The sequence below is a fragment of the Pelagibius marinus genome (assembly GCF_014925385.1).
GTDB lineage: Bacteria > Pseudomonadota > Alphaproteobacteria > Kiloniellales > Kiloniellaceae > Pelagibius > Pelagibius marinus.
This window is the reverse complement of record NZ_JACSDK010000015.1, coordinates 223,265-277,938: the sequence shown is the minus strand read 5'-3', so window position 1 is coordinate 277,938 and position 54,674 is coordinate 223,265. Positions and strand designations below refer to the sequence as shown.

Below are 54,674 nucleotides of genomic sequence, written 5' to 3'. Positions count from 1 at the left end.
TTGGCTGCTCTATACCGGCGAGGGCGTGCTGATCGACGTGGCCTACCCGGCTTTGGGTTCCCTGGCCGTCTTTGGGCTTCTGGTCTTCATCAACTACCTGCGCGAGGAACAGCTGCGCGCGCAGGTGCGCAGCGCCTTTCGCCAGTACCTCTCCCCCGACCTGGTCGACCAGCTGGCGAAGGATCCGGAGCTGCTGGTGCTGGGCGGCGTGCGCCGGGACATGACCGTGCTGTTCAGCGACGTGCGCGACTTCACCTCGATCTCCGAGAGCATGCAGCAGCAGCCGCAAAGGCTGGGGCGTCTGATGAACCGCCTGCTGACCCCGCTGTCGGCCCAGATCCTCAATCACAAGGGCACCATCGACAAATACATGGGCGATGCGGTCATGGCCTTCTGGAATGCGCCGATCCCCGACGAAGAACATGCCTGCAACGCTTGCCGGGCCGCCCTGGGAATGCGCCAGGAGATCGAGCTCCTGAATGCCGAGCTGGCCGAGGAGGCCAAGGCCAAGGGGAGCATGGCCATCCGCCTGGACGTCGGGATCGGCCTCAACAGCGGGTCCTGCGTCGTCGGCAACATGGGGTCGGAGCAGCGCTTCGACTACACCGTGATGGGAGACACCGTCAATCTGGCCTCGCGCGCCGAAGGACAGTGCAAGACCTACGGGGCGCAGATCATCATCGGCCAGGCCGCCGCCACGGAAGTCGGGCCGCGGATGACCTATGTGGAACTCGACATCGTCCGGGTGAAGGGCAAGAGCGAGCCGCAACGCATCTTCGCTCTGCTCGGCCCCGCGGAACTCTCCGAGGACGAGGAAGTCCGGCGCACCATCGCCGCCGTCGGCGACCTGCTGACCGCCTACCGGGGCCGCTACTGGGAGGTGGCCCTGCGGATGATCGAGACTCTTGAGCAGCGGTCCCTCGAACGGCTGAACCTGCCCTTCTTCCTGGACCTTTACCGTCAGCGTATCGAAGACTTCCAGGCCAACCCGCCGCCGCCCGATTGGGATGGCGTCTACACCGCGACGACGAAGTAGCGCCCGTTCCTCGGTCGCCGGCCCCTAGTCGCCGGCCAGATCGGCGATCAGCTTCTCGCCGGTGATCGACTCCGCGACCTTGCGCAGGGCGGCGATGACCTGCGGATCGTAGCGCCCGTTGTTCTGCTCCAGGATTTCCAGCGCCCGCTCCGGGGAGATGCCGCCGCGGTAGATCCGCGGCTCCAGGCGGGCGCAGAAGACGTCGCAGGCGCCCAGGATGAGGCCCGGCAGGCCGATCTGGTCGCCCGACAGCCCGTTCGGATAGCCGCCGCCGTCCAGGCGCTCGTACATCTGCGTGACGGCCTCCAGCACCGGCAGCTCGAAGTCGATGTCGCGCAGGATGGAGGCGGCGTGCTGGACGTGGCGCTGCAGCTGCTCGATCTCGGCGTCGCTGAGGCGCCCCGGCTTGGTCAGCAGCTCCACCGGCACCGCCAGCTTGCCGATCTGCGAGAGGTTGGCGGCGATCTCCACCGTGGCTATGACCTCCGCGTCGGCCTCCATCGTCTCGGCGACGGCGCGGGCAAAGCCGGCGAGGCGGCGTGAGTGGCCGGCCAGGTAGGGGTCGCGCAGCTCGACGGCGCGCACCAGCGAAGACACCATCTGCTGCATGGCCCGCTCGCGCTTTTGCTGTTCCTCGACCAGTTCGGTCACGTCGCGCATGACCGAGACGATGCCGACCGTGTCGCCGCTGTCGTCGTGATAGGGTACCTTGGAGACCTGCAGGTGGTGCAGGCGTGACTGCAGATAGACCTCGGTATTGAAGGTCACCGAGGCTTCCTGGTCCAGGACGCGGCGGTCGGACTGGGCCAGGCGCTCCGCCGTGCCCTGGCCGAAGATGGCCGCGTCGTCCAGGCCCAGGGCGTCTTCGACGCTGCGCTCGACGGCCTCGGCGAAGGCCGGATTGAGGTAACGGTACTTGCCTTCCTTGGACTTCACGCCGATGTACTCGGCGATGGAGTTGTTGACGCTGTTGAGGAAGTCGCGCTGGGCCTCGATGCGCGCGGCGAGGCGCTTGAACTGATCGGCCAGGGTCGAGCTGTGCTCGTTGTTGAGCCGCCACCAGAAGGCGCCGAAGGCGGCGATCACGGCCAGCACGACAAGTCCGGCGACCACCAGCACGGCGAGGACGTAGCCGCTCATCGTGCTCTCGGCCGCCTCGACGTCGAACTCCTGCAACACCCACCAGGCGGTCTCCAGGACCGGGCTGCCGGCGGAGTAGACGGCGGTGCCGCTGCCCACCGCGCCACGCTCGGCGAAGGCCAGCAGTTCGCCCGGCGCCGGCGGCTCGATGCCGTGGATCGGCCGCACCGGCGGCAGGGCGTTGGGGTCTACCTGGAAGAGCTGGTCGCCCGAACGCTGCAGCAGTACCAGGCGCTCCCCGGCCTCGGAGAGCGGGGGCGGCGTCAGCACTTCGATGAGCATCTCGTTGATGGGGATGGTCAGCATCAGCACGCCCACGGTCTGCTCGGACAGCAGCTGGCTCAGCTGGACCGGGTCTTCCGGGTACTGGCCGCCGGTCAGCTCGAACTGCGCGGCGAAAATCGGGGCGAAGAAGTCGATGACCGCCCCGCTGGGCGCGCGCCGGGCCGGGCCGAAGGCGATGGTGCCGCTGTCGAAGATGCCGCGGGCCATCTCCTGCTGCTGGCCACTCATCAGCAGGGCGCCGGCGGTGGAGACGTAGGCGATGCCCTCGCGGTTCATCACATAGCCGGCGGTGAAGCCGGCATTCTCGGCGAAGCCGGTGAGGATCTGCTCCATGTAGGGCAGCTGCTCGGAGAGGGTGGCGGAGAACTCGTCGCCGGTCGTGGGGTCGTTTGTGCCCTGTCCGGAGATGCCGTCGTCGGAGAAGTCCATCTCGGTGGCGAAGAGCCGGAAGAGTTCGCTGTCCAGCACCCGCCCGGCCGGGCGCACGGTGCCGGCCAGCCAGGTTTCGATCACTTCGGCGCGGCCGGCGGAGAGGATTTCCAGGCGGCGCTGCAGTTCGCTCTCCAGGTCGCTCTGCCGCAGCTGGATCAGCACGATGGGAACGATGACGCAGATTGCCAGGATGATACCGATCACCGTCAGGCCGCGGCTGAGCGCGCGCGAGCGGGTCGGCTTGAACTGGTTGGGGTCGACCTCTGCGGTGATGAAGTCAGAATCGGCAGGTTCGTTGGCGCTCGACATATCTGCCTCTGCTATCAGCGTTTCTGGAACAGCGTGCTGGCCGAGAGGGCGAAGCCCGAGGGGGCCTTGAGTTCTCTTTTCTTCCCGGGCACGTGAGCCCAGCGGGAGGTCTCGTTCATCGACACCTGGGGCTCGTAGTGGCCGTACTTCTTGTGCGAGAGGACGAGTTGGGAGGTGTTGTCCAGGATCAGGATGTCGCCGTTGACGTAGGCCGCCATGACCGCGTGGCCGAAGCCCCGGATGGTGTCGCGCAGGGCGACGATGCGCAGTTCGTCCTTGCTGAAGCCGACGTTGCGCAGGGCGTAGTACTTGGCGATGGAGTAGTCCTCGCAGTCGCCCGAGCGGATGATGAACTCCTTGGGCGTCGCCCAGTACTCGCGCACGCCGTAGACTTCCATGTCCAGCTTGTAGGGCCAGCCGTTAAAGTAGGTGTTGACGGACTTGAGCCGTTCATTGTGCGGCAGGCGTTGGGCGGCAACGACGATTTCGCGCCACCTTTTCAGCATCGACGTGGTGCAGGCGCCGGCGCTCTTGGCGCAGTTGTTGAAGGCGGGGCCGGCGGTGCGCATGGCACTGACCACCCGCTGCCATTGCTGCAGGCCCTTAAGGGAGTCGGAGCGGATCTCGATCGAGCCGAAGAGGGTGTTCTCGTCCTGCGCGTTCTTGGTGGCCTGGATCATGCTTGCGAGGTCCTGGCCCGCGACCGGGCGCGGCGCGGCAAGCAGGACGCCCAGGCAGAAGAGGCCCAAGAGCCCGGGCAGAGACACTGCGGTGAATTTTCGTCCGTTCCTCACAGCTACTTCGACCTTCCCTATCGCTGAAGGGTCAGCTCCGCGCCGGTTTCAGAGCAACCAGTCACCCGAAATTGAGCCTCGGCGGATCCGGCTCCTCCCATGGCGGTCGCCAGCTGATGAAATGAGATGCCGCCGATCGATGGCGAAGGGTGACCTAACCGAATCAGCTAGTCTTTCCCGGGAGTATAAAGCGATCATTGTCGAAAAGGTTGCAAAATCTTATGATTTTCGCGCAGCGCGAAAGTGGGAGGCCGCCCGTTGCGGGAGGAGGGCGGCCTGCGCTCAAGCCTTCTATGGTTAACGCCGGCGCCGGTCGCTGCGAACCCGTGGCGGCCGGGCGCGATGGCGACCTGTTTTCGGCTCCCGCGCTGGGGCCACCGGCCCTCTGCGCTAACCCCCGCGGCCCCAGGCTGAGTGCCGTATTAAGCGATTGTTTGCCATTTGCCGTTAACGATGTCGTGGCCCAGCCCGTCTCTAGCGCCGCACGGGCGGCTGGGGGGACATTTGAACGATGAAGAAAGGTGCCAATGGCACTGTTGTCGAGAGCGGCCGCTGCGCCGGCCGGCAAAGCCAAGATCCCCTTCTGGGTCCGTCTGAAGGCCTGGTGGGAAGGCTATGATCTGGCGATCCGAAAAAAACAGCAGATCCCCGTGGAGATGGGGGATCTGACGCAGGATGCCGTGCGCTACGAGCAGCCTGAACTCCTATCCAAACGCCTGGAGGTCATGCAGCAGCTCTGGGGCAAGGGCATGTCCGGGCCGGGCGACGAGAACTACATCCTGAAGCTGGTCAAGCCTTTCGGCCTGGACCCGGCCTTCACCGTCATCGACGTGGGCGCGGGCCTGGGCGGCGCGACGCGGCTGATCTCCGAGAAATTCGACATCTGGATCACCGGCCTGGAGGCCGACCGCGAGGTCGCCGATGCGGGCATGGAACTCTCCACTATGGCCGGTCTCGCCAAGCGCGCGCCGATCCACTACTTCGACATGGACAAGTACGAATTCCGGGAGAACTCCACCGACTGCGTCTTTTCCAAGGAATCTCTCTATCTGGTGGAGGACAAGGACCGCTTGCTGAAAGAGATCATCAACATGATCAAGCCGCGCGGCCAGCTCCTCTTCACCGACTACGTCGTGGCCGAGGGCGCCGACGAGCGGGCCGTCTTCAACTGGGCCGATGGCGAGCCCAAGAAGCCCAATCCCTGGACCATGCGCGACTACGAGGTCGCCCTGACCGAGGCCCGCCTGGACATCCGCATCAAGGAAGACATCACCGAAGAGGTCTACGGCATCATCACCTCCAGTTGGGCGCGCTTCCTGTCCAGCCTCAAGGGCAAGTCGGTCGACAAGAAGACCGCCGAGGCGATCACCGACGCCGTCGAGCTGTGGACCCGCCGGACCAAGGCCATCGACGCCGGGGCCCTTAGAATCTGCCGCTTTCACGCCCTGAAGAAAGAAGCGGAAAAGATGCTCTCCGACTGGTAGGGCCGGTCCCGGCCCAGAGGGGCGAAAAAGGGCTCATTTCCGGGCTTTTACGAGGTTGACAGGCCCTGCCGCGCTGCCTATGTTCCGGCTTCCCGCGCGCCGGCGAGGCCCGGCCCCGTAAAGCTGCGGGCGCAAAGAGGATAGAGAAATGAAGGTCGTTAACTCTCTCAAGACCGCGAAACTGCGCGAAAAAGGCTGCCGCGTCGTGCGCCGCAAGGGTCGCGTCTACGTGATCAACAAGAAGAATCCGCGCTTCAAGGCCCGCCAGGGCTGAACCGCTCCCGCCGGCGCTGCCGGCGGTTTGGAGCTCTGAAACGCAAGCAAGGCCGCGCCCTGAAACGGGCGCGGCCTTGCGTTTGCCTAGATTCTTCCGCCGAGTCCCGGATTTCCGCCATTTTCTGCACCGGTGCGGCCTGGGCCATTGACCCCACCGGCGCGGCGCGCCATAGTCTCCGAAAAATTGGTAATACCAATTGCCCCGCGCCCTTTTTGGGTCCAGGCGGGCGGAGTCCAGGGAGAGACGTGCCCATGCAGATGCCGGAGCCGGACCAGGGCGTCATCGACGCCAAGGCCGATATCGTCACCGCCCTGCGCGCCATCGTCCCCGGCGAGGGGGTGATCGTCGACGCGGAGGAGCTGAAGGCCTACGAGACCGACGGCCTGACCGCCTACCGCCAGCTTCCCCTGATCGTCGTCCTGCCGGAGACCACGCAGCAGGTTTCCGAGGTGCTGAAGGTCTGCCAGGCGCGCGGCGTGAAGGTGGTGCCGCGCGGGGCCGGCACCTCGCTTTCCGGCGGCGCCCTGCCGCTGGCCGACGGCATCATCCTCGGCCTCGGCAAGTTCAACCGGGTCCTGGAGATCGACTTCGACAACCGCTGCGCCGTGGTGCAGCCGGGCGTCACCAACCTGGCCATCACCAAGGCGGTGGAGGACCAGGGCTTCTACTACGCGCCGGACCCCTCCAGCCAGATTGCCTGCACCATCGGCGGCAACGTGGCGGAGAACTCCGGCGGCGTGCACTGCCTGAAATACGGCCTGACCACCAACAACCTGCTGGGCCTGGAAATGGTGCTGATGGACGGCACCATCCTGCGCCTGGGCGGCAAGCACCTGGACGCCGAGGGCTACGACCTGCTGGGCATCATGACCGGCTCGGAGGGTCTGCTGGGCGTGGTCACCGAGGTGACGGTGCGCCTGCTGAAGAAGCCGGAGACGGCGCGCGCCCTGCTGCTCGGCTTTCCGACCAACGAGCAGGCCGGCGACGCGGTGGCCGCCATCATCGCCGCCGGCATCATCCCCGGCGGCATGGAGATGATGGACAAGCCGGCGATCCACGCGGCGGAGGACTTCGTCCATGCCGGTTATCCGCGCGACGTCGAGGCGCTGCTGATCGTCGAACTGGACGGCCCCCAGGCCGAGGTCGACTACCTGATCGGGGAGGTCTCGCGGATCTGCGAGGAGAACGGCGCCGTCACCAGCCGCATCAGCGAGAACGAGGAAGAGCGCATGACCTTCTGGGCCGGGCGCAAGGCGGCCTTCCCGGCGGTGGGGCGCATCTCGCCGGACTACTACTGCATGGACGGCACCATCCCACGCGCCCAGCTGCCGGTGGTGCTGCGGCGCATGCGCGAGTTCAGCGAGCACTACGGCCTGCGCGTCGCCAATGTCTTCCATGCCGGCGACGGCAACCTGCACCCGCTGATCCTCTATGACGCCAACAAGCCGGGCGAGTTGGAAAAGGCCGAGGACTTCGGCGCCGACATCCTGAAGCTCTGCGTCGAGGTCGGCGGCGTCTTGACCGGCGAGCACGGCGTCGGCGTCGAGAAACGCGACCTCATGGGCGCGATGTTCAACGAGACCGATCTGAAGCAGCAGCAGCGCGTGAAGTGCGCCTTCGATCCGGAGGCGCTGCTGAACCCCGGCAAGGTGTTCCCGCAGCTTCACCGCTGCGCCGAGTTGGGGCGCATGCACATCAGCGGCGGCAAGCTGCCCTTCCCGGACCTTCCCCGCTTCTAACGAGAGAGCCAGGTATGGAATCGCAGAAGGCGGAGACCCTCGCGCCGGAGACCCGCGACCAGGTGACCGAGGCGGTGGCCTGGGCGGTCTCGCAGGAAGCGCCCCTGGAGGTCGCCGGCCGCGGCAGCAAGCGCGCGCTCGGCCGCCCGGTGCAGGCCGCCCACAGCCTTGATCTGTCGCGCCTCACCGGCATCACCCTCTACGAGCCGGAGGAACTGGTGCTCTCCGCGCGCGCCGGCACGCCGCTGGCGGAGATCGAGGCGGTGCTGGAAGAAAAGCGCCAGATGCTGGCCTTCGAGCCGGCGGACCTCGGCCCGCTGCTGGGCGGGGCGGCGGGCGCCGCCACCCTCGGCGGGGTGCTGGCCTGCAACCTCTCCGGCCCGCGGCGCATCAAGGCCGGGGCGGCGCGCGACCACTTCCTGGGACTGCAGGCGGTCTCCGGCCGCGGCGAGCTCTTCAAGTCCGGCGGCCGCGTGGTGAAGAACGTAACGGGCTATGACCTCTGCAAGCTGCTCTGCGGCTCCTATGGCACCCTGGCCGTGATGACCGACGTGACGGTGAAGGTGCTGCCGCGCCCGGAAAAGACCTGGACCGTGCTGGTGACCGGCCTCGACGACGCGACGGCCCTGGCCGCCATGACGCGGGCGCTCGGTTCGCCGCACGAGGTTTCCGGCGCGGCCCACCTGCCGGCGGCCCAGGCGGCGAAGTCCGCAGTGACCTATGTGACCGGGGCCGGCACGGCGGTGACGGCCTTGCGCCTGGAAGGCCCGGACCCCTCGGTGGAATACCGCTGCGCCGCTTTGCGAAAGGAACTCGCCGACCTGGGCGCGACGGAAGAGCTGCACAGCCACAACTCGCTGGCCTTCTGGCAGGAGCTGCGTGACGTGCGGCCTTTCGTCGGACAGGAAGGCCTCGCCGTCTGGCGTATTTCCGTCGCCCCCTCCGCTGGGCCCGGCGTTGTTGCGGCGATCGGTGAGGGGGAAGCCTTCTATGATTGGGGCGGCGGCCTCATCTGGCTGGCCTTGCCCGCGGTCGGAGACGCGGGCGCCGGAGAGGTGCGCGCCGCCGTTGCCGCGGCGGGGGGCGGCCACGCGACCCTGGTCCGCGCGCCCGAGGCGCTGCGCGCCGCCGAGGCGGTGTTCCAGCCGCAGGACGCGGCGAAAGCGATGCTCAGCGAAAAGGTGAAGGACGGCTTCGATCCCAAGCGCGTGCTGAACCCGGGCCGCATGTACGCGGGAATCTGATAGATGCAGACCAACTTCACCCTGGCCCAGCTCGCCGATCCCAATATTGCGGAGGCCAACAGGATCCTGCGCAACTGCGTGCACTGCGGCTTCTGCACGGCGACCTGCCCGACCTACACCCTGCTGGGCGACGAGCTGGACAGCCCGCGCGGGCGCATCTACCTGATCAAGGACATGCTGGAGAACGACCGCGCGGCGACTGAGAAGGTGGTCCGGCACATCGACCGCTGCCTTTCCTGCCTGTCCTGCATGACCACCTGTCCCTCTGGCGTGCACTACATGCACCTGGTGGACCACGCCCGCAGCCACATCGAGAAGACCTACAGGCGTCCGCTGCCTGACCGTTCCCTGCGCTGGCTGCTGGCTTTCGTCATCCCGCACCCCTACCGTTTCCGCCTGGCGCTCCTGGGCGCCTTCTTCGCCAAGCCGCTGGCGGGCCTCATGCCGGGCCGCCTGAAAGGCCTGCTGGCCATGGCGCCGAGCGAGACCCGTCCGCCCAGCCGCCTCGACAAGCCGCAGGTGATTGCTGCCCAGGGGCCGCGACGCGCCCGCGTGGCGCTGATGACCGGCTGCGCCCAGAAGGTGCTGGCGCCGGAGATCAACGAGGCCACGGTGCGCCTCTTGACCCGCCACGGGGTCGAGGTGGTGGTGGCCAGGGGGGCCGGCTGCTGCGGCGCCCTGGTGCATCACATGGGCAAGGAGGAGGCAGCGCTCGACGATGCCCGGGCCAACGTCGCCGCCTGGACGCGCGAGCTGGAGCAAGGCGGGCTCGACGCCATCATCATCAACGCCTCGGGCTGCGGCACCACGGTGAAGGACTACGGCTTCATGCTGCGCGAGGACACCGCCTGGAAGGACAAGGCGGCGAAGGTCTCGGCGCTGACCAGGGACGTGACCGAGTTCCTGGACACCCTTGGCCTGAAGGGCGCGGCGGCGGGGCGGCCGCTCACCGTCGCCTACCACTCCGCCTGCTCCATGCAGCACGGCCAGCAGATCCGCCGCGAGCCCAAGGCCCTGCTGACGGCGGCGGGCTTTTCCGTGAAGGAGGTGCCGGAGGGGCATCTCTGCTGCGGCTCGGCAGGCACCTACAACCTGCTGCAACCGGAAATCGCCGGGCGCCTCAAGGCGCGCAAGGTCGCCAACATCGAGAGTACGAAACCCGACGTCATCGCCACCGGCAACATCGGCTGCATGACGCAGATCGCCGGCGGCACCGGCATTCCGGTGGTGCACACGGTGGAGCTGCTCGACTGGGCCACCGGCGGCCCGCAGCCGCGGGCGCTGGAGAAGGGCGCTTCCTGAGACGCCACCCTCGCTTGTGCCTCTGGCACATGCTTGTCGCGCCACACCCTGGGCTGCCGTCCCGGCATTCATTGCCGGGACCCATTGCCCTGGCCGCTCTCAGGACATCGGCAGTCGCAGGCGCCATTGGGTCCGGGGACCTAGTCCCGGGACGACAGAAGAGGCTGAGCGGCAGGCGATGAGTGGTCGCCCTGGATACTCGGAACCAATCCGAGCATGACGGTCATCGAGCTACTGCTCTGCGTGCAGCTTCTTGGCGTAGGCGACGATGTCGTCGACCTGCTCGGGCTGGATCTGGAAGGTGGCGACGAAGGCCGGGTCGTCGGTGGGCGGCTCCACGCCGGGAATGCGCACCACCACCGGGTGCGGCGGGCGCTCGAAGAAGGTCTGAAAGCGCTCCAGGTAGTCGTCGCGCCGCGCCAGCAGGCGGAAGGACGGCGTGCTGTCGATGCCGCCATAGGGGTCGTAGTCGGGCACCACGTGGCAGCGCGAGCAGTGGTCGACGGCGATCTGCCGTCCCTTCTCGGCGTCGCCCGCCGCCTCCCCAGGTGAGGGCAGGGCGACAAGGAGGGCGAAGGCGGCCGGCAGCAGCGGTGCTTTCCTAGGCATGCGCCCAGTCTAGCGCAAGGTGGTCTCCTCGCTCAATTGTCACCCTGGAGTTTGTCCCGAGGGTCCGGGACTGCCGTATCGTCGCTCGCCCCTGGATGCCAGGGACAAGCCCGGGCAGGGAGCGCAAGAAGCGATGTCACCCGAAGACGTTTGATGTCTCCGTCTCGAGAGCGCCATCTCTCAGGTGGAATATTCGGTCGAAGCGGTCGAAGATCTTCTCGTCATGTGTCACCGCCAGAATCGCGGCATCCTGCTCGGCCGCGACCTTGCGCAGCAGATCCATGACGATTCCCGCCCGTTGTGAATCCAGTGCCGCGGTGGGCTCATCGGCGAGAATGATTCTGGGATGGTTGGCGAGGGCGCGGGCGATCGCGACTCGCTGAGCCTCACCCCCGGACAGGCTGGCGGGCATGGCATCTCTGCGGTGTGCCACGTCCAGATAGTCCAGCAGTTCGACAGCGCGCCGCTTGGCTTCCGCCGCGGCATAGCCTGCAAGATTGAGCACCACGGCGACATTGTCGGTGCTGTTGAGGAAGGGGAGTAGATTGTGGAACTGGAAAATGAACCCAACCTTCTCAAGCCGCAGCCGGCGCAAGTCAGAGCGCAGCCAGCGCCCGTCGTAGACGACCTCACCGTCCAGTATTATCCGTCCGCTGCTCGGCTCGAGGATGCAGCCTATGACGTTCAGGAGCGTCGTCTTGCCCGATCCGCTCGGTCCCAGAAGCGCGACCACCTGTCCTGGAGAGACTTCCAGGCTTACGTCGCGGAGGGCATCGACGCGGGTTTCGTCTTCGCCAAAGTGCTTTGAAACCTTGTGCACTTGGACAAGCGGGGCCGGCCGGGTCACTTCGCTCACGATCATCCCCCCAGCGCCGTCGCCGGATCGACCTTGAGAGCGAGCCGAACGCCGAGGCCGCTTGAAACGACACAAACAAGGATCACCACCGCCGCGAGCGCCAGCCCGTCCTCCGGCTGGAGCACGACGCGGCGGGGAAAGAAGTCCTTAATCGTGGTGATCAGAAGCGCTCCGAGAGCAAAGCCGAAGATTCCCATCGCGAGCGCCTGTTGCAGTATCAGGCCGATGATTGTTCGGTCCGATGCCCCGATGAGCTTAAGGGTGGCTATCTCCCGAAGCTTGTCCATGGTCATCGTGTAGAGAATCAATGCGATGATCACCGCGGAAACCATTAAGAGGATCGCCGTGAACAGTCCGATCTGTTTGCGTGCCCGCTCAACGACCGAACTTGTCAGGATGTGTTCCTGGCCGGCCTGCGTTGTGGCCGCCAGATGCTTCCACCGGCGCGCGCTTATCACCACGCTGTCCGCTGGCACGTTCGGCGAGACATGGGCGACGACAGCATTGATCGTGTCCGTGTTGCCGGGTGCCGTGCCCCGCGCAATCTCTCGGCGCGCCGCGGGCGGTGCCAGCTCGAACTGCAGTTCCTGGGAATCCCTCAGTGTGACGTAGACGACCGGGTCGCCACCGGAGGACACCTGCCCGTCGGTCAGGCCGACGACGGTGAAGGTGTCGCGGCCCAGCTGTATTCCTTCGCCGAGCGCCAGTCGCGCCCGCCTGTCGGCCACCATCTCGTAGCGGCTCCGGCCGATGGTGCGGCCGGAGACGATCTGGTCGGGCCCGCCCGGACGGCCGAGCTCGTAGCCGACCACATAAAACCGAAGCTTGTTTCCCTTGTGGGAGGTCTCGATCGACTGATAGGTCACGGCGCCCGCCGCCTCGACGCCCTGGAGGCGGGCAATCGCTTCGCGTGTGTCGCCGGGAATGCGCGAGGACTCGGCGAAAGGCCCGCGCGTACCCGACTCGACGACCCAGACATCGACGCCGGGTGTGCGGACCAGTGTCAGGGCATCTTCGACAAGCCCCCGATAGATGCCGATCATGGAAAGCACTACCCCCAGCAGCAGGCTGAGGCCGAAGCAGGTCAGCAGGAAGCGGCCGAGATTGTGACGGATGTCCCGGTAGGCCAGATTCATGGCGCGTCATGCTCCTCCGCCGTCGCCGTGCGGCCTTCCCGAAACCCCGGGCGCAGCGTGCGAACGATCTCTGCGCCATCCGGCAGGCCGCCGACGATCTCCAGCCGGGAATCAAGCGTCCGCTCCCCGAACGTCACATTGCGCTGCCGAAGCGCGCCGGCCTCGACCGTCCAGATCGACCCTTGGGCCCCGTCGAAGCCCTCGACCGCGGCTTCCGGGATCAGCAGAGGCTTCTCGAGTACGGCCGTTCGGATGAGGACCTCGGCCTGTTCGCCCAGATGAAAGCTCTCCGGGCAACGGTCACAGGCAATGTAGACACGGCGTTCTTCGCTGACGCGGTCGCTTTCGATGGCGATGCGCGTGACATGGCCTTTGAACGTGCGCCGGGGCTGTGAGCGCAGGCGGACTTTGGCGGGCTGACCCAGCCGGATGCCACCCGCACGCGCTTCGTCGACGTAGGCGAGGACCCATACGGTTTCCGGGGAGACCAGGGTGAATAGCGTTTCGCCAGCGGCGAGCACCGCTCCCAGCTCTTTGTGACGCTCCACGACGACTGCATCATAGGGCGCGATCAGGACATGCTGTTCCAGCAGGACTCGCTCAAGCCGATGTTGGGCCTTTGCGTCGTCAAGGGCGGCTTTCGCCACTTCGACATCGCTGAGCGCCACCGCGAGCTCGGCGGCGGCCACGTCTTCCTCCATCTGCGCTTCCTCGGCTACTTCGACTGAAACCGTCTGGCGGGCGACGAGTGCCTGCTTGCGTTTGTTCGCCTGCTGTTTCTGAGCAAGGATCGCGCGGGCTTTGCCCACGGCGGCCTCCGCCATACTCACCGCCGCTTCGGCATTGATCACACCGGCCCTGGCCTTGGCCACGCGCGCCTCCTGCTGGGCGCCATGCAGGCGCGCCAGGACATCGCCTTGCTTCACCCGGTCGCCATGATCGGCATTCAGTTCGACCAGCGCTGCCCCGACCTCAAAACCGATTCTGGAAAGGATTCGGGCCTCCATGGTGCCCAGGCCGAAAACCTCCACCGGCACATCTTCAACGGGTCTTGCCACTTCGACCGCGAGGGGGCGCAGGGTGATGAACCAATAGCCGGTCAGTCCCAAGGTGACGATCACGAGCAGTGGCAGGAAGTAGCGGACCATATGACGCTTCACGGCTGGCGGCCCCCGCACTTTTCGGCATTCTCCTTGACGAGCCCGCTCAGTTGGATATCGAGAAGGCGCGCGCCTTCGCCCGCCAGGTCGAAGCTGCGCCCGCTGATCGACCATCGCACAGCAAGCCCCTGGACCAGGGCGATGATGAGAAAAGCCACGTCTTCCGGATCGAGATCGCCGCGCAGCGCGCCTGCGTCTCTTGCGCGCGCGGCCAGGCCGGCAACCCTCCGGTGGAAGCGACCCAGGAGGCCGTGGAAGGCGCTGCGCAGACCCTTGTTCTTGGTGTGGAGCTCCCGCGAAAACAGGATGGCCGGGATCGCCGGCGTGGACTGAATCAGCCGCAGCTGCGCGGCGATCAGCGCGCGGATCTGGTCCAGGGGCGCGGCGTCCGCACTCCGGGCCTTCTGCCAGCGCGATTCCATCGTCGCGCCGACATGGGCGGCGACGGCCTCCCACAGGTCCTTCTTCGTGGGAAAATGCCGGAATATTCCGGGCTGGGTCAGGCCCACGGCCTGCGCGACGGCCTCGGTGGTCAGCCGCTCGGGTCCGAGCCTGTCGGCGAGGCGGAGGGCGGCGTCGATGATTTCGGCCTTGCGGGCTTCCGCAGTTTTCCGAACGCGCATGGGGATCCCTTAGTTAGTGATTACTCACTAGCTAGTAACTGCGGCGGCGGCTGTCAATGGGTGAGAGAGGTACGGGGGAAAGGACGGCGGCCCTTTGGTCGCCTTACATCTCTGGCGGGCCGGCCGCGGGGGCCGGCACCCGGAATGGCAGGTGAGAAAGGGGGCTAGCCCGCCAGGCCGGCGAGCGCCAGGCGCTGGGTCTCCAGCGCGCGCTCCCAGATCAGCTCCTTCCAGTCGTCGGCGTCCTGATAGAAGGCCTCGCGGATCTGCGCCTTGATGGCCTTGCCCTTGGCGCTTTCCGGGTCGCCGTGCAGGTGCAGCCAGTTGTCGGCGCGCAGGGCCAGCTTCACCTGCTCAGTCGGCAGGGTGCCGTACTCAAGGGCGACCGCGGTCAGCTCCGCGCCGGGCAGGGCCTCTTCCATGCCGATGACGTTGAAACCCCGGATCTCCGTCGCCGAGGAGGTGCCGAGCGCCGGGCAGGTGAAATCCTCGCCGTACCACTCGCGCACGCGCGCGAGAAGCGGCGAGTCCGGCGCCGTCGGGCAGATGCGCTCGCCGTGACCGCGCGGGCCGAGGCCGGTGTGGTAGTCGATGACCGCGACCCGCCCGGCCCGCGAGAGGTGGTGTCGGAAGATCCGCTTCAGCGTCAGGTGTGACCAGGTGGGCGCGGCGCCACCGAAGAAGATGCCGTCGGCGTGGCTGTACTGGCCGTTGGTGATGGCGGCCTGCAGGCCGGCCGGCCCGTGCTCCTCGGCATAGGCAGCCAGCACTTCGCGTGTCGCGGCGATGGTGGCGTCGTCCCAGGTCGCCGGGCAGAGCGCCTCGGCCAGCTCGTCGTAGCCGGGGTTGTCGGGCAGGTCCCCCGCGAAGTCCACGAAGTTGCGGTTCAGATCCACGTTATCCTCGGTGACACGACGCAACCAGGCGAAGCCGTGCGGGTTGATCGCGTGCACCGCCATGTAGGCGGTCTCCGCGTCCTGTTCGCCGGCCAGGCCGCTGTCGAACCAGCCCGTCTGCACGCCCGAGCCGCAGAAGCCCTCCACGCCGTGGGTGCCGGAGAGGGTGACGAGCACGTTTTTGGCGTCCTCCGGCCCCAGCCAGGCGACGTCGGTCGCCAGCTCTTCACCCTCCGGACCGCGCCCTGGGTGCGCATAGCTGGTGAGCCTGGCACCGGCATCCTCCGCGGCCACGACGAAGCGTCGCCGCGCTTCGGAATAGTCGGAAGAGAAATGGGCGGCACCTGTCATGCGGCGGTCTCCTTGTTGCATGAGCGGTCGTTGCGTGCAGGTCGAAAACGGCAGCGCCGCGCCAATTCGGGCGCCATCAAAGAATTGTGAAACCTGGGTTTATCGTCAGGGCTTTGGCTGAACAGGTGATTCCGTCATAATCCACAGAATGAAGCGCTTGCCAATCACAGCGATCGCAATTCTCGCCGCCTTCTGCGCCTGTCTGGCGTTGAGCGCGCCGGCGCGCGCCGACCAGAATGACGCACGCCTGGAGGCGCTCTTCGTGCGGTTGCTCGAAGCCCCGGGGCCGGGCGAGGCGCAGCTGGTGGAGGGGCTCATCTGGTCGATCTGGGTTCAGTCGGACGACGGCGCGGTGCAAGTCCTCATGCACGACGGGCTTGAGGCGATGCAGCAGGGCAACTACCCCCGCGCGCTCGGCAAGTTCGAGCAGATGGTGCTGATCGCCCCGGACTTCGCCGAGGGCTGGAACAAGCGGGCGACGGTGCACTACCTGCTCGGCAACTACGAGAAGTCCCTGGCCGACATCGACAAGACACTGGCGCTGGAACCGCGCCATTTCGGCGCCCTGGCCGGGCGCGGCCTGGTCTATGCCGAGTTGGAGGATGCGCCACGCGCGCTCAAGGCCTTCGAGGACGCCCTGGCGATCCACCCCAACCTGACCTCGGCGGCGATCAATGCGTCGCGCCTGCGCAAGCTGCTGCAGGACCGGGATATCTGAAGAGAAGCGCCTAGAGCGGCTCGTGCTCGGTGCCTTCCCCGGCTACTGTTCTACCCGGGCGATGCGCAGCATGTTGGTAGTGCCCGGCGTCTTGAAGGGCACGCCCGCGGTGATCACCAGGGTATCGCCCAGGTCGGCGAAGCCTTCGCGCACGGCCAGGCGGCAGGCCTTCTCCACCATCTCCTGGGTGTTGGAGACGTCCTCGGTATGGAGGCAGTGGGCACCCCACAGCACCGCCAGGCGGCGCGCGGTGCGGATCTCATTGGTGAAGACCATGATCGGCACGTCGGGGCGCTGGCGCGCGGCGCGCAGGGCGGTGGAGCCGGACATGGTGTAGTTGACGATGGCCGCGGTGGAGAGCGTCGAGGCGACCTGCGAGGCGGCGGCTGAGATGGCGTCGGCGCCGGTCGCCTCCGGCTCGCCCTCGCGCGAATGCAGCAGGCCACGGTAGGCGGGATCGGCCTCGGTCGAGGCGATGATGCGGTCCATGAAGGTGACGGCTTCTTTCGGATACTTGCCGGCGGCGGACTCGGCGGAAAGCATCACCGCGTCTGCGCCGTCGTAGACGGCGGTCGCCACGTCGGGGGCCTCGGCGCGGGTCGGGGCCGGGGCGGCGATCATGGACTCCAGCATCTGGGTCGCCACCACCACCGGCACGCCGGACAGGCGGCAGGCGTGAATGATCTGCTTCTGGCGGCTGGGGATGCTCTCCGGCGGCATCTCCACGCCCAGGTCGCCGCGCGCCACCATGATGGCGTCGGACAGCGCGATGAGCTGCGACAGGCAGTCCAGGGCGGCGGGTTTTTCGACCTTGGTCATGATCAGCGCGCGGTCGCCGATCAGCCGGCGCGCCTCGGTCAGGTCCTCCGGGCGCTGGATGAAGGACAGGGCGATCCAGTCGCAGCCCAGCTCCAGCGCGAACTCCAGGTCGGCGCGGTCCTTCTCGGTGATGGGGGAGATCGGCAGGATCACGCCCGGCAGGTTCACGCCCTTGTGGTCGCGCAAGGGACCACCGGTGATCACCTTAGTGTCGGCGTGGCCGGGCGCGCAGTCCAGCACCTCCAGCTGCAGCTTGCCGTCGTCGATCAGCAGCGAGGTGCCGGGCGAGATGGCGGCGAAGATCTCCGGATGCAGCAGCGGGGCGCGCTTGTCGTTGCCCGGCGTCTCGTCGAGGTCCAGGCGGAAGGGCTGGCCCGCCTTCAGCGTGACCTCGCCGCCTTCCATCTCGCCGATGCGCAGTTTCGGGCCCTGCATGTCGGCGAGGATGCCGATGGGGCGCTCCACCTCGGCTTCCACCTCGCGGATCGTCTCGTAACGCTCGCGGTGGTCGTCGTGGGTGCCGTGACTGAAGTTCAGGCGGAATACGTCGGCGCCGGCGCGAAACAGTTCGCGAATCTGCTCCTTGGAGGAACTGGCGGGGCCGAGCGTGGCTACAATCTTTGCTTTTCTTTGGCGTCGCATGGCGCGAAGTCTACCCAGGATTCGGTGTGAGCCTAGTCGAAAATTTATGACGCTTGGATGTCGGCTAGCTTTCGCCGGCTTCCGTGGTCACCAGGATGGCGCGGAAATCGTTCACGTTGGTGAGGGTCGGCCCGGTGACCACCAGGTCGTTGAGGGCTGAGAAGAAACCGTAGCCGTCGTTGTTCGCCAGCATGGCCTTGGCGTCGATCCCGCCGGCGGCGGCGCGGGCCAGGCAGCCGGGGCCGGTGACGGCGCCGGCGTTGTCCTCGCTGCCGTCGATGCCGTCGGTGTCGCAGGCCAGGGCGTAGATGCCCGGCGTTCCTTTGCCGGGCGCGCCTTCCAGGGCGACGGTGAGGGCCAGAAGGAACTCGGCATTGCGCCCGCCGCGCCCCTGGCCGCGCAGGGTGACGGTGGTCTCGCCCCCGGACAGAAGGACGCAAGGGGGCTCGGCCGGCTGGCCGAAGCGGGCGGCCTGGCGGGCGATGCCGGCCATGACCTGGGCCACCTCGCGGGCCTCTCCCTCGATGGAATCGCCCAGGATGACCGGCGTCACGCCTTCCTGCCGCGCCAGGGCGGCGGCGGCCTCCAGGGAGTCCTGCGGCCGCGCGATGAGATGGGTTTCGCAGTTGGCCAGGCGCGGGTCGCCTGGCTTGGGCGTCTCCTCGGCGCCGGCTTCCAGGTGCGCGCGCACTGCGGCGGGGGCGTCGATGCCGTACTTATCGAGGATCGCCAGGGCGTCGGCGAAACTGGTCGGGTCCGGCACCGTGGGGCCGGAGGCGATGACCGCCGGGTCGTCGCCCGGCACATCGGAGATCAGCAGGCTGACCACCTTGGCCGGGGCCGCGGCGGCGGCCAGCCGTCCGCCCTTGATGGCCGAGAGGTGCTTGCGCAGGCAGTTCATCTCGTCGATGGCCGCGCCGGAGCGCAAGAGCGCCTTGTTGACCGCCTGCTTTTCTTCCAGGGAGATGCCCTCGGCGGGCAGGGACAGCAGGGCCGAGCCGCCGCCGGAGATGAGGCAAAGCACCAGGTCGTCGGGGCCGAGGCCCTGGACCTTCTCCAGGATGCGCTTGGCGGCGTCGAGGCCGGCCTCGTCCGGCACCGGGTGGGCGGCCTCGACCACCTCGATCCTCTGGCAGGCCACGGCGTGGCCGTAGCGGGTCACCACCAGGCCTTCCAGGTCGCCGCTCCAATGGTCCTCGACCGCCCGGGCCATGGCGCCGGCGGCCTTGCCGGCGCCGACCACCAGGGTACGCCCCTTGGGGCGTGGCGGCAGGAAGCGCGGCACGGCCTGGGCCGGGTCAGCGGCGTTTAGGGCAGCATCGAATAGCCGGCGCAGAAATGCGCCGGGTTGCGGGTCTCCCATGCCTCAGCCGCGGGCCGCGGCCTGCGGCTGCGGAGCCGCTTGCTGGGATTCCTCTTCCTCTTTCTCTTCCTCGTAGCGCGACAGCACCGTGGTCAGGTGCTCGCGCATGGCCTCCTCGGCCGCGTCGCCGTCACCGCGCTGGATCGCCGCCCAGATCGCCCGGTGCTGCTCCATGAAGCGGCGGTCGTCGGCCGGGCTGGCGTAGAGGCTGTAGCGGTGGAAGGCGAACATCTGTTCCAGGATGTCGCCCAGGATCGACATGAGGTGCATGAAGACGGCCGAGTTGGACGCCTTGGCGATGGCCAGGTGGAAGTTCAGGTCGTCCTCGGCCTTGGCGCGCGAGGGACGGTCCGGGCTCATGATGATGGAGAAGCAGCGCTCGATCTCGGCCAGTTGTTCCGGCGTCGCCCGCTCGGCGGCGCGGCGCGCGGCCCAGACTTCCAGGTTGGCGCGCACCTCGGCGAGGTCGTGCAGGTTGTTGCGGTTGGAGCGCACCAGGCGGGCCAGCGCCGAGTCGAGCTGGTCGGCCGCCGCGGTGATGCGGGTGCCGCCGCCCTGGACGGCGGTGACGAAGCCCTGGGCCTTCAGCTGCTGCAGGGCGGCGCGCACGGATACGCGGCTGACGCCCATCATGTCGGCCAGCTGGCGCTCGCCCGGCAGGCGCTCGCCCGGGGCCAGCTCGCCGCTGGAGATCATGCGCAGCAGTTCGCTGGCGATACGATCGGCCACGCGTTCGCGCGGAATTTCCTGAAACCTACGATCCATGGCGTCCTGCACCGGCTCCTCGGTCCGAATTGGCCTCGGGGAGGGCTCCCCAAGGGCACAGCTTCCGGTTTCCTGCCGGCCTCCCTTCCAGTCTAGTGATTCTCTAGTGGTTTTTTGGTATGACCACTTTGAAACCTATTTAAGCGGCTTTCGGGGCGTCGCGTCAAGACGGCAATGGAATCGCTTTCCAAAATCGCGGGAATCGGCGGTTTCCGGCGGGGAGCGGCCGCCGGAAGTCAGCACTCTGCGGCGGGATCCTCGGCCACTGCCTGCGCCACGATCTGGGCCACCACCCGGGCCACCACCCGGGCGACGTCGGCGCAGAGCGGCTGGGGCAGGGCCGCCGCGGGCGCCCAGCAGGCCTCCAGGGCGTCGTCGCGGGCCTGGGGCTCGCCGGCCTGCCAGTCCAGGCGCAGGGCGACCATCAGGTGATGGTGGCCGCCCTCGATCAGGTCGATGGCCTCGAAAGGCCGCGGGTTGGCCCCCAGGACGCCGGTCTCTTCCCGCAGCTCGCGCCGGGCGGCGGCGGCCAGGGCCTCGCCCCACTCCACCTTGCCGCCGGGAAAGCCCCAGAGCCCGGCCTGGGGCGGGTTGGCGCGGCGGACCAGCAGGACCTGCGGTCCGGCGGGATGATCGCGGGTCACCACCGCCAGCACGGCAAGGCGCGGGGAGCGGCTGGGGGAGGGGCTGTCGGGGGCGTCCATTCCTGGTTCCATGGCGAAGGCGGGCGGGCCATGCTAAGAGCCTGACGGAGAACAGTCCAATCGGAGGCGTAAGGCGATCATGAAGGGGCGAGAGGCATGACGGTGGAATGGCAGGGAGTTTTCCCGGCAGCGACGACACAGTTCACCACCAGCGGCGACCTGGACCTGGAGGCGACCACGGCGCACCTGGAAATGCTGATCCGCGCCGGGGTGCACGGCCTGGTGATGCTCGGCACCGTGGGCGAGAACTGCTCCCTGGAGGCCGAGGAGAAGCGCGGCGTGGTGAAAGCGGCGGTCGAGACGGCGGCGGGGCGCGTGCCGGTGATCGCCGGGGTTGCCGAAACCACCACCGCTGGAGCGTGCAAATACGCCGCCGACATGGAGGCCCTGGGCGCTGATGGCCTAATGGTCCTACCAGCGATGGTCTACAAGTCCGACGCGCGCGAGACCCTGGCCCACTACCGTGCCGTGGCCCGCGCTTCGGCCCTGCCGGTCATGTGCTACAACAACCCCGTCGTCTACGGCGTCGACATCACGCCGGAGATGTTCGCCGAGCTGGCCGACGAGCCCACCGTCGTCGCCATCAAGGAATCCTCCGACGATCCGCGCCGCCTCACCGACATCGTCAACGCCTGCGGTGAGCGCTACGTGCTGTTCGGCGGCGTCGACGACCTGGTGATGGAATCGGTCATGCTGGGCGCGGTCGGCACCGTGGCCGGGCTGGTCAACGCCTTTCCGGAAGAGACCCTGAAACTCTGGGAGCTGGCGCGGGCCGGGCGCTACGCCGATGCGCTGGAACTCTATCGCTGGTTCACCCCGGTGCTGCACCTCGACTGCCATCCCAAGCTGGTGCAGTACATCAAGCTGGCCCAGGCCATGTGCGGCCACGGCACCGAGGACTGCCGCCCGCCGCGCCTGCCGCTGGTGGGCGAGGAACGTGAGCGCATCACCGGCCTGATCCAGGAAGCCCTCAACACGCGGCCCGCGCTGCCGGCCTAGAGCAACCCGCGTCCAGATGGACGCAGGCCAGTTGCTCTAACTTATTGAGGTAGAGCACTTTACTCTCGATCAGGTGATTCCACCTGATCGAGGAGTGATCTAGCGCGTTTCGATCAGCGGGCCGCTGAGGATCACAGGACCGGTCGGCGCGCCGCTGGGCGAGCCGCCCGGCGGCTCGACGGAGACGGCGAGGGTGTCGCCGGCCTCGACCGCGGTCTCCAGGGGGGTGAAGGGGTCGCGCGGGGCGATCACGCCCATCGACTGCGGGCTGCCGCCCGCCGGCACCCGCCAGAGTTCCAGGCTGCGGCCCGCCGGCGCCTCCACCTGAACGGACTGGATGGTGATGCGGCCTTCCTGCCGGTCATCGCCGTAGAAATCGACCTCGACCAGCAGCGCCGGTCCTCCTTCGCCTTCCGGCGTCACCAAAGCGACGTAGCTTTGCTGCGGCACTGCCGGCGGCACGACCTGTCCGAGTGGCCCAATGTAGATCATGGCAAAGACCACTGCCGCCAGGCCCGCGGCGATGCCGCTGCTGGCGATGGCGACGGCGCGCCAGCGCCGGGCGCGGCGCTCGGCGAGCCGGATGACCTTCGCTGCCTCCGCCTCGCCGTCCAGGGCCTGGCTGATTCGCTCGAACAACCCGGCGGGCGGCTCGGCCGGCGGCGCGGCGAGCGCCAGGGGCGCCAGCTTGTCGTCCCAGTCCCGGCGCGCAAGCCGCTCTTCCGCGCTTTCGCCGTCGCGCGGTTCGGTGCCGAGAGCTCTTTCGCCCGCGTCCAGGTCCGTGTCGAGGTTCTTGTCGTCCTGGTCGGCCATGCGCCGATCCTACTCCACTTCCGTTACTCTTCCAGGCAGCTTCGCAGGGCCGCCAACGCCCGGCGCAGCCAGGTCTTTATGGTGTTCGCCGGCGCCTCGAAGCGCGTGGCCAGTTCCTCGCGGGTCAGGCCCTCGCAGTAGGCGAGGATTACCGCCCGGCGCGGGGTCTCTTCCAGGCGCTCCAGGCATTGCAGCAGCGCGTTCAGGTCGGCCTGGTCGCCGCGCAGGCCCTCGGCCTCGTTCAGCAGCGCCTCCAGGGCGCCGTCCTCCATCGGCCGGTCGCCGCGTCCGCGCCTGCGCAGCAGGTCCAGCGCCCGGTTGCGCGTCACCCCGGCCATCCAGGCCAGGGCGGAGCCGCGCGCCGGATCGAAGTCTCCGGCGCTGCGCCAGATGCCGATGAAGGCTTCCTGGAAAGCCTCCTCGGCCAGACCCCTTTCCCTACAGATGCGCAGGGCGACGCCGAAAAGTTTCGCGGCGCAGAGGTCATAGAGCGCGCGGTAGGCTTCGCGGTCCTGGCGCGCCACGCGCAACAGGAGGGATTCCGGGCTCTCTGCCGTCGGACTCTCTGCGGTGTCGTCCGAGCCCATCCGGCCCCTTCAAAGATTTTTTTGACCCAGCGATGAAACTTTTCCCGGCCCGGCAGCGCAAGCCTGGGGAGAGCGGAATTCTCCGCGCTCCGACAAGAAAAGGATAACACCGATGAAGACTTTGACGAAACTGATCGGATCGAGCTTCCTGGCCGTCAGCCTGGCCGCCTGCGCCGCCAACGCCGAGACCGGCATGTCCAAGCAGCAGTCGGCCGCCGCTTCGGAGGACACCACCATGGTCGGCGGGGCGCCGATGTATCCTTCGAAGAACATCATCGAGAACGCGGTGAACTCCAAGGACCACGAGACCCTGGTCGCCGCGGTGAAGGCGGCGGGCCTGGTGGAGACGCTGCAGGGCGACGGCCCCTTCATGGTCTTCGCGCCGACAGACGAAGCCTTCGCCAAGCTGCCCGCCGGCACGGTGGACAACCTGCTGAAGCCGGAGAACAAGGCGCAGCTTCAGAAGGTGCTGACCTATCACGTGGTCCAGGCCAACGCGCTGAGCGACGCCATCAACAAGATGATCGCCGACGACAACGGCGCCCACCCGGTGCCGACGGTCGCCGGCGGCAAGCTGCTGGCCGAGAACGACTCCAAGGGCAACATCACCCTGACCGACGAGAACGGCCGCACGGCGACGGTGACCATCGCTGATGTGCGTCAGTCCAATGGCGTGATCCACGTCATCGATACCGTGCTGCTGCCGAAGTAAGCGGCAGGCGAGGGAGCTATGCAGAGCGGTGTGCCTCCGCCGCCCTGCGTGGCCTCTTCGCACGCCGGCGGGCCGCGGCTCCCGGACGCTGAATTCCAGGCCCGCACCAAACTCCCTGAGAACCACCACACCCTCATGGCGCGGGGCTTGAAGATAGGGGAGAGAGCCCCCACCCTGGCTGCTCACGCGCGACCGAACCAAATCTCCGCCAGGAAATGCGCCAGCTTATGCATTTGCAAAGTGCGCCGGGCCACTGTCCGCCTTCTGCAATCTGCCCGACACCAGTCCGCAAACTTGGCTACGTCTCCGAATTTCCAGGAGCGACAGTCACGAGAGCCGGTCCCGCAGAAGCGCTCATGCATGCCGATATATCGCTCTTAGGCTCGAGAGATCCTCTTGCCGGTAAAGCCATGCTGTTGGGTGCGGAAAGATCATCGGGAGGCGGCCAAGCACGTGCTGAGTCGATGCCCTGCTGGCACATGCATACTGATGGTCGCGATATAACATCGGCAGTTTCACGGGAAAGGGAGGTCTGCGGCTAGGGCATAAACGAACGCAATCAGGAGACTGGCCCCCATTACTGAAGCGGAAATCCGGACGCCTTTCCATGTCCGAACTCGGTCCAAGGAAACAGAGAACTGGAGTGCGATCACTACAATGGGCATCGCTACGATGACCGCTATTACAAAGAAGATGCCGAACCCTCGATGAAGTACGACCATTAGAAAGATCAGGATCAAGCTGAGGAGAATCGATGCGACAGCGCTGCCGAAGATCTCCAAGAGAGACCAGTAGCTTTGTCTTAGTCTCATCAATGAATGCTTGGACGCAGTTCCTCCGAGCGCAATAAGACATGCGAGGGTGGCCGTCCAAAGAAGGCCGACCAAAGGCACATGTGCCCAACCCAACTCCGCTTCCATTGAAATGCGCCTCACTGCTACAACTTCGGTCGGCATTGTACATGCTCTTGGCGCACGTACGATACAAAGAGGCACCGAACCAGGTGCGAGCCGTTCAGCAATCTTGGGGAAAATGAAGCAGCCGCGGTACGTCAGTGCCGCGGCTTGTTGTCGTGTCGCCTAGTCCGAAATGCGAATGCGGTGCCTATCCAAGACCTCGTCCGATGCGCTACGGTGGGCGACATCTGAGTCAAAACTATTGCTCCGGCGGTCGTACAACGAGCAACCCAGCCTCAATTGGTGGAGGGGCACCGCCACGGTGACCATCGCCGACGTGTGCCAGTCCAACGGCGTGATCCACGACATCCATACCGTGCTGCTGCCGAAGTAATCGGCAGGCGAGGGAGCTATGCAGGGCGGTGCGCCTCCGCCGCCCTGTATCCCTAATCATCCCCGCAGTCGCCGCGTTCGATCTGGATGGTGGAGTGCTCGATGCCGTAGCGCTCAGCCAGCACCTGCTTGATGCGATCCAGGGTCGCCTGGGCATCGGCGGTCTCGCCGACCCGGGCGTGCAGGGTGAGCAGCGGGCGCTCGGAGGTCAGCGACCAGGCGTGGATGTGATGCACGTCCTCCAGGGCGGGGATGTCCGCCAGCAGCGCCGCGCGGAGCTCCTGGGGCTCGATGCCGGCGGGCGTGCCCTCCAGCAGGATGTGCACCGACTCGCGGACCACCAGCCAGGCGCTGCGCAGCACCAGCAGGCCGACCAGGATGGAGAGGATCGGGTCGATGGGCATCCAGCCGGTCCAGAGGATGACCAGGGCGCCGAGGATGGCGGCGGCGGAGCCCAGCAGGTCGCCCAGGACATGGGCGGTGGCGCCGCGCAGGTTGAGGTTGTGCCGGTCGCCGCCGTGCAGGATGACGAAGGCGATGATGTTCACCACCAGGCCCAATGCGGCGACGACCAGCATGAGGCCGCCTTCGACCGGCACCGGGGTCATCAGGCGCTGGACGGCCTCGACGAAGATCCACAGCACGATGGCCACCAGCACCGCGCCGTTGGTGAAGGCGGCCAGCACCTGGCCGCGGCCGTAGCCGTAGGAGCGCCGCGGGTCGGCCGGGCGCCGGGCGACGCGGAAGGCGATCCAGGCCAGCGCCAGGCTGGCGGCGTCGGTCAGCATGTGCGCGGCGTCGGCCAGCAGCGCCAGGGAGCCGGAAATCAGCCCGCCGGCCACCTCCGCGCCCATGAAACCGGCGGTGAGGACGAAGGCCCAGAGCACCCGCTTCTCGCTGTCGGCGCCTGCGCCGTGCACATGGGCGTGTCCGTGCCCGTGCCCGTGCTGATGCCCATGGTGCGAATGCTCCATGCGGCCTCAGACGACCTGGAAGCCGTGCGCGTAGGGATCGCGCGGGTCGATGGTGATGGTGTTGAGGCCCGTCATACGCGCCCAGCCCTCGATCGAGGGGACGATGCCCCTATGGTTGCCGACCTCGGTCTCCGCCTCGACCCGGCCGGTGAAGAGACTGCCGATGATGCTCTCGTGCACGAACTTGTCGCCGGTCTTGAGGCGCCCCTTGGCGTGGAGCTGGGCCATGCGCGCCGAGGTGCCGGTGCCGCAGGGGCTGCGGTCGATGGCCTTGTCGCCGTAGAACACGGCGTTGCGCGCGTCGGCCCCCCCTTCTTCTGGCGGCTTCGTCGGCTTGCCGGTCCAGAGAATGTGGCTGACGCCGCGGATCGTCGGGTTCTCCGGATGGGCGATCTCCACCGCGTCGTTGAGGGCCGCGCGCAGCAGCGGCGAAAGCCGTTGGATGTCGCCGGGCGTCAGATCGGCCATGTCGTTGTAGTTCTGCTGCGGCTCGACGATGGCGTAGAAGTTGCCGCCGTAGGCGATGTCGACGGTGAGGTGGCCCAGTTCCGGGCAGTCGACGCTGACGCCCTCGGCGGCCAGGTAGGAGCCGACGTTGGTCAGCCGCACCGAGTCGACGTAGCCGTCCTTCAGGGCATAGCGCGCCTCGACCGGGCCGGCGGGGGTCTCCAGGCGCAGCACGCCGGGTTCGCGCGGCTGCACCAGGCCGCGCTCGATGGCGAAGGTCACGGTGCCGATGGTGCCGTGGCCGCACATGGGCAGGCAGCCGGAGGTCTCGATGTAGAGCACGGCGACGTCGCAGTCGGCGCGGTTCGGCGGGTAGAGGATCGAGCCCGACATCATGTCGTGGCCGCGCGGCTCGTACATCAGACCGGTGCGGATCCAGTCGTAGCGGGCGAGGAAGTCCTGGCGCTTCTCGCTCATGGTGGCGCCGTTCAGGGCGGGGCCGCCGGCGGCCACCAGGCGCACGGGGTTGCCGCAGGTGTGGCCGTCGATGCAGAAGAAGGTATTGGGGCGAATCGCGCCCTCTGCCGCGCTGGCGTCGTTCATGCCCGGCAGTATCGGGGCCGCTTCCCGTCTTGACAATGGGGCCCTGAGGCGGGGGCTTCGAGGGGCCGCCTGAGCCTGGCGCGGGGCAGGGGCCCGCTTGGAGGGCTTTTCCTGGCCGGGGCGCGGCGGCTATAGTCGGCGCCTTATGTCGGCGCTTGATATGCATAGCGACAATCCCGAAGAGGCGCAGGAATCCGGGCTTCTGGCCCCGGACGAGCCGCGCCCCTTCGACATCGTCAACCCCGGCGGCAAGGCCCCGGTGCTGCTGATCTGCGACCATGCGACGCGCTTCATCCCGCGGGCGCTGAAGTCGCTGGGCCTGGACGAGGCGCAGCTCACCCGCCATATCGCCTGGGACATCGGCATCGCCGAGGTGACCCGCCACATGGCCCGGCGCCTCGATGCCCCGGCGATGCTCAGTCACTTTTCCCGCCTCATCGTCGATCCCAACCGGCTGCTGGACAACCCGACCCTGATCCCGGAGATCAGCGACGGCACGGTGGTGCCGGGCAACCGCGACCTGGACGAGGGCCAGCGCCAGGCGCGCATCGACACCTTCTTCCGTCCCTACCACGCGGCGGTGACGGCGCAGATCGACGCCATGATGGCGGGCGCCCGGGGCGAGGGGCGGGCGCCGGTGCTGGTTTCCATGCACTCCTTCACGCCGATCATGCACGGCCTGCAGCGCCCCTGGGAGATCGGCATCCTGTGGAACCGGGACCCGCGCCTGCCGCAGCCGCTGATGGACCGGCTGCGCGCCGAAGGGCTGACCGTGGGCGACAACGAGCCCTATTCCGGCGCCGATGGCCACGGCTACACCCAGCACATTCACGGCGATCGGCGCGGCCTCGCCAACGTGCTGATCGAGGTGCGCCAGGACCTCGTCGACACCCAGCAGGGCGCCGCCGAGTGGGCCGAGCGCCTGGCCGCCGCCCTGGAAGCGGTGCTGGGCGACCCGGCGCTGTACCGCGTCGAACACCATTGAGCGGCGGCTAAAGGGGAGCGCCTATGATACAGCGGTCTGGGGAAAAGCGGACATGACCGGCAGCGTCCTGCGGCCGGAGCCGTCCTTCACCGTCGGCATGGAGGAGGAATACCTCCTGGTCGACCGGGTGACCCGCGATCTGGTGGTCGAGGCGCCCGACAGCCTGATGACCCGCTGCGAGCAGGAGCTGGGCGAGCACGTCAGCCCGGAGTTCCTGCAGTCGCAGATCGAGGTCGGCACCAGCAAGTGCGAGACCGTCGGCCAGGCGGCCGAGGAGCTGGCGCAGATGCGCCGCATCATCGCCAAGGTGGCCGGGGACTACGGCCTGGCGCCCATCGCCGCCTCGACCCATCCCTTCGCCCAGTGGGACGCGCAGAAGCACACCCGCAAGGAGCGTTACGACGGCCTGGCCCGCGACATGCAGGCGGTGGTGCGGCGCCTGCTCATCTGCGGCATGCACGTGCACGTCGGCCTGGACGACGACGAGCTGCGCATCGACCTGATGCAGCAGGCCAGCTATTTCCTGCCGCACCTGCTGGCGCTGTCCACTTCCTCGCCCTTCTGGCGCGGCGAGGTGACGGGCCTCAAGTGCTACCGCCTCTCGGTGTTCCACGAGCTGCCGCGCACCGGCCTGCCCGAGACCTTCGACAGCTTCGGCGAGTACCAGCGCCACCTGGACGTCATGGTGCACGCCGGCCTGCTGGAGGACGGCACCAAGATCTGGTGGGACCTCAGGCCCTCGGCGCGCTTTCCGACCCTGGAAATGCGCATCGCCGACATCTGCACCGACGTGGCCGACGGCGCCACCATCGCCGCCGTCTATGTCAGCCTGATGCGCATGCTCTACGTGCTGAAGCGCAACAACCAGCGTTGGCGCAAGTACTCCAACATGCTGATCGAGGAAAACCGCTGGCGCGCGCAGCGCTACGGCATCGACGAGGGCCTGGTGGACTTCGGACGCGGTGAGATCGTGCCCTATGGGGATCTTCTGGAGGAGATCATCGAATTGACCTCGGAGCACGCCGCCGCGCTGGACTGCCTGAAGGAGCTGGAGCACGCGCGCGAGATCCTGCGCCGCGGCACCTCGGCCCACCGCCAGCTCGCGATCTTCAACGAGGCCTGCTACGAGGGCGCCGACAAGCACGAGGCGCTGAAGCAGGTGGTGGATTTCCTCATCGAGCAGACCGTGGCCTAGCCCCCCGGCGGCCCCTCGGCGTGGCCCTGGAAAATTCGCCGCCGGCGCCCCAGATTCCCTGAAAGGAGTCGGAGCGCCCGGCCAAGAAGGAGAGACGGACCCGATGGACGACAAGACCCGCACAGAACTGGAGGCCGCGGCCTTCCGCACCCTGGTCGAGCACCTGCGCCAGCGCACAGACGTGCAGAACATCGACCTGATGAATCTCGCCGGTTTCTGCCGCAACTGCCTCAGCAAGTGGTACCTGGCGGCCGCCGAGGACAAGGGCCTGGAAATGGACTATGCCGCCGCCCGCGAGCTGATCTACGGCATGCCCTACGAGGAGTGGAAGGAAAAGTACCAGACCGAGGCCACGGCCGAGCAGAAGGCCGCCTTCGCCGAAAGCCACAAGGACCACGGCTGAAGGCGGGTTATCCCCGTTTTGCACCCTCTATCAGCGTTGTCAGAGCCGGGCCCGGCGGCTAGTCTCGGCGCCCTTCGATAGGGTCATTTCCCGCAGGAATTAGGAGTTTATGCATGGCTGATGCTGGCGGCATTGGGGCGGACCGGCTGCGGTCTTTCATCGAGCGCATCGAGCGCCTGGAAGAGGAAAAGGCGGCGCTGACCGCCGATATCCGTGAGGTCTTTTCGGAGGCCAAGGGCGAGGGCTTCGACACCAAGGTGATGCGCCAGGTCATCCGCCTGCGCAAGATGGACTCCGGCGACCGCCAGGAGCAAGAAGCCATCCTCGACCTCTACAAGCAGGCCCTGGGCATGCTGGGGTGATGCCGGGCTAGGGCCCCTAAAGCAGTTCGCGCGCGGCCGTGCGGGCGAGTTTCTTGGCGCTCTCCGCCTCGGTGCGTTCCCTCACCATCTCCTGAAACTCCTTGAGCAAGGCCTGTTTGTCCTCGGGCGGCAGGGCCTCGAACTCTTCCTTGGTCATGCCCTTGGACTTCAGGAAAGACTCGAAGAAGCGCTCCTCCGGCGTTTTCGACATGTAAGCCAGGAAGGTCTTCACGGCCTCCGATTCCTCTTCGTCGTCTTCGCCGGCCGACACCACGGCATCGCCTTCCTGGGCGATCTGCTGGCTACGGAACTCGGTCTCCGCCTGGCTGGCCTTCTGCAACTGGGTCTGAAGGTTCGCGATCTCCACCGGCGGGCTTGCGGCTGCGGCCGGCCTGTCCTGGGCGGCCTTCTGCGCCTCCAACCCGGTCAGCGCTTCCTGGATATCGTCAGTGGAGAGTTTCTGTGGCTTCACCCGGCTGCTGTCGAACAGCCGCAGGCCGTCGTAGGCGGCGGCGGGGCCATTGGATACCGAGGTCATCGTCTGGTTCCCAGCTTCGTCATAGGGGTTGCAACTTCGACGGAAGGTCAAGACGCAACAATCGCGCCAAGTCGCGGCAGTCCGGGCGTTTACCCTGGCCGGCGGCGATTCGCCTGAGCCGCCGCCGCCGCCGCACCTTCCGGCGGCCGGTCCGGGGGGGACGTCCGGAACCGTTCTGCCCGGCAAAACCTGCCTGCCGGGAGCAAAAGGTGTCGGCGCCATTGACGGTTTTGGCCGCTCGCGCCGATACTCCCCCCATGAGCAAGCAACGCAACGACGAGACGGTCCTGCGCCGTCATCACGACATGGGCGGCCTGCCCGCCGGCCCGGTCGAGCAGGGCGAGCACGACTACGCCCCCTGGGAGAAGCGGGTCGACGCCATCCTGCGCCTGCTGGGCGACCCCAAGCGCCGCATCATCACCACCGACGAGCTGCGCCGCGGCATCGAGGAGCTCGGTCCCGGCGCCTACGACGAGATGAGCTACTACGAGCGCTGGATCGCCTCGATCACCAACAACCTGCTGGAAAAGGGCGTCATCACCGTGGACGAGCTGGGCCGCCGCATGGCGGAGATCAGCGCGGCCTGGCCCGCCGGGGTCGAGGAGAGGAAGCCGTGAGCGCGCGCTTTGCCGTCGGCGAGAGCGTGAAGGTGCGCGCCGCCTTTCCGCCGGGCCACGTGCGCACGCCCTTCTTCGTGCGTGGCAAGACCGGGCGGGTGACCGAGGTGCTCGGCCCCTACCGCAACCCGGAGGAACTGGCCTATGGACGCGACGGCGAGCCGGCCCTGCCGCTGTACCGGGTGATTTTCGAGACGGCGGAGCTCTGGGACGACTACCGGGGCGCGCCAAAGGACACCACGGTGGTCGACATCTACGAGAACTGGCTGGAGGCGCCCTGATGGCCCACGATCACGACCACGAGCACGGGCACGACCATTCCCACCAGCCGCACCCCTTCCAGCCCGACCTGGAGGAGACGCCGCTGACCCACTACCAGGTCATGACCCAGGCGGTGGGCGACCTGCTGGTCGAGAAGGGCGTCTTCAGCGCCGAGGAGCTGCGTGCCATGGTGGAGGCCATCGACGCCAAGAGCCAGGCGGCCGGCGCGCGCATGGTGGCGCATGCCTGGGCCGATCCGGCCTTCAAGGCGCGCATGCTGGAAGACGTGAACAAGGCGGCCGAGGAACTGGACATCGACGCCGGCGGCATCCCGATCCGCGCGGTGGAGAACACAGAAGGCGTGCACAACGTCATCGTCTGCACGCTCTGTTCCTGCTACCCGCGCCTGCTCATCGGCCTGCCGCCGGACTGGTACAAGTCGCGCAGCTACCGCAGCCGCACGGTGCGCGAGCCGCGCCAGGTGCTGGCCGAGTTCGGCACCACCCTGCCCGACGACGTAGAAGTGCGCGTGCACGATTCCACCGCCGACCTGCGCTACATGGTGCTGCCGGCGCGCCCGGCGGGGACCGAAGGCTGGGACGAGGAGGCGCTGGCCGAGCTGGTCACCCGCGACTGCATGATCGGCGTGACCCTGCCGAAGAGCCCCAACGCCTGAGCCACTATGGCTTTCAAAGGACTTCTGCTGGACCTGGAAGGCGTGCTCCACCAGGGCGATGAGCCGATCCCCGGCGCCGCCGCGGCGCTGCGGGAACTGCAGGCCGCGGGCCTCGCCATCCGCTACCTCACCAACACCACGACGCGCCCGCGCCGCGCCATCGCCGCGCGCCTGCAGGCCCTGAGCTTTGTGATCGAGGCCGATGAGGTCTTCTCGCCGCCGGCCGCCGCCGCGCGGCTGCTCGCGGACCTGGGCGCGAAACGCATCCACCTGGCCGCCGCGCCGGAGCTGGCCGAGGACCTCGCGGACTTCGAAATCGTCGGGGAAGACGAGGTCGATGCGGTCGTTGTGGGCGACCTTTACAAGGACTTCACCTGGGACCGCCTGAACGGCCTGTTCCAGCGGCTGGCGGCGGGGGCGGTCCTCGTCGCCCTGCACAAGAACCGCGTGTCCCGGCGCGAGGCGGGCATCTCCCTCGACCTCGGCCCCTTCGTCGCCGCGCTGGAATACGCCGCCGGGGTGGAGGCCCGCGTCGTCGGCAAGCCCGCCAAGGACTTCTTCGACCTGGCTTTAGGGAGTCTCGGCCTGGCGCCGCGAGAAGTGCTCATGGTCGGCGACGACATCGAGGCCGACATCGGCGGCGCGCTGGCCGCCGGCCTCGCCGCCGTTCAGGTCAAGACCGGCAAGTACCGCCCGCAGGACGACGCGCATCCGAGCATCACGCCGACCGGGCGGATCGAGACGATCGCCGACCTGAGTGACTGGCTTGCGGGGCTGACGGGCTGAGCGCCCGCCTTACCCCGCTTCTTTCGGCAGCAGCGCCTCGTCCAGGGCCTGGGCCCGGCGGTAGGCGTCGCGGTCCCTGACGCGGGCGGCGTAGGCGGCGAAGCCCGGGCGTTCTTCCAGGGAGCCGTATTGCAGGCCCCAGCCGATGTGGGCGCCCAGGTAGAGGTCGGCGGCGGAGAATCGTTCGCCGGCGACGTAGCCCTCGGCCGGGACGATCTTCTCCAAAGCGTCCAGCATGCGCGTGAAGCTGCCGTAGCCGGACATGCCCTGGTTCTGCTCGCCCTCCGGCTCGAAGCCGAAGTGGTGGTTGGTGGTCGCCGCCTCGATGGGGCCGGCGGCGAAGAAGAGGGCGCGGTAGTAGCTGCCGCGCTCAGCGGACGGCGGCGCCAGCCCGGCCTCGGGAAAGGCGTCGGCCAGGTAGGCGCAGATGGCGGCGCACTCGCTGACGATCTGCTCGCCGTGGCGGATCGCCGGCACCTTGCCCAGGGGATTGACCGCCAGGTATTCGGGCGTCCGCATGGCCGAGCCGTAGTCGACGATCTCCGCCTTGTAGGGACAGCCGATTTCCTCCAGCATCCAGCGCGCGATGCGGCCGCGCGACATGGGGTTGGTGTAGAGAATCACGTCCTGGGCCATCGGGGGTCTCCGGCTTCTTGCTGTGGGGAGAGCGCGAGCCTAGCGGCAAGCGCGCGGCGCGTCATCCTGACAAGCTCCTGCCCCCTGACGGGGGCCGTCAGCAGCGCAAGTTTCGGACACAAGCTCCGGATAGAGGGGGACTCCCGCTTGCTGTTCTTGTTCGACCCGCCCGTGCGATGGGGCACGGGAAAACATGGGTAGGAGCAGATCATGAAAGCATTGGACGGCAAGGTCGCCATCGTCACCGGCGCCAGTTCGGGGATCGGGCGGGCAACGGCGCGGCTGTTCGCGGCCGAGGGGGCCAAGGTGGTGGCCGCGGCGCGGCGCAAGCAGGAGCTGGACGCCCTGGTGGCGGAGATCGTCGCGGCCGGCGGCCGGGCGGTCGCCGTGGCGGGCGACGTGAAGGATGCCGCGCACGCCGAAGAACTGGTCGCGACGGCCAGGGAACAGTTCGGGGGGCTCGATGTCGCCTTCAACAACGCCGGCACCCTGGGCGAGATGGGTTCGGTCGCGGAGGTCTCGCTGGAGGGCTGGCTCGACACCCTGGAGACCAACCTCACCAGCGCCTTCCTGGGTGCGAAATACCAGATCCCCGCGATGCTGGAGCGCGGCGGCGGCGCGCTGATCTTCACCTCGACCTTCGTCGGCCATAGCGCCGGGATGCCCGGCATGGCGGCCTATGCGGCCAGCAAGGCCGGGTTGGTGGGGCTGACCCAGGTGCTGGCGGCGGAGCACGGGGCGCAGGGCCTGCGCGTCAACGCGATCCTGCCCGGCGGCACCGACACGCCGATGGGCCGCGCGGTGGCCAGCACGCCGGAGATCCAGGCTTTCGTGGAAGGGCTGCACGCCCTGAAGCGCATCGCGGCGCCGGAGGAGATCGCCCGCGCGGTGCTCTACCTGGCCTCGGAGGCGTCCAGCTTCATGACCGGCGCCGCCATGCTGGTCGACGGCGGCGTCTCGATCTGCCGGACCTAGGGGGTCTTCTGCGTCTTCCGCGCCTCACGGAAGGAAACCAGGCGGCGCTGCGTCTCGTCCCAGAGGGCGAGGCGCACGCAGCCGAGGCTCTGCCGCAGGGTCAGGCGGCTGACGCCCTTCAGCTCCGGATAGTCGCGCAGGACCCGCGACAGGCGGTAGAAGGGGATGCGGCTGGAGAGATGATGGATGTGGTGCATGCCGATGTTGGCGGTGAACCAGCGCAGGACGCCCGGCAGGTCGTAGTGGGAGCTGCCGCGCAGCGCCGCCTCGTTGAGGCTCCACTCGTCTTCCTCGGCCCAGTAGGTTTCCTCGAACTGGTGCTGCACGTAGAACAGCCAGACGCCCAGCGCGGCGGCGCAGAGCGTGATCGGCAGCTGCACCAGCAGGAAGGGGCCGCTGCCGACCAGCCAGATAAGGCCGCCGACCAGGGCGGCCGTCGCCAGGTTGGTGGCCATGGCGCTGATCCAGGCCTGGCGCCGGTTGCGGCCCTGGCCGACGGGAAAACGGTGGCGCAGCAGGAAGAGGTAGACCGGCCCGATGCCGAACATCACCAGGGGATTGCGGTACAGGCGGTAGCGCAGGCGGCCCCAGGACGTCAAAGCGCGGTACTCGTTGAGCGTCAGGGTGTCGATGTCGCCGATGCCGCGGCGATCAAGGTTGCCGGCGCCGGCGTGGTGGATGGCGTGGGCCCGGCGCCAGGCGTCGTAGGGCGTCAGCGTCAGCACGCCGAGGGCCCGGCCGACCCAGTCGTTGGCGAGGCGGTGGCGGAAGAAGGCGCCGTGGCCGCAGTCGTGCTGGATCATGAAGAGCCGCACCAGCAGGCCGGCGGCGATCAGCGAGGGCAGCAGCGAGACCTGCCAGTAGCCCAGGTGAATGGCCGTCCAGGCCAGGGTCCAGAGCCCCGCGAAGGGCAGGAAGGTGATGGCGATCTCGAGAACGCTGCGGGTGTGGCTCGGTTCCCGGTAGGGCGCCAGGGTGCGGGTCCAGTTCCGCGGCTCTGATGAGGTGGCCGCGGGCGGCGCCGCGCTGTGCTGCTGCTGTCGGGTCAAGTCTCTAGCTTCGTTGCAGTTTTCGCGGGCGGCGTTGGGCGCCGCCATGTTTTCCGGAGAGCTTGCGGCATCGAGGTGAAGATACCGATAAGCCTCAGCCGGAAAGAAAAGGAGCCGCCCCTGTCTCCAGGTGGCGGCTCCCGAGCGCAGATAGCGGCCTTGGCAGGCCGCTGCCGCGCTACTCTGCCTCGATCGTGCTGACGGCAGTCTTGCCGCTGCGCTGATCGATCTCGGTGTCGAACTTCACCTTCTGGCCTTCACGCAGGCTGTGGATGCCGGCGCGCTCCAGGGCGGTGGCGTGGACGAAAACGTCCTTCTGGCCGTCTTCCGGCTGGATGAAGCCGTAGCCGCGCTGGTCGTTGTAGAACTTCACTGTGCCCGTAATCATGGTATTTGCCTTTCACTAACGGGTTGCACGTGGGCGCGGGCGCACGAGAATTCGTCGCCGCAGTCCCGGGTCGTCGATTTTGGAGAGATAGTCTGAAACGTGCGCGCCCGTCAGTGACGTGGCGTAGCGGCCCAGTCAGTCGGCCAATATCGTCGAGATATACATAGGCGCTTTCCGCGCCGCTTGCAAGGTGATCCCTGCAAGGCATTGCGGAGCCTGACCTATTTGGACCTGCATAGGGTATCAGGCTAGGCCTAGAATGGGGGCTTCGCCGTCGGAGCAGCCGCTTGAGAGGACCCCCGCCCATGCCCCCCGCCAAGCCTGGAGAAAGCGAAATCGACGATCTGGTCCACCGTCTGGTCAGCCTGGAGGACGAGCTGGAGCGTAAGCTGGAGGCGCAGCGCTCCAGGTTCCGGTACCGCATGGAGAAGCAGCGGGCGGTCTTCGAGGAGGAGGTGCTGCGCCAGCACCGCAAGATCCGCACCGGCATCCTGACCTTTCTTCGCAGGTCGCCCCTGGCGGCCCTGATCGTGGCGCCGGCGGTCTACGGCCTCATCGTGCCGCTGGTCCTCATGGATTTGAGCGTGACCGTCTATCTCTGGATCTGCTTTCCCGCCTGGCGCATGGAGCGGGTGCGGCGTGCCGACTATGTCATCGTCGACCGCCACCGCCTGGCCTACCTGAACGGCATCGAAAAGCTGAACTGCGCCTACTGCGGCTACGCCAACGGGGTCATCGCCTACGCCCGCGAGGCGGCCAGCCGCTCGGAGCAGTACTGGTGCCCGATCAAGCACGCCCTGCGGGTGCGCATGCCGCACCCGCGCTACCGCCGCTTCATCGACTACGGCGATGCGGAGGGTTTCCGCGCAGAGCTCAAGGCGCTGCGCGCCGAGGTGCGCCGGGGGCCGGGCGCGCGGGCCGCGGGCAAAGGCGGCGGGGGCTGAGGCCGCGTCGGCGGGACCTACTCCCCCCGCGTTACCCCCTTTCTGTCCCTGCCGCGCCGAATGGAAGGCTGGTAAGCTCGCCCGGCGCCGGGTTCAGCGACCTGTGAGCGAGGGCCGGGCGGGGGTCGGACAAGCGGCCAGAAAAGGGGAAGACGGCCATGGCAACGAACATTTATTTCGGCACCAACCGGAAAATTTCCGGCGGGGCCAACCCGGAGATCGGCGAGGACTTCCACCCCAACCTGGACGAGCTGCGCTTCGGCAAGGTCAGCTTCGCCGGCAAGGACCTCTACAAGAAGGACCTCGACAGCTTCATCAACAGCGGCAAGATCGCCCTGGCGCCGGAGCGCCTGGACAAGGCGGACGCCGACAAGTCGAAGCTGGGCAGCAGGGCGATCTTCGACGAGGTGCGCGCCGAGATGCTGAAGAAGGGCGACGCCCTGATCTTCGTGCACGGCTACGACCACACCTTTCGCGAGGCGGCCGGGCGCGCGGTGCAACTGCAGCAGTGGCTGGCCGCCGGCGGCAAGGACATGACCCTGCTGCTCTTCACCTGGCCCTCCGCCGGCGCCGGGGTGGGGGTGCGCACCTACCACGACGACCGCAAGCGGGCCGAGACCTCGGGCCTGGCCCTGGGCCGGGCGATCCTCAAGGCCACGGACTTCATCCGCAACACCCCGCGCAGCGAGCGCTGCGACGGGCGCATCCACCTGATGTGCCATTCCATGGGCAACTGGGCCCTGCGCGGCGCGGTGCAGGCCATGCGCACCTTCGTCGGCAACAACATTCCGCCGCTGTTCGACGAGGTCATCCTGGCCGCCGCCGACGAGGACGACGACACCCTGCAGGCGGGCCACAAAATCGCGCCGCTGCTGCGCGGCAGCCGGCGCCTGACGGTCTACTACAACCATCAGGACCTGGCCCTGAAGGCCAGCGACTACGCCATGGGCAACCCGGACCGCCTGGGGCGCAGCGGCCCGCGCGGCGATGCCGGACTGCCGGGCAAGGTCTCGGTGGTCAATGTGGCTCCCAAGGTGACCTGGGAGGCCAAGGGCGCCAACGCCTGGTCCGCCGACCCCACCGGACACCAGTACTACCGCAACAACGCGCGGGTGCGTCAGGACATCGTCCAGGTGCTGCAGGGCAAGCTGGACGAGGACTTCGTCACCGAAAAGCAGCGCCGCAAGAACGACTTCGGGGACTACTGGCGCCTCCAGTAGGCGGCGGCGGGGGGGCCGGCCGGGCGGGCGGCCCGGCGAATCTGTCGCAGCCGAATCTCTAGTGTTTTGCGGGTCCGGGGTGTACCTTCGCGGCATCACGGAAATGTGAGGCCGGGCGGCCTGCCGGCCTCGCGCCGTGGTCGCAGAGGATCGCCGGAGGGCGCTTTTTTATGAGGCTATGGCCGCGGATGAAGCTGCAGATCGGCTGGAGTGATCTCCTGGCCGGGGCCTGGGCCTGCGTGACCGCCGGCCGCCGGGAGGATCTGACCGCCCGCGCCGAGTCCTACTGGCCCGGGGAGGACACCCTGCTGACCTTCTCCGTGCGCAGCGGCTTCGACCTGCTGCTGCAGGCCCTGGAACTCGATCCGGGCGACGAGGTGATCTTCTCGGCCATGAATATCAACGGCATGGTCAACATCGTGAAGCGCGAGGGCTACCAGCCGGTGCCCATCGACTTCGACCTGGACAGCCTGACGCCGACGGCGGAATCCCTGAAGCGGGCGATCACCCCGCGCTCCAAGGTGCTGATCGTCGCCCACCTCTTCGGCTGCCGCCTGCAGTTCGACCACCTCTGCGACGCCGCCCACGAGGCCGGCCTCATCGTCGTCGAGGATTGTGCCCAGGTGTTCAACGGCCTCGACTATCCGGGCAACCCCAAGGCCGACCTCACCATGTTCTCCTTCGGCCCGCTGAAAAACGCCACGGCCCTGGGCGGCGGCCTGGTGAACGTGCGCAAGCCGGGCCTTCTGGAGAAGATGCGCGCCATCCAGTCGGGCTATCCGATCCAGCCGACCAAGCGCCAGGCCAGGCGGGTGTTCCAGTTCGCCGGCCTCAAACTCCTGTCTCTGCCGCTGGTATTCGGCCTCTTGCAGCAGTTCTATGCGCTGCAGGGCAAGGACTTCGAGGACCAGGTATCGGAGAAGGTGCGCAACGTCGCCAAGTACAAGAAGGCCAAGAGCCTGCGCATCCGCCCCTCGGCGGCGCTGACCGCCCTGCTGTGCCGCCGCCTGGAGCGCTTCGACCCGGCGGATCTGGAGCGCCGCGCCGCCAAGGGCAGGCGCCTGCGGGATCTGCTGGACGGTTGCCTGACGCTGCCGGGCCAGGGTAACGCCCATCACGATTACTGGGCTTTCCCGGCCGTGATCGAGGCGCCGCTGCCCTTCATCGCCGAGATGCGCCGCCAGGGCTTCGACGCCGCCAACCTGCCGCGCAACCAGGCCGTTGCCGCGCCGGAGGACCGCCCGGAGCTGGAGCCCCAGGTGGCCGCCGAGCTGCTGAGCAAGCTGATTATCCTGCCGTGCTACGACGACATGCCGGACGGCGAGCTGCAGCGCATGGCCCAGCTGGTGCGCCGGCTGCTGCCGCCGGCGGCAGCGATGCCCGCCCGTGCCGCCGAATAGGGAGACAGGCAAAGATGCAACTTGCCGATAATTTCCGTGCCACGCGCCGCAAGAAGGTCAAGAAGTTCGGCAAGCGCCTGATCCGGCGCCTGCGTGGCTTCCTGGCCAGCCAGTCGCTGGTCAGCAACGATCCCGTGCTCGACTCCGCGGATTTCCCCTTCCTGAAGCCCTTCGAGGAGCACTGGCAGGAAATCCACGGCGAGTTGATGAAGATCCTGGAGTACAAGGAGAGCGTGCCGGCCTTCGAGGAGGTTTCCTCCGACCAGAAGCGCATCGCCAAGGGCCAGCAGTGGCGTACCTTCATCCTCTACGGCTTCGGTGCCAAGCTGCAGAAGAACTGCGCCCACGCGCCGCTCACTACGAAGCTGCTGGAGCAGGTGCCGACACTGCAGACCGCTTGGTTCTCCATCCTGGAGCCCGGCTATCACATCACCGCCCACAAGGGCGTTACCAAGGGAATCCTGCGCGCCCACCTGGGCCTCGTCGTGCCGGACGACCGCGAGAACTGTTATATGCGGGTCGAGGATCAGAAGTGCCCCTGGGAGCAGGGCAAGCTGATCGTCTTCGATGACACCTATGACCACGAGGTGAGGAACGACACGCCGCAGCAGCGCGTGGTGCTGCTCTTCGACTTCGTGCGGCCCATGCGTTTCTGGGGCCGGGTGCTGAACTGGATTTTCATCCAGGGCCTGAAGATGACCGCCTACTACCAGGAGCCCAAGGCGAAGATGAAGGGCTTCGAGGAGCAGTTCGAGGCGGCGACCCGCCGCGCCGACCGGATCCTGGAAGGCATGGGCGACGAAGCGACGGCGCAGCGCTAGGTCGCCGGCCACCTTCCCCCTGCCACGGGCCTCAGATCAGAAGAGATACTTGATGCCGGCCATGACCGAGTGGCTCTGGTATTCGACGTCCAGGCCCTGGAAGTTCGCGTCGTCGGTGATCAGGAAGCGGTAGTCCAGAGAGACGGCGAAATGCTCGTCGATCTGGTAGCCCAGTCCGCCGCCGAGCTGGCCACCGATGACAAAATCGCTGTCGTTGCCGAAGCGGACCCCGGCGATCGCCGCATCCTTGATGTCGATGTGAACGCCGCCGAAGCCGCCACCGGCATAGGGCATGAAGCCGCTGTCGCCGATCTGCCAGTTCAGCCAGCCATTGGCCATCCAGATGAAGGACTGCACATAGCCACCGCTGTTTGCCGAAAAGCCTGAGGCCGAGAACTGGTCAACGTCATTGTAGCGGTAGGAAAACTCGCCCTCGACATCGACGGAAAGGTTGTCCGTCACGCCGAAGCGGTAGCCAAGGACGCCGCCGGCCACGAAGCCGGCGTCCGTCTCGCCCTTACCATTGATTCCACTTCCGTCGACATCGCTGTCCTGCAGGAAATTGCCGCCGCCGTGGAGGCCGGCGTAGATCTGTGCGTTGGCCGCCGAGCTCACGGCGAGCAACAGCCCAAGGAATGTAAGAATCGCGGTCAAGAACCGTTGCATCATGGCCCCCCGAGCCTGAATAGCATGCATAACGGAATTGAGTGAGCTTCCCCACCCCCCCCTCTCGCAAAAGTTTATGCGCGATGGGGGAAACGATACAACAGGTAATCTGTGTGGAAGCTTCGCGCCCGGCGCGGAAAAACCTTGCGCCTTATTCCGCAGCGCTCTTGTGGCGCAGGGTCGGGTCGCGAAAGGCGGCGAGCAGGTCGGCTTCGCAGGCCTTGGCGGCCCTCACATGGCCTTCCTTCACGTGGCCGAAGCCGCGGATCTTCTCCGGGATCGAAGCCAGTTCCACCGCCAGGGCGTGATTGTCGGGCGAAAGCCCCGTCAGCACCTCGTCCAGCAGCGCTTCGTAGTCGGCGATGAGCCTGCGCTCCATCTTGCGCTCGGCGCTGTAGCCGAAGATGTCCAGCGGCGTGCCCCGCAGTCCCTTGAGCTTCGCCAGACCCTTCAGGGCCGGCAGCAGCCAGGCGCCGAACTCCTGCTTCACCAGGTGGCCCGTGTCGGGGTCGCGCTGGGCGAAGAGCGGCGGGGCCAGGTGGAAGGAGAGCTTGTAGTCGCCGGCGAACTGCTCGCTGAGGCTCCGGCGGAATTCCGGTGCGCTGTAGAGCCGCGCCACCTCGTACTCGTCCTTCACCGCCAGCAGCTTGAAGTAATAGCGCGCCACGGCTTCGGTGAGCCCGGCGGCGCCCGGCGCCTTGGCCGACTCGGCCTGGCGCGCCTTCTCGACCAGGGCCTTGTAGCGCTCAGCATAGGCGGCGTTCTGGTAGGCGGTCAGGAAGTCCGCGCGGCGCGAGATAACCTCTTCCAGGCTCTGGGAGAGGTGGTGGCTGCGCGGTTCGCTGCGCGGCGTCGCGATCCTCTCCACCGCGGCCAGGTCGTGGGCGGCGCGGCGGCCCCAGAGGAAGGCGGCCTTGTTGGCCTCCACCGCCACCGCGTTCAGCTCGATCGCCTTGTCGATGGCCTCGCCGGAGAGCGGCACCAGGCCCTTCTGCCAGGCGTAGCCCAGCATGAAGAGATTGGTGGCGATGGAGTCGCCGAGCAACGCCGTGGCGATGCGCGTGGCGTCCAGGAAGTCGGCGCCGCCGGGCCCGGCGGCTTCGGCGATGAGACGCTCCATCTCGCCGCCGGGGAAGGCCAGGTCGGGGTTGCGGGTGAAGTCGCCGGTCATGACCTGGTGGCTGTTGATGACCGCGCGGGTGCGCCCCGCCGCCATCTTCGACAGCGCCTCGTAGCCGGAGGCCACCACCAGGTCGCAGCCCAGCACCAGGCGGGCGCTGCCGGCGGAGATGCGCACGGCGTGGATGTCCTGCGGGCTGGGCGCCAGGCGCACGTGGCTGACCACCGCGCCGCCCTTCTGCGCCAGGCCGGCCATGTCCAGCACCGAGCAGCCGCGGCCTTCCAGGTGCGCGGCCATGCCCAGCAGCGCGCCGATGGTCACCACGCCGGTGCCGCCGACGCCGGTGACGACTATGCCGAAGGGCGCGTCGAGGGCCGGGATCTGCGGTTCGGGCAGGGCCTCCCAGGGACCGGAGGCCTCGCCTCTGCCGGCGCCGTCCTGCTGCTGCTTGCGGATCTTGCCGCCGTGCACGGTGACGAAGCTGGGGCAGAAACCCTTCAGGCAGGAAAAATCCTTGTTGCAGGACGACTGGTCGATGGCGCGCTTGCGCCCGAACTCGGTTTCCACCGGCACCACGGAGACGCAGTTGGACTGCACCGAGCAGTCGCCGCAGCCCTCGCAGACCTGCTCGTTGATGAAGGCGCGCTTGGGCGGGTCGGGGTAGCGGCCGCGCTTGCGGCGGCGGCGCTTCTCGGCGGCGCAGGTCTGGTCGTAGACCAGCACGGTGACGCCCTCGGTCTCGCGCAGCTCCTTCTGCACCCGGTCCAGGTGGTCGCGGTGCTCGATCTCCACGCCCGGCGCCCAGTTGACGCCCAGGGGGTACTTGTCCGGCTCGTCGGTCACCACGACGATGCGCTGCACGCCCTCGGCGGCGCACTGGCGCGTGATCATTGCCGGGTCCAGCGGGCCGTCCACGGACTGGCCGCCGGTCATGGCCACGGCGTCGTTGTAGAGGATCTTGTAGGTGATGTTGACGCCGGCGCCGACGGCCGCGCGGATCGCCAGGATGCCGGAGTGGAAGTAGGTGCCGTCGCCCAGGTTGACGAAAACGTGCTTGGTCTTGGAGAAGGGCGCCTGGCCGATCCAGGTCACGCCCTCGCCGCCCATCTGGGTGAAGGTCTCGGTGTTGCGGTCCATCCACTGCACCATGTAGTGGCAGCCGATGCCGGCCAAGGCGCGGCTGCCCTCCGGCACCTTGGTGGAGGTGTTGTGGGGGCAGCCGGAGCAGAAGTAGGGCACCCGGGCCAGCGGCGCCTTGCCGGCCTCCATGGCCTTTTCCTTCTCGGCCAGGAAGCGCAGGCGCTGCTCGATGTCTTCGCTGCTGTGGAAGCGGGCGATGCGCTTGGCGATGGTGCGGGCAATGCGCGCCGGGGTCAGCTCGCCGATCGAGGGCAGCACCCAGTCGCCTTCCTCGTCGAACTTGCCGACGATGCGCGGGCGCACGTCGGCGCGCCAGTTGTAGAGCTGCTCCTTCACCTGGTTTTCGATGATGGCGCGCTTTTCCTCGACCACCAGGATCTCTTCCAGGCCCTCGGCGAAGCGCCTGATCCCTTCCCGCTCCAGGGGCCAGGACATGCCGACCTTGTAGACCGAAATGCCGATCTCCTCGGCGCGCTGCTGGTCGATGCCCAGGTCGTCGAGCGCCTGGCGCACGTCGAGATAGGCCTTGCCGGCGGTGATGATGCCGAAGCGGCGCTTGCCGTTGCCGATCACCTGGCGGTCCAGCTTGTTGGCGCGGGCGAAGGCCAGGGCGGCGTAGATCTTGTGGCGGTGCAGGCGCTCTTCCTGCTCCAGCGGGGTGTCCGGCCAGCGGATGTGCAGGCCGTCCGGCGGCATCTCGAAGTCCTCCGGCAGGATGATCTGGGTGCGCGCCGGATCGACATCGACGCTGGCGGACGAGTCCACCGTCTCGCCGATGGTCTTGAAGCCCACCCAGCAGCCGGAAAAGCGGCTCATGGCCCAGCCGTAGAGGCCCATGTCCAGGAACTCCTGCACCCCGGCCGGGTTGAGCACCGGGATCATGAGATCCATGAAGGTCAGTTCGCACTGGTGCGCGGTGGTGGAGGACTTGGCGGTGTGGTCGTCGCCGGCCAGCAGCAGCACGCCGCCGTGCTGGGAGGCGCCGGCCATGTTGCCGTGGCGCAGCACGTCGCCGGAGCGGTCGACACCCGGGCCCTTGGCGTACCACATGGAGAAGACGCCGTCGTAGTTGCAGTCGCCGAAGAGGTCGTTCTGCTGGGTGCCCCAGACGGCGGTGGCGGCCAGGTCCTCGTTGACCCCGGCCTGGAAATGGATGTGGTGCTTCTTCAGGAAGGCGCCGGCGCGCTCCATCTGCTGGTCGACGCCGCCCAGGGGCGAGCCGCGATAGCCGGTGATGAAGGCGGCGGTGTTGAGGCCGGCGGCCAGGTCGCGCTGGCGCTGCATCATCGGCAGGCGCACCAGCGCCTGGGTGCCGGTGAGAAAGACGCGGCCGCGCTCCAGCGCGTATTTGTCGTCCAGGGAAACCGCCTGCAAAGCCATCATCCACATTCCTGCTTGCTGTTACGGCGCGCCGTCATCAGGCCTCAAGGAAAGGTTGAGCCCAACACGGTAAATAAAAAGGTAATTTATGCTGACCTATTTCTCAATTTCACAAAGCGATTAGCGGTGCAGAAAGCAAGGAACGGTCGGATTCCCGGACGGCTTGAATCATATCGTAAGGCCAAGCCGCGCGGCCACGAAAGATTAAGCTGCACGGGGTCGCCGACTCTGGCTCTGCTGCGCCGCAACACGGCATGCGGGCATTGCGGGCGGGGGAGAAAGCGCCTTACCATGAACATCGAACGGCAGTTCACGCCGGGCCTTGGAATAGATGCCGGGAGAGCCAGTTGATGGTTACAACCCGGCGCGGTAAGGGAGGCTTTACGTTGTGGCAACGTAACGAGGGTGTGAAACATGTCGCAGGCTGCCAAGTCGCTAGGTGAAAGCACCGGAAATAGCGCCGACGGTCTTTGGGAAAATCCCATGCAGACCGACGGCTTCGAGTTTATCGAGTTCGCCGCGCCGGACCCGGAAGCCCTGGGACGGCTGTTCGAGACCCTGGGCTTCACCGCCATCGCCAGGCACCGCTCCAAGGACGTGACGCTCTACCGCCAGGGCGATGTGAACTTCATCCTCAATGCCGAGCGCGACGGCTTCCCCAAGGCCTTCACCATGCTGCACGGCCCCTCGGTCTGCGCCATCGCCTTCCGGGTGAAGGACGCGGCGGCGGCCTGCAAGCGGGCCAGGGAGCTGGGCGGCTGGGTGGTCGAGTCGACCGCCGGGCCGATGGAGCTGAACATCCCGGCCCTCAAGGGCATCGGCGACTCGCTGATCTACCTGGTCGATCGCTACGGCGACAACGGCTCGATCTACGACGTGGACTTCAAGCCGCTGCCCGGCGTCGACCAGCACCCCAAGGGTGCAGGGCTGACCTACATCGACCACCTGACCCACAACGTCTATCGCGGCCGCATGAAGGAATGGGCGGATTTCTATGAGCGCCTCTTCAATTTCCGTGAGATCCGCTACTTCGATATCGAGGGCAAGCTGACCGGCCTGAAGTCCAAGGCTATGACCAGCCCCTGCGGCAAGATCCGCATCCCGATCAACGAGAGTTCCGACGACAAGTCGCAGATCGCCGAGTACCTGGAAGAGTACAAGGGCGAGGGCATCCAGCACATCGCGCTGGGCACCGACGACATCTACGCCTCGGTGGAGACCCTGAAGGCCGGGGGCGTCGAGTTCCAGGAAGGCGTGCCCGACACCTACTACGAGCAGGTCGACGACCGCCTGCCCGGCCACGGCGAGGACCTGAAGCGCCTGGCCGCCAACAAGATCCTCATCGACGGCGCACCGACCGAGGACGGCGGGCGCCTCCTGCAGATCTTCACCAAGAACGTCATCGGCCCGGTCTTCTTCGAGCTCATCCAGCGCAAGGGCGACGAGGGCTTCGGCGAAGGCAACTTCCAGGCGCTGTTCGATTCCATCGAGGAGGACCAGATCCGCCGCGGCGTGCTGAAGGCGGAAGGCTGATCTTCCTAGGGCAGAAGAGGGGAGAATTAAAGGTTCGGTAAGGGCCGGGCGCGCATGCTCGGGTCCTGAGGTCGGTGCCGCGGAGTTTGATCGACGCTTTTCGCCCAGGAAACGCTAAGGGGTGGGAAGGGAGAGTGATCATGGGCAAGACGAGCACCTACGAGTCGAAGATCCCCGACGCAAAGGGGATCATCCGCTATTCCGAGGACGAGAACGCCGTCTGGTGCGACCTCTATGCGCGCCAGAAGGCCCTGCTGCCGGGGCGCGTCTGCAACGCTTTCCTGAACGGCATTGAGGCGCTGGAGCTGCCCGCCGACCGCGTGCCGCAGCTGAAGGAAGTCAATGCGCGCCTGCAGGAGATCAGCGGCTTCGGCGTCGAGCCGGTGCCGGCGTTGATCTCGCCCAAGCGCTTCTTCACCCTGCTGGCCGAGCGCAAGTTTCCCGCCGCCACCTTCATCCGGCGGCGCGAGGACTTCGACTACCTGCAGGAACCCGACGTCTTCCACGAGATCTTCGGCCACTGCCCCATGCTGACCCTGCCGACCTACGCCGACTTCCTGCAGAAGTACGGCGAGACGGCGCTGACCCTGGACAAGTCCTATCTCTGGATGATGCAGCGGCTGTTCTGGTTCACGGTGGAGTTCGGCCTCATCGAGACGGAGGAGGGCACCCGCATCTACGGCGCCGGCATCGCCTCTTCGGCCGGCGAGACGCCCTACGCGGTGGAAAGCGACAAGCCGGAGCGCCGGCCCTTCGATGCGCTGACCGTGTTCCGCACGCCCTACCGCATCGACATCTTCCAGACCGTCTACTACGTCATCGACTCCGCCCGGCAGCTCTACGACCTGGTCTCCAGCGACCTGGTGCCGGTGATGGACGAGGCCAAGCGCCTCGGCTCCCTGCCGCCGACCTTCCCGCCGAAGGAAGAGGCGGGGGCGGCCTGACGGTATTCGCCACGCCGCATCACGCGTTGCGGTACCGGCAATGTTTCCTCTTTGGCGCGATTTGCGACCCCTCCGGCTACCCCTGGATGCTGCATTCCTGTGCTGAACGCGTCAGCCGGGCCCATCGGAGTGGCGCGGCACATCCAAATCTGGCTTGATTCGATTGTCCTCTCCGGCGTGCCATCGGGAGAGGAGGCGGGGTCAAGAATAAGCCGCTCACAGGAATGAGCGGGCGACGTAAAGGGGGAGGGAGAAATGCCGAGCCACGAAGGGCGGCCGTCTTGTCGCCGCAGTGCCCGGCGATCCGCACTCTTCGCTGCCGCTGTCGTGCTTATCGTCGGCCCGGGGCTGATGTCGCCGGGCTCGGCTGCCGGATCCAATACCCTCCGGCTCGGCATCGATGCCGCGGACCTCGGTACCGGCGACCCGCACCGGGCGGCCGCACGCAATGACCGGGCCGTGGTCGACATGATCTTCAACGGGCTGCTGCGCTACAAGCCCGGCGAGGCGCCCTTGATCGAGCCGGATCTGGCCGCTGAAATTCCGCGTCCGCGCATCGTCGAGGGCAAGCAGGTCTGGACCTTCCACCTCCGCCGGGATGTCATGTGTCAGCCGGGGCCGCAGACTCCGGCCTACCGGATGACCGCCGACGACGTGGTCTATTCCCTGCGGCGCGCGGCCGACCCGCAGCGGTCCGCCTACGCTGGTGACTATCAGGGCATGACCGTCGAACGCGTGGACGACTTCACCGTCGATGTTGTGCTGGATACGCCGATCTCCTCGATCCTCTTCTTTCCCAAGGTGGCCGACTATGCGGGCGGGTTCATTGTCTGCCGCCAGGCCGTCGAGGCCGCCGGCGGCGAGGGTTTCGCGGATCATCCGGTGGGGACGGGGCCCTTCAGGTTCGACAGCCGCCAGCCGGGTGAACGGGTCCGGCTCAGGGCCAACAAAGACTATTTCCGCGGCCGTCCCCTGCTGGAGGGCGTGGAAGTGGTCTATGTTCCGGATTTCGAGGAACGCGATGCGGCGCTCAGAAAGGGCGATCTCGACGTGATCTTCGGCTCGGAGGAGGCCGACTGGTTCGAGGCGATCGCGGACGAGGAGTCCGTCCATGTCGATGTCTTCGGTGTCGGCCAGGTCATTACAATCCACTTCAACACCGGCAAGCCGCCTCTTGACGACAAGCGTGTCCGCTGGGCCCTCGCCTATGCCCTGGACCGGGACGTCTTCCGCTCTCACTTTGCCGAAGGCGTCGTGGAAAACGCCTATTCGCCGGTGCCGGCGGCCTTTCTGCCGGGGGGGCTGACGCATGACGAGGTGGCCCGTCTCGGCCTGGACTACGCCCACGACAAGGCCAAGGCCAGAGCCCTTCTGGCCGAGGCCGGATACCACAACGGCTTTCATCTGAAGCTGGTCACGTCGCAGCGCCACCACTACCGGGCCAACTATGAAAGCCTGCGCGATCAGCTGGCGCCGTTCAACATCGAGGTGGAGCTGGAGGTCGTTGAGCATCGCATCATGCATGAGCGCATTCGCCAGGACGAGAACGCGATCGTCATCTATGTCGCCTGGCGGCCCAATGCGGACGTCTTTCTGACCCGCTTCTTCCACTCGGCCTCGACGGTGGTCACGGGCGCGAGCCCGGACACGAACTTTTCGCACTACGATCAGATCGACTCGCTGATCGAGGCGGCCCGTAGCACAAGGGAGCCGGCGCGGCAGGTGCGCATCTGGAAGCAGGCGCAGATCAAGCTGCTCGATGACGCGGTCGCCTACCCCTTGCACTACGTGAACCTGGTCTATGCCCGCGGGAGCCATGTCGACTACGGCCATGCCTTGAAGGCGGCCATGGCGCTCTATCCACAGTTCAACGAGAAGACGCGGCTTGAGAACTAACGGTCAAACAGGAGCCGCCGCCGGCTCCGGTAATTGAAACATGAAGATCTACGGCAAGATCCTGCTGGCGACCTTACCCCTGCTGCTGATCGCCTTTGCCCTGGCCAGCGGCATAACCTTCTACCTGTCACGGTCGGCGCTGCAGGATATCGCGGAGCAGTGGCTCCAGACCCGGAGCCTCGAGGCGTTGAGCGCGGCCCGGGACCAGGCCGAGTTTCTCGAGGCCTATGGGCTCAACACGGTCGAGGCCAGCGTGGCGCAGGCGCAAGGCGATGCGGGCGCCGTGATGTCCGGGATCGACATCGGAAAGCAGGGATTTGTCTTCGCCGTCGATGCCGGCGGGCGGCTTGTCCAGGCGCCGGACCCGTCGCTTGTGGGTTTCGACGTCAGCGGTGAGGCCTGGTTTGACGAGATGGTCAAGGCGCAGCAAGGCCAGATCAGCTACCGCTTCCAGGGCGAGCCGCATCTGGCCAGCTATCACTACTTCGAGCCGTGGCGCTGGTACATCGTTGCCACAGACCCGGAAAGCGAGGTCTACGGCGCCGTGAACCGGCTGGGAACCTACGTTCTCGCTCTGGGCGCCGGCGGCTCGCTCCTGATTGCCGTGGTTCTCATGGCGCTGACCCGGCGCGTGACGGCACCGCTCGCCGAACTGGTACGGGGGGCCGAGCGTGTCGGCCGGGGTGAGCTCGATACGACCATTGCCATCCGGACCAGGGATGAGATCGGAATTCTCTCGCGCTCGTTCAACGAGATGACGCAACAGCTACGCGTTCTCTACGGCCGGCTGGAAGAACGCCTGACGACCGTCGTGTCGCATACCCCGATCATCCTTTTCTCGCTCGACCAGAACGGGGCTCTTACGCTGCTGGAGGGCAAGGGTCTCGACACGCTGGGTGCCGACAGCGATGCAGTGATCGGTCAGCCGCTCTCCGCCCTTTTCGGGCGTTCGCCGGAGATCCTGGCCGCCGCGGAGTCGGCGCTGCAGGGCGAAACCGTGAACTCCGTCGCCAAGCTGGACGACCAGATCTTCGAGATATGGTGCGCGCCTCTGGTCGACCAATCGAACGCTGCGGCAGGCGTGATCGGGGTTGCGACCGACGTCACCGAGCGCGTGCTGGCCCAGGAAAAGCTGCGCCGGCAGGCGGAATATCTGGCTGCCCTCAATGAAACAACGCTCGGCATCATCAGTCGTCTCGAACTCGACGAGCTGCTGCAGGCCGTAATCACGCGCGCGGGGCAGTTGCTGGATGCACCGCATGGCTTCATCTATCTGGCTGATGAGAACGAAAGCGAGATTCGCCGCAAGGTCGGCGTCGGGGTCTACGAGCAGTCCGTCGGCTACCAGCTGCACGCGGGCGAAGGTGTGGCCGGGCGTGTATGGCAGTCGGGTGAACCCTTCGTGGTCAACAGCTATGATACCTGGGAGGGGCGTGTCCCCAATCCGAAATACGACGGCTATATACGCGCCTTGATCGGTGTGCCGCTGAAGTCGAGAGCGCAGGTGATCGGGGTGCTGGGCATGGCCTACGACGCCACTTCGCTGCGGGTCTTCGGCAGAGAGGAGGAGGCGCTGCTGACCCGCTTCGCCGAACTCGCCTCGATCTCCCTCGACAACGCCCGGCTCTATGCCTTGGCTCAGGAGGCGCGGCGGCGCGCGGAGGAGGCCAGCGAACTGGTCGTCAGGAAGAACCAGATGCTCGAGTCCGTATCGACCAAGCTGTCCAAATACCTCTCGCCACAGGTCTATTCCTCGATCTTCAGCGGCAAGCAGAGCGTGGAGCTCTCCTCGAAGCGCAAAAAGCTGACAATCTTCTTCTCGGACATCGCCGGCTTCACCGAAACGGCGGACAAGCTGGAATCCGAGGACCTCACGCAGCTGCTGAACCACTATCTGACGGAGATGGCGCAGATCGCCCTGCGCCACGGCGCCACCATCGACAAGTACGTGGGCGATGCCATCGTCATCTTCTTCGGCGACCCCGAAACCCGGGGCGTCAAGCAGGACGCCCTGGCCTGCGTGAGGATGGCGATCGAAATGCGCGAGCGGATGCACGAGCTGGCCAAGACCTGGCGCGCCTCGGGCATCGAGAACCCGCTGAAGTGCCGCATCGGCATCAACACAGGCTATTGCACCGTCGGCAACTTCGGCAGCGAGGACCGGATGGACTACACCATCATCGGCGGCGGCGTGAACCTGGCTTCGCGGCTGGAAACCAATTCGGAACCCGGGGAAATCCTCATTTCCTACGAGACCTTTTCGCAGGTCCAGGACGAGATCCTCTGCGAGGAGCGCGGCCAGATCTCGGTAAAGGGACTGGCCTACCCCGTCGCCACCTACCGTGTCGTCGACAGCTATGAACACATCGGGGCGGAGCGGAAGGTCATGCGCGAGGAGGCGGGCAGCTTCAAGCTCGATATAGATTTCGATTCCATGTCGCCGGAGCAGCGCCGGCAGGCGGCCGAGATTCTCCAGCGGGCCCTGGCCCGGCTGTCCGATAGCTGATGACGGAGGTTGGGCGGCCGACCCTTGCTGCGGGCTGGCCTAGACCCGCTTTCGTTCGGTGGCGAAGGGACTCAGCCCGAGCCAGGTCTGCATTTCCCTCGCCAGCATTCTGTCGCCGTCCAAGGCGAGGGTTTGCTTCTCCTGCTCGTCTTTTACTGTCGACAGGCCCAGCCAGATCGACGTCATCGGCTTCAACTCCGTCGTCACGTAGAGGTCCACCTCGAAGCCGGGATCGGCCGAGCACAGGTCGGTTGCCCCGGACCTCTCGACGATGAGCCACCAGTGCCTTCGCGATTCCGGAAGGTCGGTGTAGAGGAATTCGATCACGCTGCGCCGCTGTGGCAGGGGCGTGGTGTCGAGACTGCGCCGCATGTCCCACATGAGAAGCGCCGGATCCAGGTTTTCGAGCGAAACCTCTGCCTCGACCCAGCGCTGTCCCCAGATCCCGATCGTCTCGATTACGGAACGCAGGTCCCTGCCGGCCTCGGTGAGGTGATATTCATGGGCGCCGCCATCGCGCGATGACCCGATGCGCTCGACGATCCCGGCCGCCTGAAGCTCCTTGAGCCGCCGCGACAGCAAGGCCGAAGACATGCGCGGCACACCGCGGCGCAGGTCGTTAAAGCGGGTCGACCCGGCAACGAGCTCTCGCAGCAGCAGGATCGTCCACCTCGTGCAGAGCACCTCCGCGGCCATGGCAACGGGGCAGAACTGGCTATAGCTGGCTTGCATCGGCGGGGGCGCCCATCTGTCGGGGTTGTCCGAGTGCGAAGGATTCCGCGCTGCGGTTGGATCAGAATTCGCAGGAGAGGGGTTCACTTTCTGAACTATCCCCCCGTTCGGCGAAAGGATAGACAGGAACCCGCATCCCCGACTGCGTCCAGGATAACACAAAGAGGATAGAGCATGACCGGTACATTGTATGAGCGGCTTGGCAGTTCAGATGGAATTCAGCGGATTGCCGGCGATCTGATCGATCGTCACTTTGAAAACCCACAGATCGGCCGGCGGTTTGCCGACTGCGACCGGGAAAGCCTGAAAGAGGTGGCTGCCAAGTTCTTCATCTCGGGAACGGGCGGCCCGAATCTCTATGAGGGCAAGGACATGGTCTCGGTTCACCGCGGCCTGAACATCAACAACGACGAGTTCATGGCCGTGCTTGACGACGCCATGTCGGCAATGGAGGCAAACAAAGTCGGGCAGCGCGAAAAAGAAGAAGTGCTCTATATCTTCTTCAGTATGAAGGGGCAGGTGGTCGGGCAATAGCCTGTTCCGTCCGGCGGCTCCCTGCCGCCGCCCTTGCCATGGAAGCAGGAGGTCGGCGTGGCCTAGCTGCGGCTACTTTCGACATTGACCTGTGAAGCCGGCTGTGGTGCTAGACGATCAGGCGGTTATAGACCGCGGCGACCGCCCAGACCAGAAGCCCGCCCAGCAGGCTCCACAGGATCAAGCCGACGATGAATCCGGGCCAGTGCAGCGTCCATTGCGCAGCGCCGAGGTCGGCGTGCAGCATGTGCCCACCCATCTGCATCATCAAGTCAGGGAGGGCGAGCACCAGCAGACTGCAGATGATCCAGACAGCCGCTAAGATGACCGCGGTTGCTAGGCCGAGCTTGTAGGCATCGAGTTTCATAGCCTCCTCCATCCGGAGACCGGAGGCCTCTGAAGACTGTCGCTGGCGAACGGTCTCCCTAGTGGTCGATCATGTCCCTGTACTTTTCAGGTACCTGAGTGATCGAAACTTCCTGCTGTTCCGCCTCGTCGTGGGTGAAGGCGATGATGTCGGCTAGGTCCTGCCCGTTGAGGTCGATCATCGCGCCCAGCAGGTCCTGCTGCATTTCCGCCATCACCGGGGCGCCCCGCCACATGCGCGCAGCGAACTCGAAGGCGTTCATCGGATCGGGCATGTCGCGGGCATTGAGCGAGGGGCCGATCTCGCCGCCGACGCCGTTTACGGAATGGCAGACGATGCAGCCTTTCTCCAGGAACACCTCCCGGCCATGCTCGCTGTCCATCGGCGGCAGAGCCAGGCCGAGATCCGTCAGCAGGTCCAGGGTCCGGTGCATATCCTCGGGGGAGACATCCTCCATGGCCTCGAAGTTGTGGGCATGTTCATGCCCGCTGTGCATTTCCTGCATTTCCTGGAGCATTTTGTACTGCTCGTCGTGGGAATGGCCGGCATCGGCCAAGGCACCATATCCGCCTGCGCCAAGAGCCAGCGCGGCTGTCGAGATCCAAAGGACGAGTTTCATGGGGACTCCCCTTTCGTTTGACGCCCGCCCTGGGCGTCATTTTCAAGAGGGCAGTGATCAACGGGGCAGATGTGTTGCCGGGGCCGAACCCGCCCTCCCGCGGTGCAGATTCTCCAACCAACCACCATTACTGTCTGCAAACAACCCGGCGGCGGCATTGACCTGCCTCAAGCAGGCATAAGAATGAATTCTCTCTGTTGGTGGCCGTTTTCGGCGGCAAGCGGCGGATTGCGTGCTGCCACTTGGCCCCGAAGGAAGAGGCGGGCGCGGCCTAAGCCCGCCCGAAGACCGCGCCGTAGTGATAGGGCGGCAGCTCGACCAGCCTCTCCAGAACGAAGCCGGCCGGCTCGACCACGGCGCGGAGGTCTTCCGGCGACATCCGCAGCTCGGTCCTCGGGCCGCGCGGCTGGCCCAGGACCGCCGTCTCCTCGCGCGGCCGGGCGTGCCAGTTGACCACGGCGAAGCGTCCGCCCGGCTTCATCGCCGCCGCGACGGCGCGGGCCAGGACGGTCTGCTCCGGCACGCCGTGAAAGGTGTTGGCCATCAGCACGAAGTCGACCGTTTCCGGCAGCACCGCCGCGATTGCGCGGGCGTCGGCGGCGATGCAGCCCAGTACCGAGGCGCCGGCGCGCTCGACTTCGGTGCGGGCCCGCGCCAGCATCGCGGGGTCGAGATCCACGGCGTAGACCCGGCCTTCGACCAGGCGGGCGAGAGGGGCGGTGAAATAGCCGTCGCCGCAGCAGAGGTCGGCAACCGTCAGGCCCGCCTGGATGCCGAGGCGGCGCAGCACGCCTTCCGGATCGGGCCAAAGGGCCTGCCACCAGTCGCGGTCCGGCATGGCGGTCGCCGGAAAGAAGCGCTCTTCCGTCATGG

54 protein-coding genes (1 of these 54 cut by a window edge) are annotated in these 54,674 nt (G+C 66.9%); 28 read left to right on the top strand and 26 right to left on the bottom strand.

What is annotated here, in order from left to right; translation table 11 throughout:
- A protein-coding gene (locus H7X47_RS19090) for a CHASE2 domain-containing protein (protein ID WP_319633636.1) crosses the window boundary here: on the top strand, positions 1-1,036 show its 3' end. 1,271 nt of this gene lie to the left of the window's left edge; 1,036 of the gene's 2,307 nt are visible here — the last part of the coding sequence; its start codon lies off the left edge, out of view; the stop codon is at positions 1,034-1,036.
- Positions 1,037-1,060: 24 nt separating this feature from the next.
- Here H7X47_RS19090 and H7X47_RS19085 read toward each other — a convergent pair whose 3' ends face one another.
- Complete coding sequence (locus H7X47_RS19085) at positions 1,061-3,202, bottom strand: HD-GYP domain-containing protein (RefSeq protein WP_193370323.1); 2,142 nt, start codon at positions 3,200-3,202, stop codon at positions 1,061-1,063.
- 14 nt (positions 3,203-3,216) lie between these two features.
- Positions 3,217-3,969, bottom strand: a complete 753-nt coding sequence (locus tag H7X47_RS19080; RefSeq protein WP_193370322.1) for a transglutaminase-like cysteine peptidase — start codon at positions 3,967-3,969, stop codon at positions 3,217-3,219.
- 554 nt (positions 3,970-4,523) lie between these two features.
- Between H7X47_RS19080 and H7X47_RS19075 the strand changes: the two genes are divergently transcribed.
- The 5 genes from H7X47_RS19075 to glcF all read left to right on the top strand — a co-directional run bounded on the left by H7X47_RS19075 (position 4,524) and on the right by glcF (position 10,042).
- Positions 4,524-5,480: a class I SAM-dependent methyltransferase gene (locus tag H7X47_RS19075; protein ID WP_193370321.1), complete on the top strand. Its 957-nt coding sequence runs from the start codon at positions 4,524-4,526 to the stop codon at positions 5,478-5,480.
- 148 nt (positions 5,481-5,628) lie between these two features.
- The gene (ykgO, locus tag H7X47_RS19070) at positions 5,629-5,754 is read left to right on the top strand and encodes a type B 50S ribosomal protein L36 (RefSeq protein ID WP_193370320.1); all 126 of its coding nucleotides are present in this window, start codon (positions 5,629-5,631) and stop codon (positions 5,752-5,754) included.
- A gap of 254 nt (positions 5,755-6,008) precedes the next feature.
- On the top strand, positions 6,009-7,496 hold the full coding sequence (locus tag H7X47_RS19065) for an FAD-linked oxidase C-terminal domain-containing protein (RefSeq protein WP_193370319.1): 1,488 nt from the start codon (positions 6,009-6,011) through the stop codon (positions 7,494-7,496).
- Between the two features lie 14 nt (positions 7,497-7,510).
- Positions 7,511-8,740 carry a glycolate oxidase subunit GlcE gene (gene glcE, locus H7X47_RS19060; RefSeq protein WP_193370318.1) on the top strand — a complete coding sequence of 410 codons (1,230 nt, stop codon included), beginning with the start codon at positions 7,511-7,513 and terminating at the stop codon, positions 8,738-8,740.
- A gap of 3 nt (positions 8,741-8,743) precedes the next feature.
- On the top strand, positions 8,744-10,042 hold the full coding sequence (gene glcF, locus H7X47_RS19055) for a glycolate oxidase subunit GlcF (RefSeq protein WP_193370317.1): 1,299 nt from the start codon (positions 8,744-8,746) through the stop codon (positions 10,040-10,042).
- Positions 10,043-10,273: 231 nt separating this feature from the next.
- Here glcF and H7X47_RS19050 read toward each other — a convergent pair whose 3' ends face one another.
- The 6 genes from H7X47_RS19050 to H7X47_RS19025 form a co-directional block, all read right to left on the bottom strand.
- The gene (locus H7X47_RS19050; RefSeq protein WP_193370316.1) at positions 10,274-10,651 is read right to left on the bottom strand and encodes a c-type cytochrome; all 378 of its coding nucleotides are present in this window, start codon (positions 10,649-10,651) and stop codon (positions 10,274-10,276) included.
- 136 nt (positions 10,652-10,787) lie between these two features.
- A complete protein-coding gene (locus H7X47_RS19045; RefSeq protein ID WP_319633635.1) occupies positions 10,788-11,507 on the bottom strand; it encodes an ABC transporter ATP-binding protein in 720 nt (239 codons plus the stop codon).
- Positions 11,508-11,509: 2 nt separating this feature from the next.
- Positions 11,510-12,643: an ABC transporter permease gene (locus H7X47_RS19040; protein WP_193370314.1), complete on the bottom strand. Its 1,134-nt coding sequence runs from the start codon at positions 12,641-12,643 to the stop codon at positions 11,510-11,512.
- Positions 12,640-13,791 (bottom strand): efflux RND transporter periplasmic adaptor subunit, encoded by a 1,152-nt coding sequence (locus H7X47_RS19035; protein WP_193370313.1) that lies wholly within the window; start codon positions 13,789-13,791, stop codon positions 12,640-12,642. Before H7X47_RS19035 ends, H7X47_RS19040 begins: the two co-directional genes overlap by 4 nt.
- A gap of 8 nt (positions 13,792-13,799) precedes the next feature.
- Complete coding sequence (locus tag H7X47_RS19030; protein WP_193370312.1) at positions 13,800-14,426, bottom strand: TetR/AcrR family transcriptional regulator; 627 nt, start codon at positions 14,424-14,426, stop codon at positions 13,800-13,802.
- Positions 14,427-14,590: 164 nt separating this feature from the next.
- Positions 14,591-15,673, bottom strand: a complete 1,083-nt coding sequence (locus tag H7X47_RS19025; protein ID WP_193370311.1) for a M14 family metallopeptidase — start codon at positions 15,671-15,673, stop codon at positions 14,591-14,593.
- Between the two features lie 157 nt (positions 15,674-15,830).
- On the opposite strand from H7X47_RS19025, the gene H7X47_RS19020 reads away from it, so the two are divergent.
- A complete protein-coding gene (locus tag H7X47_RS19020) occupies positions 15,831-16,391 on the top strand; it encodes a tetratricopeptide repeat protein (protein ID WP_193370310.1) in 561 nt (186 codons plus the stop codon).
- A 42-nt stretch (positions 16,392-16,433) separates the two neighbouring features.
- On the opposite strand, the gene pyk is transcribed toward H7X47_RS19020, so the two are convergent.
- The 4 genes from pyk to H7X47_RS19000 all read right to left on the bottom strand — a co-directional run bounded on the left by pyk (position 16,434) and on the right by H7X47_RS19000 (position 20,684).
- Positions 16,434-17,852: a pyruvate kinase gene (gene pyk / locus H7X47_RS19015; protein ID WP_193370309.1), complete on the bottom strand. Its 1,419-nt coding sequence runs from the start codon at positions 17,850-17,852 to the stop codon at positions 16,434-16,436.
- Positions 17,853-17,916: 64 nt separating this feature from the next.
- Positions 17,917-19,215, bottom strand: a complete 1,299-nt coding sequence (locus tag H7X47_RS19010; protein ID WP_193370308.1) for a glycerate kinase type-2 family protein — start codon at positions 19,213-19,215, stop codon at positions 17,917-17,919.
- A 3-nt stretch (positions 19,216-19,218) separates the two neighbouring features.
- Positions 19,219-19,980: a FadR/GntR family transcriptional regulator gene (locus H7X47_RS19005; protein ID WP_193370307.1), complete on the bottom strand. Its 762-nt coding sequence runs from the start codon at positions 19,978-19,980 to the stop codon at positions 19,219-19,221.
- 236 nt (positions 19,981-20,216) lie between these two features.
- A complete protein-coding gene (locus H7X47_RS19000) occupies positions 20,217-20,684 on the bottom strand; it encodes an NUDIX domain-containing protein (protein WP_193370306.1) in 468 nt (155 codons plus the stop codon).
- Positions 20,685-20,780: 96 nt separating this feature from the next.
- On the opposite strand from H7X47_RS19000, the gene H7X47_RS18995 reads away from it, so the two are divergent.
- Positions 20,781-21,683, top strand: coding sequence for a dihydrodipicolinate synthase family protein (locus H7X47_RS18995; RefSeq protein ID WP_193370305.1), 903 nt, complete (start codon positions 20,781-20,783; stop codon positions 21,681-21,683).
- Between the two features lie 99 nt (positions 21,684-21,782).
- Here H7X47_RS18995 and H7X47_RS18990 read toward each other — a convergent pair whose 3' ends face one another.
- Both H7X47_RS18990 and H7X47_RS18985 read right to left on the bottom strand, forming a co-directional pair.
- Positions 21,783-22,496, bottom strand: coding sequence for an anti-sigma factor (locus H7X47_RS18990; protein WP_193370304.1), 714 nt, complete (start codon positions 22,494-22,496; stop codon positions 21,783-21,785).
- 23 nt (positions 22,497-22,519) lie between these two features.
- The gene (locus tag H7X47_RS18985; protein ID WP_193370303.1) at positions 22,520-23,083 is read right to left on the bottom strand and encodes a sigma-70 family RNA polymerase sigma factor; all 564 of its coding nucleotides are present in this window, start codon (positions 23,081-23,083) and stop codon (positions 22,520-22,522) included.
- A gap of 112 nt (positions 23,084-23,195) precedes the next feature.
- Here H7X47_RS18985 and H7X47_RS18980 point away from each other — a divergent pair, with 112 nt between their 5' ends.
- Together H7X47_RS18980 and H7X47_RS26470 are read left to right on the top strand one after the other, a co-directional pair.
- Complete coding sequence (locus H7X47_RS18980) at positions 23,196-23,795, top strand: fasciclin domain-containing protein (RefSeq protein ID WP_193370302.1); 600 nt, start codon at positions 23,196-23,198, stop codon at positions 23,793-23,795.
- Positions 23,796-24,884: 1,089 nt separating this feature from the next.
- Positions 24,885-25,085 (top strand): fasciclin domain-containing protein, encoded by a 201-nt coding sequence (locus H7X47_RS26470; RefSeq protein WP_367575732.1) that lies wholly within the window; start codon positions 24,885-24,887, stop codon positions 25,083-25,085.
- A gap of 52 nt (positions 25,086-25,137) precedes the next feature.
- Here the strand turns inward: H7X47_RS26470 and H7X47_RS18970 are convergent, their stop codons facing one another.
- Positions 25,138-26,058 (bottom strand): cation diffusion facilitator family transporter, encoded by a 921-nt coding sequence (locus H7X47_RS18970; RefSeq protein ID WP_193370301.1) that lies wholly within the window; start codon positions 26,056-26,058, stop codon positions 25,138-25,140.
- Between the two features lie 6 nt (positions 26,059-26,064).
- The gene (locus H7X47_RS18965; RefSeq protein ID WP_227010611.1) at positions 26,065-27,108 is read right to left on the bottom strand and encodes a 4-hydroxyproline epimerase; all 1,044 of its coding nucleotides are present in this window, start codon (positions 27,106-27,108) and stop codon (positions 26,065-26,067) included.
- A gap of 160 nt (positions 27,109-27,268) precedes the next feature.
- Here H7X47_RS18965 and H7X47_RS18960 point away from each other — a divergent pair, with 160 nt between their 5' ends.
- The 4 genes from H7X47_RS18960 to H7X47_RS18945 all read left to right on the top strand — a co-directional run bounded on the left by H7X47_RS18960 (position 27,269) and on the right by H7X47_RS18945 (position 30,053).
- Positions 27,269-28,093, top strand: coding sequence for an N-formylglutamate amidohydrolase (locus H7X47_RS18960; RefSeq protein WP_193370300.1), 825 nt, complete (start codon positions 27,269-27,271; stop codon positions 28,091-28,093).
- Positions 28,094-28,145: 52 nt separating this feature from the next.
- Positions 28,146-29,288 (top strand): carboxylate-amine ligase, encoded by a 1,143-nt coding sequence (locus tag H7X47_RS18955; protein WP_193370299.1) that lies wholly within the window; start codon positions 28,146-28,148, stop codon positions 29,286-29,288.
- Positions 29,289-29,391: 103 nt separating this feature from the next.
- Complete coding sequence (locus H7X47_RS18950) at positions 29,392-29,691, top strand: DUF1244 domain-containing protein (protein ID WP_193370298.1); 300 nt, start codon at positions 29,392-29,394, stop codon at positions 29,689-29,691.
- Positions 29,692-29,804: 113 nt separating this feature from the next.
- Positions 29,805-30,053 (top strand): DUF2312 domain-containing protein, encoded by a 249-nt coding sequence (locus tag H7X47_RS18945; protein ID WP_193370297.1) that lies wholly within the window; start codon positions 29,805-29,807, stop codon positions 30,051-30,053.
- A gap of 16 nt (positions 30,054-30,069) precedes the next feature.
- On the opposite strand, the gene H7X47_RS18940 is transcribed toward H7X47_RS18945, so the two are convergent.
- Entirely contained in the window at positions 30,070-30,591 is a 522-nt protein-coding gene (locus tag H7X47_RS18940; RefSeq protein WP_193370296.1) for a hypothetical protein, read from the bottom strand.
- A gap of 257 nt (positions 30,592-30,848) precedes the next feature.
- On the opposite strand from H7X47_RS18940, the gene H7X47_RS26160 reads away from it, so the two are divergent.
- The 4 genes from H7X47_RS26160 to H7X47_RS18920 are packed head-to-tail and all read left to right on the top strand — an operon-like array spanning position 30,849 to position 32,931.
- Positions 30,849-31,208, top strand: a complete 360-nt coding sequence (locus H7X47_RS26160) for a nitrile hydratase subunit beta (protein ID WP_264373102.1) — start codon at positions 30,849-30,851, stop codon at positions 31,206-31,208.
- Entirely contained in the window at positions 31,205-31,489 is a 285-nt protein-coding gene (locus H7X47_RS26155; protein ID WP_193370295.1) for an SH3-like domain-containing protein, read from the top strand. The genes H7X47_RS26160 and H7X47_RS26155 overlap by 4 nt, the downstream gene beginning before the upstream one ends.
- Positions 31,489-32,145, top strand: coding sequence for a nitrile hydratase subunit alpha (locus tag H7X47_RS18925; protein WP_193370294.1), 657 nt, complete (start codon positions 31,489-31,491; stop codon positions 32,143-32,145). The genes H7X47_RS26155 and H7X47_RS18925 overlap by 1 nt, the downstream gene beginning before the upstream one ends.
- A 6-nt stretch (positions 32,146-32,151) precedes the next feature.
- Positions 32,152-32,931, top strand: a complete 780-nt coding sequence (locus tag H7X47_RS18920) for a TIGR01458 family HAD-type hydrolase (RefSeq protein ID WP_193370293.1) — start codon at positions 32,152-32,154, stop codon at positions 32,929-32,931.
- Between the two features lie 9 nt (positions 32,932-32,940).
- On the opposite strand, the gene H7X47_RS18915 is transcribed toward H7X47_RS18920, so the two are convergent.
- Positions 32,941-33,567: a glutathione S-transferase family protein gene (locus H7X47_RS18915; protein ID WP_193370292.1), complete on the bottom strand. Its 627-nt coding sequence runs from the start codon at positions 33,565-33,567 to the stop codon at positions 32,941-32,943.
- 210 nt (positions 33,568-33,777) lie between these two features.
- Between H7X47_RS18915 and H7X47_RS18910 the strand changes: the two genes are divergently transcribed.
- Positions 33,778-34,542 carry an SDR family oxidoreductase gene (locus H7X47_RS18910; RefSeq protein WP_193370291.1) on the top strand — a complete coding sequence of 255 codons (765 nt, stop codon included), beginning with the start codon at positions 33,778-33,780 and terminating at the stop codon, positions 34,540-34,542.
- Here the strand turns inward: H7X47_RS18910 and H7X47_RS18905 are convergent.
- Together H7X47_RS18905 and H7X47_RS18900 are read right to left on the bottom strand one after the other, a co-directional pair.
- The gene (locus tag H7X47_RS18905) at positions 34,539-35,591 is read right to left on the bottom strand and encodes a fatty acid desaturase (protein WP_227010610.1); all 1,053 of its coding nucleotides are present in this window, start codon (positions 35,589-35,591) and stop codon (positions 34,539-34,541) included. The genes H7X47_RS18910 and H7X47_RS18905 overlap by 4 nt on opposite strands.
- A 178-nt stretch (positions 35,592-35,769) precedes the next feature.
- Positions 35,770-35,979 (bottom strand): cold-shock protein, encoded by a 210-nt coding sequence (locus H7X47_RS18900; RefSeq protein WP_193370289.1) that lies wholly within the window; start codon positions 35,977-35,979, stop codon positions 35,770-35,772.
- Between the two features lie 305 nt (positions 35,980-36,284).
- On the opposite strand from H7X47_RS18900, the gene H7X47_RS18895 reads away from it, so the two are divergent.
- The 4 genes from H7X47_RS18895 (at position 36,285) to H7X47_RS18880 (ending at position 40,364) form a co-directional block, all read left to right on the top strand.
- Positions 36,285-36,923, top strand: coding sequence for a hypothetical protein (locus H7X47_RS18895; RefSeq protein WP_193370288.1), 639 nt, complete (start codon positions 36,285-36,287; stop codon positions 36,921-36,923).
- 158 nt (positions 36,924-37,081) lie between these two features.
- Positions 37,082-38,143 (top strand): alpha/beta hydrolase, encoded by a 1,062-nt coding sequence (locus H7X47_RS18890; RefSeq protein ID WP_193370287.1) that lies wholly within the window; start codon positions 37,082-37,084, stop codon positions 38,141-38,143.
- A 188-nt stretch (positions 38,144-38,331) separates the two neighbouring features.
- A complete protein-coding gene (locus H7X47_RS18885; RefSeq protein ID WP_193370286.1) occupies positions 38,332-39,543 on the top strand; it encodes an aminotransferase class V-fold PLP-dependent enzyme in 1,212 nt (403 codons plus the stop codon).
- A 14-nt stretch (positions 39,544-39,557) separates the two neighbouring features.
- On the top strand, positions 39,558-40,364 hold the full coding sequence (locus tag H7X47_RS18880) for an aspartyl/asparaginyl beta-hydroxylase domain-containing protein (protein WP_193370285.1): 807 nt from the start codon (positions 39,558-39,560) through the stop codon (positions 40,362-40,364).
- A 36-nt stretch (positions 40,365-40,400) separates the two neighbouring features.
- On the opposite strand, the gene H7X47_RS18875 is transcribed toward H7X47_RS18880, so the two are convergent.
- A complete protein-coding gene (locus H7X47_RS18875) occupies positions 40,401-41,018 on the bottom strand; it encodes an outer membrane protein (RefSeq protein WP_193370284.1) in 618 nt (205 codons plus the stop codon).
- A gap of 163 nt (positions 41,019-41,181) precedes the next feature.
- A complete protein-coding gene (locus H7X47_RS18870; RefSeq protein ID WP_437126586.1) occupies positions 41,182-44,673 on the bottom strand; it encodes an indolepyruvate ferredoxin oxidoreductase family protein in 3,492 nt (1,163 codons plus the stop codon).
- Positions 44,674-45,153: 480 nt separating this feature from the next.
- On the opposite strand from H7X47_RS18870, the gene hppD reads away from it, so the two are divergent.
- The 4 genes from hppD to H7X47_RS18850 all read left to right on the top strand — a co-directional run bounded on the left by hppD (position 45,154) and on the right by H7X47_RS18850 (position 51,549).
- Positions 45,154-46,203 carry a 4-hydroxyphenylpyruvate dioxygenase gene (gene hppD, locus H7X47_RS18865; protein ID WP_193370283.1) on the top strand — a complete coding sequence of 350 codons (1,050 nt, stop codon included), beginning with the start codon at positions 45,154-45,156 and terminating at the stop codon, positions 46,201-46,203.
- 140 nt (positions 46,204-46,343) lie between these two features.
- Positions 46,344-47,147 (top strand): phenylalanine 4-monooxygenase, encoded by an 804-nt coding sequence (gene phhA / locus H7X47_RS18860; RefSeq protein ID WP_193370282.1) that lies wholly within the window; start codon positions 46,344-46,346, stop codon positions 47,145-47,147.
- 255 nt (positions 47,148-47,402) lie between these two features.
- Positions 47,403-49,043: an ABC transporter substrate-binding protein gene (locus H7X47_RS18855; protein ID WP_193370281.1), complete on the top strand. Its 1,641-nt coding sequence runs from the start codon at positions 47,403-47,405 to the stop codon at positions 49,041-49,043.
- A 40-nt stretch (positions 49,044-49,083) separates the two neighbouring features.
- A complete protein-coding gene (locus H7X47_RS18850; protein WP_193370280.1) occupies positions 49,084-51,549 on the top strand; it encodes an adenylate/guanylate cyclase domain-containing protein in 2,466 nt (821 codons plus the stop codon).
- 39 nt (positions 51,550-51,588) lie between these two features.
- On the opposite strand, the gene H7X47_RS18845 is transcribed toward H7X47_RS18850, so the two are convergent.
- Positions 51,589-52,281 (bottom strand): winged helix-turn-helix transcriptional regulator, encoded by a 693-nt coding sequence (locus H7X47_RS18845; RefSeq protein ID WP_193370279.1) that lies wholly within the window; start codon positions 52,279-52,281, stop codon positions 51,589-51,591.
- Between the two features lie 174 nt (positions 52,282-52,455).
- Here H7X47_RS18845 and H7X47_RS18840 point away from each other — a divergent pair, with 174 nt between their 5' ends.
- Positions 52,456-52,815, top strand: a complete 360-nt coding sequence (locus tag H7X47_RS18840; protein ID WP_193370278.1) for a group I truncated hemoglobin — start codon at positions 52,456-52,458, stop codon at positions 52,813-52,815.
- A 109-nt stretch (positions 52,816-52,924) separates the two neighbouring features.
- On the opposite strand, the gene H7X47_RS18835 is transcribed toward H7X47_RS18840, so the two are convergent.
- The 3 genes from H7X47_RS18835 to H7X47_RS18825 all read right to left on the bottom strand — a co-directional run bounded on the left by H7X47_RS18835 (position 52,925) and on the right by H7X47_RS18825 (position 54,672).
- Complete coding sequence (locus H7X47_RS18835; protein WP_193370277.1) at positions 52,925-53,182, bottom strand: DUF5676 family membrane protein; 258 nt, start codon at positions 53,180-53,182, stop codon at positions 52,925-52,927.
- Between the two features lie 58 nt (positions 53,183-53,240).
- Positions 53,241-53,801, bottom strand: coding sequence for a c-type cytochrome (locus tag H7X47_RS18830; protein WP_193370276.1), 561 nt, complete (start codon positions 53,799-53,801; stop codon positions 53,241-53,243).
- Between the two features lie 271 nt (positions 53,802-54,072).
- Complete coding sequence (locus H7X47_RS18825) at positions 54,073-54,672, bottom strand: class I SAM-dependent methyltransferase (RefSeq protein WP_227010609.1); 600 nt, start codon at positions 54,670-54,672, stop codon at positions 54,073-54,075.
- Positions 54,673-54,674 lie beyond the last annotated feature (2 nt).

What these genes read in the sequence shown, in the direction of transcription:
- H7X47_RS19085 (WP_193370323.1), bottom strand. Translation starts at nt 3,202, where the DNA reads ATGTCGAGCGCCAACGAACCTGCCGATTCTGACTTCATCACCGCAGAG.
- H7X47_RS19075 (WP_193370321.1), top strand. Translation starts at nt 4,524, where the DNA reads ATGGCACTGTTGTCGAGAGCGGCCGCTGCGCCGGCCGGCAAAGCCAAG.
- ykgO (WP_193370320.1), top strand. Translation starts at nt 5,629, where the DNA reads ATGAAGGTCGTTAACTCTCTCAAGACCGCGAAACTGCGCGAAAAAGGC.
- H7X47_RS19065 (WP_193370319.1), top strand. Translation starts at nt 6,009, where the DNA reads ATGCAGATGCCGGAGCCGGACCAGGGCGTCATCGACGCCAAGGCCGAT.
- glcE (WP_193370318.1), top strand. Translation starts at nt 7,511, where the DNA reads ATGGAATCGCAGAAGGCGGAGACCCTCGCGCCGGAGACCCGCGACCAG.
- glcF (WP_193370317.1), top strand. Translation starts at nt 8,744, where the DNA reads ATGCAGACCAACTTCACCCTGGCCCAGCTCGCCGATCCCAATATTGCG.
- H7X47_RS19050 (WP_193370316.1), bottom strand. Translation starts at nt 10,651, where the DNA reads ATGCCTAGGAAAGCACCGCTGCTGCCGGCCGCCTTCGCCCTCCTTGTC.
- H7X47_RS19040 (WP_193370314.1), bottom strand. Translation starts at nt 12,643, where the DNA reads ATGAATCTGGCCTACCGGGACATCCGTCACAATCTCGGCCGCTTCCTG.
- H7X47_RS19035 (WP_193370313.1), bottom strand. Translation starts at nt 13,791, where the DNA reads ATGGTCCGCTACTTCCTGCCACTGCTCGTGATCGTCACCTTGGGACTG.
- H7X47_RS19030 (WP_193370312.1), bottom strand. Translation starts at nt 14,426, where the DNA reads ATGCGCGTTCGGAAAACTGCGGAAGCCCGCAAGGCCGAAATCATCGAC.
- H7X47_RS19025 (WP_193370311.1), bottom strand. Translation starts at nt 15,673, where the DNA reads ATGACAGGTGCCGCCCATTTCTCTTCCGACTATTCCGAAGCGCGGCGA.
- pyk (WP_193370309.1), bottom strand. Translation starts at nt 17,852, where the DNA reads ATGCGACGCCAAAGAAAAGCAAAGATTGTAGCCACGCTCGGCCCCGCC.
- H7X47_RS19010 (WP_193370308.1), bottom strand. Translation starts at nt 19,215, where the DNA reads ATGGGAGACCCGCAACCCGGCGCATTTCTGCGCCGGCTATTCGATGCT.
- H7X47_RS19005 (WP_193370307.1), bottom strand. Translation starts at nt 19,980, where the DNA reads ATGGATCGTAGGTTTCAGGAAATTCCGCGCGAACGCGTGGCCGATCGT.
- H7X47_RS19000 (WP_193370306.1), bottom strand. Translation starts at nt 20,684, where the DNA reads ATGGACGCCCCCGACAGCCCCTCCCCCAGCCGCTCCCCGCGCCTTGCC.
- H7X47_RS18995 (WP_193370305.1), top strand. Translation starts at nt 20,781, where the DNA reads ATGACGGTGGAATGGCAGGGAGTTTTCCCGGCAGCGACGACACAGTTC.
- H7X47_RS18990 (WP_193370304.1), bottom strand. Translation starts at nt 22,496, where the DNA reads ATGGCCGACCAGGACGACAAGAACCTCGACACGGACCTGGACGCGGGC.
- H7X47_RS18985 (WP_193370303.1), bottom strand. Translation starts at nt 23,083, where the DNA reads ATGGGCTCGGACGACACCGCAGAGAGTCCGACGGCAGAGAGCCCGGAA.
- H7X47_RS18980 (WP_193370302.1), top strand. Translation starts at nt 23,196, where the DNA reads ATGAAGACTTTGACGAAACTGATCGGATCGAGCTTCCTGGCCGTCAGC.
- H7X47_RS26470 (WP_367575732.1), top strand. Translation starts at nt 24,885, where the DNA reads ATGCGAATGCGGTGCCTATCCAAGACCTCGTCCGATGCGCTACGGTGG.
- H7X47_RS18970 (WP_193370301.1), bottom strand. Translation starts at nt 26,058, where the DNA reads ATGGAGCATTCGCACCATGGGCATCAGCACGGGCACGGGCACGGACAC.
- H7X47_RS18965 (WP_227010611.1), bottom strand. Translation starts at nt 27,108, where the DNA reads ATGAACGACGCCAGCGCGGCAGAGGGCGCGATTCGCCCCAATACCTTC.
- H7X47_RS18960 (WP_193370300.1), top strand. Translation starts at nt 27,269, where the DNA reads ATGCATAGCGACAATCCCGAAGAGGCGCAGGAATCCGGGCTTCTGGCC.
- H7X47_RS18955 (WP_193370299.1), top strand. Translation starts at nt 28,146, where the DNA reads ATGACCGGCAGCGTCCTGCGGCCGGAGCCGTCCTTCACCGTCGGCATG.
- H7X47_RS18950 (WP_193370298.1), top strand. Translation starts at nt 29,392, where the DNA reads ATGGACGACAAGACCCGCACAGAACTGGAGGCCGCGGCCTTCCGCACC.
- H7X47_RS18945 (WP_193370297.1), top strand. Translation starts at nt 29,805, where the DNA reads ATGGCTGATGCTGGCGGCATTGGGGCGGACCGGCTGCGGTCTTTCATC.
- H7X47_RS18940 (WP_193370296.1), bottom strand. Translation starts at nt 30,591, where the DNA reads ATGACCTCGGTATCCAATGGCCCCGCCGCCGCCTACGACGGCCTGCGG.
- H7X47_RS26160 (WP_264373102.1), top strand. Translation starts at nt 30,849, where the DNA reads ATGAGCAAGCAACGCAACGACGAGACGGTCCTGCGCCGTCATCACGAC.
- H7X47_RS18925 (WP_193370294.1), top strand. Translation starts at nt 31,489, where the DNA reads ATGGCCCACGATCACGACCACGAGCACGGGCACGACCATTCCCACCAG.
- H7X47_RS18920 (WP_193370293.1), top strand. Translation starts at nt 32,152, where the DNA reads ATGGCTTTCAAAGGACTTCTGCTGGACCTGGAAGGCGTGCTCCACCAG.
- H7X47_RS18915 (WP_193370292.1), bottom strand. Translation starts at nt 33,567, where the DNA reads ATGGCCCAGGACGTGATTCTCTACACCAACCCCATGTCGCGCGGCCGC.
- H7X47_RS18910 (WP_193370291.1), top strand. Translation starts at nt 33,778, where the DNA reads ATGAAAGCATTGGACGGCAAGGTCGCCATCGTCACCGGCGCCAGTTCG.
- H7X47_RS18900 (WP_193370289.1), bottom strand. Translation starts at nt 35,979, where the DNA reads ATGATTACGGGCACAGTGAAGTTCTACAACGACCAGCGCGGCTACGGC.
- H7X47_RS18895 (WP_193370288.1), top strand. Translation starts at nt 36,285, where the DNA reads ATGCCCCCCGCCAAGCCTGGAGAAAGCGAAATCGACGATCTGGTCCAC.
- H7X47_RS18890 (WP_193370287.1), top strand. Translation starts at nt 37,082, where the DNA reads ATGGCAACGAACATTTATTTCGGCACCAACCGGAAAATTTCCGGCGGG.
- H7X47_RS18885 (WP_193370286.1), top strand. Translation starts at nt 38,332, where the DNA reads ATGAAGCTGCAGATCGGCTGGAGTGATCTCCTGGCCGGGGCCTGGGCC.
- H7X47_RS18880 (WP_193370285.1), top strand. Translation starts at nt 39,558, where the DNA reads ATGCAACTTGCCGATAATTTCCGTGCCACGCGCCGCAAGAAGGTCAAG.
- H7X47_RS18870 (WP_437126586.1), bottom strand. Translation starts at nt 44,673, where the DNA reads ATGATGGCTTTGCAGGCGGTTTCCCTGGACGACAAATACGCGCTGGAG.
- hppD (WP_193370283.1), top strand. Translation starts at nt 45,154, where the DNA reads ATGCAGACCGACGGCTTCGAGTTTATCGAGTTCGCCGCGCCGGACCCG.
- phhA (WP_193370282.1), top strand. Translation starts at nt 46,344, where the DNA reads ATGGGCAAGACGAGCACCTACGAGTCGAAGATCCCCGACGCAAAGGGG.
- H7X47_RS18855 (WP_193370281.1), top strand. Translation starts at nt 47,403, where the DNA reads ATGCCGAGCCACGAAGGGCGGCCGTCTTGTCGCCGCAGTGCCCGGCGA.
- H7X47_RS18850 (WP_193370280.1), top strand. Translation starts at nt 49,084, where the DNA reads ATGAAGATCTACGGCAAGATCCTGCTGGCGACCTTACCCCTGCTGCTG.
- H7X47_RS18845 (WP_193370279.1), bottom strand. Translation starts at nt 52,281, where the DNA reads ATGCAAGCCAGCTATAGCCAGTTCTGCCCCGTTGCCATGGCCGCGGAG.
- H7X47_RS18840 (WP_193370278.1), top strand. Translation starts at nt 52,456, where the DNA reads ATGACCGGTACATTGTATGAGCGGCTTGGCAGTTCAGATGGAATTCAG.
- H7X47_RS18835 (WP_193370277.1), bottom strand. Translation starts at nt 53,182, where the DNA reads ATGAAACTCGATGCCTACAAGCTCGGCCTAGCAACCGCGGTCATCTTA.
- H7X47_RS18830 (WP_193370276.1), bottom strand. Translation starts at nt 53,801, where the DNA reads ATGAAACTCGTCCTTTGGATCTCGACAGCCGCGCTGGCTCTTGGCGCA.
- H7X47_RS18825 (WP_227010609.1), bottom strand. Translation starts at nt 54,672, where the DNA reads ATGACGGAAGAGCGCTTCTTTCCGGCGACCGCCATGCCGGACCGCGAC.